Consider the following 57,671-nt stretch of genomic DNA (forward strand, 5'->3'; position numbering starts at 1 on the left):
TCGGAAACACCAACCTGATCCACACGCTGACGGATGATTTCAAGGCTCTGTGTCAGAGCGCTGTCGAGACGATAGGTAAAACCTGCGTCAGTCAGAGCCAAGCGGATCTGCTCACCCGGTGTGGTCACATCAATATCATTGATCGGTGTGCCAAAACCACTGGTCGAAATCGGGTTGACCAGCGTTTTAAGGGCTGTAACCGCACGGTCGCGCTGCGCAGTGTCCGCAATGTTCACCAGAACCGCATCGCCTGCAAGACGAATGGACTGTGGCTGGATGCGCTCTGAGCGCAGCTTGCTGCGGGCATCATCAAGCAGCGAACGCAGACGGTCTTTTTTCAGACCCGCCGCATCAACTTCAAGAACGAGGTAGGAGCCGCCACGAAGATCAAGTCCGAGTGTGACCTGATTTTTCGGGAACCAGCCAGGCATATTGGCAAGTTGCTCTTTGGTGAAAAGATTTGGCAGGGCAATAAGCATCCCCGCCAAAATGATGAAGCTGTAAAGATATACAGCCCATTTGGGTGTACGCATGAGAGGTAATCCGGTCTGAGTGTTGGCAATATCCGCACTTACGAAAAAGGACGTGATATTGTGCGACAGATGGAGTTTAAGGAAGCCTGTGCTGAGACAAGGTTGCCTGAAGAATAGCTGCTGAAAGCAGTATTAAAGGGAGCTAGGTGCGGGCGGTGCGCGCGCACGGAGAATATGACGGCAGGTTTGGGTTGCCGGATTGTTGCGCGAACGGGCAACAAATAATGCGGTAAAGGCCGCAAGAAGCGTAAATAGCGCAGGGATAATAAATGTCCCGTTGCCGCTAAAAGGCAAAGCCTTGTTACCGAAATAGAGGACAGGCGTCAGAATAGCTCTGACCGGCGCGCTCAGCGTGCCGTTCTGTGTTCTGCCCGCAGGGTCAGACGTCTGAACATTCTGACGATCCTGCAGTACGGCGGCTGTCTGATAGCTGAGTGAGCCCGGATCAGTGGCGCCGATCAGCGCTGATTGCAGTGCCAGTAGCCCGGTCAGAAACCACAGCAACCCGAAAGAATAAAGCACAGTGCGAAGAGACAGCGTGTGCTGTTCCTGTCGTGCTTTCCCTTTTATTTCGCTGCAAAGTCTGGATCTGAAAATTGTTCCGGCCCGCTCTCTGTGCTGATTTGCAAAACTATCTTTACGACTTCATTAACCATTCATCATCGTAATCACAAGAAAAATAGCGGATCAGAGACGGCTTTGTACATTATAGTTTTGTAGGGCGATGGTTCTTTGGTGCCCTTCATTCCGCTGGTAAAGATTTTACCGATAATCATGAAGTCAGACGCTATGCGGCAGGAAGTTTGTAAGTTCTTCTTATTTGCGCCTATATTCTCCGTGAGAAAGCGCTGTTTCAAGCCTGTTGTCCGGTGCAGATTTTTGTAGACTGGGCGGTCTGAAAAAGCCAATGAGATGAATCACAAACAGCAGTTTATTGAGAGACAGATTTTGAAAAAGCTATCGGCGTTTTCCTTACGGTTCGTGTTAAGTTTGTTTCTGCTGTTTGCAGGGCTGACTGCCGGAGGGATTGCGGATACCGGTTGGATGAGTGCGCAGGCACAAACCATGCCGGACAGCGCAGAGGCTCCCAAAGCTCAGGAGGCGACGCAAAGCTCGGTTGTGCAGCCAAATCTGGCTACGCAGCAAAAGACTGTGGTTGAAGATTTGCGCAAGCAAATAGAGGAAATTAACAAGGCGCTTGATAAGTCTAAACATAATGATGAAGCGCTGGCCAATATTAAGGTCAAACTTGAAGCTATCTTTAAAAAGCTGCTTGATGCGGGTGTCGCATTTCGCCCGCGCTTAGGTGAAATTAATTCGCGTCTGGAGCAGATCGGGCCACCGCCTGCTGAAGGGAAACCGGCGGAATCGGAAATTGTTGCCACAGAACGTGCGCGCCTGACCGGAGAAAAAGCCGAGATCAATACGGTTCTTGGTTTTACTGAAGATGCATCGGTACAGACCAGTCAGCTGATTGAAAAAATCGGTGCTATGCGCCGTGATCTGTTCACGCAGACTCTGTCGCAGCGCGTTGACATTAATACGGCGCTGGTCACCGAGGTGATCAATGCTGCCGGTTATGAGACCAAGACATTTTACTATCTTTTGAAGTCCTGGTGGGATTTCACGCTTTATCCAAATCTCTCGACATTGCTGGGCGTGCTTGCCATTGCGGTTTTTCCGGCATTGCTGATTCATTTAAGCGCACGGCGCTGGTTGGCTGACCTTTACGAGCGCGATCCGCTGGAGGAAAAGCCAAGCTATCTCAGCCGTTTGTCGGTCGCTTTCTGGTCAACGGTTATTCCGTCGCTAGCAATTGTTGTGTTTCTGGGGCTTGTCTACGGGTTGCTTCAACGGTTCAACCTGTTGCGGCCAGATGTGGGGCAATTGCTTGCCGCGCTGTTCTCCTTATTCTGTGTGGTGCTGTTTATCTACCGGCTGGCCCGCGGTGTTCTCAGCCCGGATATGCCGAACTGGCGTTTGTTGCCGATAGCACCGAAACCGGCTCATATTTTGATCTGGTTGCTGACGGCAGCCGCCATTACGCAAAGTATTGAATATTTTCTGGAAATTCTGAATGGTGTGATGTCGTCGCCGCTGTCGCTGACCGTGGCGAAGAGTGTGATCGGTACGGCAATGGTCGGTGCATTGCTGTTGGCAATTGCTTTCCTGAAGCCGATCCAAAACCCCAAAACCGGCGAATTGCGAGAATGGCCGAAACTGACCAAAATCATCCTGATTTTGCTCGGATTGATACCGATCTGTGCTGCGGTTCTGGGTTATATCGGTCTGGCGCGTTTTGTGGCGCAGCAGATTGTAGTGACCGGTGCTTTTATCGTGACCATGTATCTGGGCTTCCTGACCGCGCGTGCGATCACTCATGAAAAAGCATTTGCAAACACCAGTCTGGGACGGAAACTGCGCGATAAGTTCAATGCCAATGATGCGACATTGGATCAGCTTGGTCTGGCTGCTGGTATTTTTATCAATCTGATTGTGTTGCTGATTGGTGTGCCGCTGGTTCTGATGCAGTTCGGTTTCCAGTGGTCGGAGATGATCTCCGGATTCATTCGGCTCATGACCAGTTTTCAGATCGGCAGTTTTTCGATTTCACTGCTGAGTATTCTGACCGGTATTCTGCTGTTTATACTGGGGTATTTTGTAACCGGATTGTTCCAGAACTGGCTGGACGGCAGCGTGATGGCGCGTGGCCGCGTTGATCCGGGCGTGCGCAACTCCATTAAAACGGTCGTCGGCTATGTTGGTCTGGCGCTATCAGGGCTGCTCGGTATTTCTGCCGCAGGGATCAATCTTTCCAGTCTGGCACTGGTGGCCGGTGGTCTTTCCCTTGGTATCGGTTTTGGCTTGCAGAATATTGTCTCGAACTTTGTTTCGGGTCTGATCCTGCTGGCCGAACGCCCGCTGAAAGTCGGTGACTGGGTTCAGACCGGAACCGTTAGCGGTTTCGTAAAAAAGATCAGTGTTCGTGCAACCGAGGTTGAAACCTTCCAGCGTGAAACGATCATTGTGCCGAACTCGACACTGATTAATGATAATGTTGGTAACTGGACGCACCGTAACAAACTTGGCCGCTCTGACCTGCAAATTCTGATCGGCTATCGTACAGATGTACGCAAAATTCAGGCGATGCTGTTTGAGATTGCCAAAGAAACGCCGCTGGTTCTGAAAAATCCGGAGCCGATGGTGTTTCTGATCAATATGACGGAACTCGTCAGCAGCAATATGATGATGCGTTTTGAAATTCGTATTTTTCTGGCAGATATTACCAGTGCGCTTGGTGTGCGTAATGAATTGCAATTCACGATTGTTGAGCGTTTCGCAGAAAAAGGCATTAGCGTCATGCCTTTGCCATCGCCGATTGTTTATCCGGAACCGCATGTGAATTCGGAAGAGGAAACTTAAAGCTGCGAGAGTGCTTACAGCATAATTCCTTAAACTTGAATCCGTTTAAGTAAAGCTATGCTGTAAATATAAAGTGTTAGAGCGACCTTTGTGCGCCCAAGAGGGCGCACGGCGCTCTATCCCGAAAAGTTGTTCGATTCTTTTCGGGATTAAGCTTTAATTAACCGGCCATTCAGTTGCGGTTCATCGGTAATGATTATAAATAAGGCCATGAAATGATGCACAGCAGACAAAAATGTGACTGATGACAGAGCATTTAAAGTGTATCAAATTTCAGAGATTGGGGAGTGCTATGGTGAATATGAAAAAAACCGGATTTGGCAGCCTTGTTGTGGTTGCAGGCATTCTGGCCGGATCAGTGTCCGCCTTAGCTGCATCCGTTCTGAATAGCGACAGCACAGCGCAGACGCTTGTGGTGACTGAAGGTTCGTCCAAGCAGCAGGTCACTGTGCAGCCGGGCGAAAAAGTAACGATCTGCCCGAGCGGTTGTTTTGTAACATTCCCGAATGGTGACCGTGAGGCGCTGACCGGTAATGAAGCCATTACAATCCTGAATGGCGGCGGCACTTATAAATAAGCGCTGACAGCTCAAAAAATTTAACAAAAAGTCGCAATGGTCATCGCCGTTGCGGCTTTTTTGTTGCGCTATTTCTCACGGATCAGAACCTGCGTCGCGGCGCTTTTCGGCTGTGTCGCAAACAGACCTTACAACGCATTGAACTGACAGCATAGTAAGCGAAACCGGCTTTGGGTGTCTCAAGGGAGATGCACTCATGACGGGAGATTTGCGCCCTGCCACGTTGTTGCCGTGCCGGTTGAAGGCACTGAAATAACAGGCTGTTTCAGAGTGTTGCAGTGCCGGACCGTCTCCTGAAGAAAGACGCGGCAATGTCGGTTCAGAGGAATAGATTTCATGAAGACCCATGCCCGTGCGGTGGTTATTGGTGGCGGTGTGGTAGGCGTGTCAACGCTCTATCATCTGGCGAAAAAAGGCTGGACAGATTCTGTACTGATTGAGCGCAAAGAGCTCACTTCAGGCTCGACATGGCATGCGGCAGGGCTTTTGCCATTGTTCAACCTTAGTTATTCGGTTGGCCAGATTCATAAATATTCCGTCAAATTCTATCAGGAACTGCAGGAAGAAACCGGCCTGAATGTCGGCTTCAGCAATTGCAGCAATATTCGCTTAGCGCGTACCAAAGATCGCTGGGATGAATATATGTATTATGCCAGTGTTGCCGAAACCATTGGTGTGCCGGTTAAACTGCTGACGCCGGAAGAGGTCAAGGAAGTCTGGCCGCTGGCAGAAACAGACGGCATTATCGGTGCAATTCAGCATCCCGATGACGGATATATTCAGCCGGCAGATCTTACTCAGGCGCTGGCAAAGGGCGCCCGCGACATGGGCGCTACGATTTATCGCTATACTGCGGTGATTGATATTGAGCAATTGCCGGGCGGTAAGTGGCTGGTCAAAACCGACAAGGGCGACATTACCGCTGACCATGTTGTTTCCGCCTCGGGTAGTTTCGCTGCCAAAACCGGCAAGATGGTTGGTCTGACTGTACCGGTCGTGCCGGTAGAGCATCAGTATATTGTGACCGAACCACATCCTGCTGTGATGGAGCGCAAGGCAAAAGGTTTGCCGGAAATGGGCGTGCTGCGCGAGAGCGACAGCTCATGGTATATGCGTGAGGAAAATGGCGGCTTGCTGCTCGGGCCTTATGAGATCGGCGCGCCGGTTTGCTATCAGGATGGCCCATCGGATGAGAGTGAATATGAGCTGTTTCAGGAAGATCTCGAACGCCTGATGCCTTATATCGAGACTGCGATTGCGCGTGTTCCGGCTTTTGGTGAAGTGGGGATTAAGAAGGTTTATAACGGCGCGATTGCCTATACGCCGGATGGTAACCCGATTATTGGCCCTGCACCGGGACTGAAGAACTTTTGGCTCAATGAAGGCCATTCCTTTGGTGTGACCGCAGCCGGTGGTGCCGGTTGGCAGCTGGCCGAATGGATTGTGGAAGGTGAGCCGTCCATTGATATGATGGGTGTCGATCCGCGCCGTTTTGGCCCTTATGTCACGGAAGGCTATCTCAAGGAAAAAGCCGAAGAAGCCTATGCTGATGTGTTCTCCGTCCATTATCCGGATGAAGAACGCGGCGGTGCGCGTCCGCTGAAGCGTTCCCCGTCCTATGATCGCCAGAAGGCGCTGGGTGCTGTATTCGGTTCAGTCTATGGTTGGGAGCGTGCCAACTGGTTTGCGCCGCAAGGCTATGGGCTTGATGTTGCTTCGCTCGACAAGCCGGATGTGCTGCTTAATCAGAACCATCCTGATCCGGATGCTAATGGTAAAGTGCAGGAACTCTGGTCATTCCGCCGCTCGAATTATTTTGAGCATGTGGGCAATGAAGTGAAAAATGTCACCAATAATGTCGGCTTGCTGGATATGTCTGCTTTCGCCAAGATGGAAGTGAGTGGCTCCGGTGCCCGTACGTGGCTGGAAAGCATTCTGGCGAACCGTGTACCGAAGAAACAGGGGCGTGTGGCGCTGAGCCATATGCTGACGCCGCAGGGTGGTGTGCAGAGCGAGTTCACGGTTTATGAGTGGAAACCTGGCACATTCTATCTGGTATCTGCCGGTGCCTATGAGAATATCGACCATGATTATCTCTATAAGCTGGCTCCGAAAGATGGCTCGGTTATTTTGCGCCCGATCACGCAGAAATATGGCGTGCTGGTTCTTGCAGGGCCAAACAGCCGCAAAGTTTTGGAAAAACTGACCCGCACCAGCCTGTCTAATGCGGATTTCCCTTGGCTTACAGGTAAGGAAATCAGTGTTGGTACTGCAACGGCGCATGCTCTGCGCGTCAACTTTGTCGGTGAACTGGGTTGGGAACTGCATCATCCGATTGAGCAGCAGAACACGATCTATGATCTGGTGATGGAAGCAGGGGCAGAGTTCGGCATCAAACCGTTTGGTATCCGCGCCATGTCTTCGATGGGGCTTGAAAAATCCTATCGCCTGATCCCGCGTGAAATGTCTGTTGAATATAATGCTCTTGAATCCGGTCTCGATCGTTTCGTGCATCCGAATAAGGGTGAGTTTATCGGTCGTGATGCGGTTATTGCTGCTCAGGAAAAGGGTTTGCGCTGGAATTTCGTGACACTTGAGGTTCATGGGGTCGATGATGCCGATGCCCGTGGTTCTGAGGCAATCCATAAAGACGGCAAACTGGTTGGGCGCGCAACCAATGGCGGTTTTGCATGGCGTCTCAATAAGAGCATTGCACTGGCTATGGTGAAGCCGGAATATTCTGCGATCGGCACAGAATTGGAAATCAGCATTCTGGGCAAGGACTATAAAGTAACGATTATTCCTGAATCGCCATTCGATCCTGAGAATGAACGTCTTCGCGGATAAGTTTCAGACACTAGTGCGCCCTCTTGGGCGCACAAAACTCGCTCTAACAATATATATTTACAGCATAATTTTACCTTGAACTGATTCAAGCTTAAAGAATTATGCTGTAAAACAAAAACCACCGGCATTTCTCACGAAGTGCCGGTGGTTTTTTTATGTGCGGATTGATGGTAGCGGTATCAATTGCAGGCAAAGAAAAAGGCCGGTTTAACCGGCCTTTTATATGGGATTACGCAGCAATGAGCTGTTTTCTGTCGGCACGTTCCTGCTGTGGTGAGCGGCCATAAAGCTCGCGATAGCACTTGGAAAAATGCGAGGCAGAGACAAAGCCGCAGGCAACGGCCACTTCAACCACTGGCATTGAAGACTGAATTAGCAAGTGACGGGCACGGTCGAGGCGGATTTCCAGATAATAGCGGGCAGGGGAACGTCCCATTTCCTGACGGAACAGGCGCTCAATCTGGCGGCGAGACAGGCCAACATTGCCAGCCACATCCAGCAGCGACAGCGGCTCGGTGAGGCAACCTTCCATCATTTCAATGATCGACAGTACTTTGGAGTTCTGAACACCCAGACGTGCGCGTAACGGCAGACGCTGACGGTCATGCGGTTTGCGTACGCGATCAGTCAGTGCCTGCTCACAGATGCTGTTGACCAGATTTTCATCAAAGTCATCGCCGATCAGCTTGAGCATCATGTCCAGAGCTGCGGTGCCGCCTGCACAAGTATAGAGATTGCTGTCGATTTCAAACAAATCCGCATAGACCTCAGCCTTCGGAAAGGTCTCGGAAAAGCCCGGCAGGTTCTCCCAGTGAATGGCGCAGCGCTTGCCGGAAAGCAGTCCTGCAGTGGCCAGAATATGCGCGCCGGTGCAAAGACCGCCGACCGAAATACCGCGATTATAAGATTCGCGCAGCCATGCCAGCGTGGATTTATTCTGATAGCTTTCCACATTCACGCCGGCGCAGACAAAGACCATGCTGGGGCGGTTTTCACCAATCAGATTGCGGCGTTCATCATCGAGTGAAGTATTCGCGGAAAATTCAATGTCACTGGAGGCCGTAACCGGCTTGCCGTCAGCAGAGGCTAAGCGCCAGCGATAGGCTTCATAGCCCAGCATACGATTGGCAATGCGCAGCGGCTCAATCGCCGTGGCAAAGGCAATCATCGAAAAATTTGGTACCAGAAAAAAGACAATAGACCGCTTAAGCCGCGCTTTATCATTCATGGCCGTGTTCCCGCATATTCAGAGCTGTTTTGCCTGAGGGCAAAATGCTCAATTATCTATTTTAAGCAGCACCGGACTGAGCAGAGAAAAAACGGATCTCATCCTGAAGGATAATCTCCCCGCAAAAGCGGCCTCTGTTGTTGTCGTCACTACTTTTATCGTTTGATATCTTGTTACGCCTTATCTCTGTCCCATACAGACGACGCAATCAGGATATCGGTATTGAGACATATTCTTCGCAGTTAGGGAAGTGCGGCCAAATGCCTGTCGCTAAATGGTATTTTGATAGCGAAAAATGGCGCGCAAAAGCAGATTTTTTGTAATCTTAGAATGGCTATAAACTCAAAACATGTCGCGAACGGTATATGGTTGATAGTTGTAACGATTTTTCCCTCTCCAAAGAGGAGTAAAAGCCCTTATCTCCCTCAAAATATGATTTTGGCGTGCAACCATAGCGGGCTGTTGTGCGTTCATAAGAATGAGACTGTTTTGTCTGTTGATGCGCAATTGTGCTGTCTTTTGCTTGAAATAATTCAGCAAAGCAGCTCAGGGTTGAAAACAGGGCAGCCTTTCCGGTTAAGATTTGGGAGATAAATGAATGAAGACTTCTGTATTTACCCCGCTTGTAATTGTTGTGTGTGCTTTTGCTCTCGCTGCCTGCGCGAATACTGTGCGTGGTGTCGGCAAAGATGTGAAAGATACCGGCCGCGCTGTGCAGCAGACAATTGAATAAAGAACTGCTTTTATTAAGCACAAAACCCGCATTGCCTGCGCAATGCGGGTTTATTTTATGGAAATATTTTAATTATTTAACGCCGCACCATTGCGGCCATGACGGAACTCACTGAAGTCTGGCCTATAATAATACCTTTTTCGCAGCAGATATTTATCTGCTCGGCCTGTTCATCAACCAGTTTACGCATAGCTTCTTCCAGCAGACAATCACAGCGGATCACAGGCAGATTGGTGTTTTCACCTTGTGGCGGCGACATAATCGTATCGACACGGATAACCCGGCCGCGATTAACTTCCTGCACAAAGCTTTCAATATAAGCATCAGCGGGGTTCAGCACGATATCCTGTCCGCTGCCTTGCTGGATAATTTCACCGTCACGCAAAATCGCAATCCGGTCGCCGAGACGCAGTGCCTCATCAAGATCATGTGTAATGAAAACGATGGTCTTTTTGATTTCCTTCTGTAAGTCCAACAGCACGCTTTGCATATCCACGCGGATCAGCGGGTCGAGTGCGGAGAAAGCCTCATCCATCAGCAGGATAGGTGCATCATTGGTCAGCGCACGGGCGAGCCCGACACGCTGCTGCATACCACCCGATAACTGGTTCGGATATTTTTCTTCAAAACCTTTGAGGCCGACACGATCAATCCAACGATGGGCTTCCTCCAACTGCTTAGCGCGTGGCACGCCCTGAATTTCCAGTCCGTAAACTGTATTTTCCAAGACTGTACGGTGCGGCAGCAGTGCAAATTTCTGAAATACCATCGCAGTTTTATGCCGACGGAATTCCCGCAACTGCGCTGGTGACATGGTAACAACATCTTCATCGCCAACCAGCAATTCACCGCTGGTCGGATCAATCAGCCGGTTAATATGGCGGATAAGTGTGGATTTTCCGGAGCCGGAGAGCCCCATTACCACCTGAATTTCGCCAGCCGGCATATCAATATTAATATCGCGCAACCCCAGAATATGGCCGTGCTGGTCATTGAGTTCGGCTTTGGTCATGCCGTCTTTAACCAGTTGCACAAAGGCTTTTGGATCATGGCCGAATATTTTGTAGAGGTGGCGAATGGAGATGCCCGCAGCCGGTTGTTCCAAGGCTGATGCTGTTGAATGATTAGCCATGCGTGATCTCCAGATGTTTCTGCAGTCGCGCACCATAGGCCTGACTGATACGATCGAAAATAATGGCGATACCGACAATGGCCATGCCGTTGAAAATGCCCAGCGTGAAATATTGGTTGGAAATTGCTTTGAGTACCGGCTGTCCAAGACCCTGCACGCCAATCATCGAGGCAATGACAACCATCGCCAGTGCCATCATGATTGTCTGGTTGATACCGGCCATAATGGTCGGCAGAGCTAGTGGGAGCTGAACATTTTTCAGTTTTTGCCATGAGGATGAGCCAAAGGCATCAGCTGCTTCCAGCACATCGCGGTCAACCTGACGGATACCAAGATTGGTCAGACGGATGATCGGCGGAATGGCATAAATTACGACGGCAATCAGCCCCGGCACACGACCGATACCAAGCAGCATCACCACCGGTATAAGATAAACAAAGCTCGGCATAGTCTGCATAATATCCAGTACAGGGCTGATAAATTTCTGCAGCCGGTTCGATTTAGCCATCAGAATACCGGTCGGAATGCCGACAATAATTGCAATCACGGTACAGACAAAAATCATCGAAATGGTTTTCATCGTGTCTTCCCACATGCCGAGATAACCGATGATAAACAGGGTAACGACAGAGCCGATCGTGATTTTGATGCTGCGGCTCGATACCCATGCAATTGTAGCAACCAGCAACAGGATCACCGGCCAGGGTGTGCCGGTCATAAAGCGCTCGGCCTGAATTAGAAAATATTGCAGCGGACTGAAGAAGCCTTCAATCGCATCACCATAGGCACGGGTGAAGTTACGGAATGTCTCGTCAATCGCTTTTTTGAGATTGGTGAGTGTAGCATTGTCGAGATTGGGGAAGCGGTACAGCCAGTCCATAAAGCGTCTGTTCTCCTGTTATTTTCAGGCCGGAGGCAGACAAAATTCTGCGTCGCTCAACCATGAAAATATCTGCGTTTCTGCACTTCAATCGCCCCTGACAGCGGCAAATACCGGTGATCGGGCAGGCATGCGGTTCTGTGTAAATTTAAAACAGAATGTCCGGAGGGTATGCCTGTCCAGTATTGAACACCGGACAGGTCGCGCTAGAGCGTGTCGCGTTTAATCTGTAGCACTGTGCTCGCTCTAGACTTTTAATGTGTCGCATTATCCCGAGGTCAAGTTGATCCAACTTGACTGTGAAATGCTCTAGCTGGTCAGATTGCGGCTTTTACTTTCTCCGCAACATCAGCGGGCACCCATTTTGTCCACAAGTCTTCCTGCGTTTTGAGGAAGTGGACGGCTGCCTGTTCGCCTGTTGCCTGATTGTCAGTCATCCATGCGAGCAGCTTGTTCAGCGTGTCGTTCGACCATGAACGGTTTTTCAGATAATCAAGGGCAGGGCCAGCACGATCAGAGAACTTCTTGGTAACAAGGGTTTCCACGCGGTCTTTCGGCCAGCCGTTTTTCTTCGGATCTGGGCAATCGAGCACTGTATTGCAGCGTTTCCACTCGGCTTCATCAATATCATAGCCGGTTTTCAGCATAACCATTTCATATTTGCCGAGAAGCGCAGTCGGAGCCCAATAGAAGGCGGCAATCGGTTGATTACGCTCATTGGCTTTGGCAATAGCGCCGTCCAGGCCAGCTGCTGAGCCGGTATCAATCAGATTGAAGCCAGCTTTTTCAAATTCAAAAGCCTTATAGAATTGGCTGGTAACGACTGTTCCACCCCAACCCGGCGCGCCATTATAAATAGCACCTTTGGATGGATTTTCCGGATCAGGAAACAGGTCAGGATGTTTCAAAAGATCATCAAAGGTCTTCAAATCAGGGTTTTTATCGGCAATATATTTTGGTATCCACCAACCCTGTTCACCGCCATCCGGCAGGGATTCAGACAGAGCGATAATTTTACCATCATCAAAACCTTGTTTGACAATATCCGGCAGCAGATCGACCCAGCCTTCCGGCGCAATATCCGGCTGACCTTTTTCAACCATAGATGTGATGGTCGGTACAGTATCGCCGACAACAATTTCGGCATTACAGCCATAACCCGCCGTCAGAATAATTTTATCAAGATTGGAAAGCAGTTCGGCAGACTGCCAGTTCATATTGGAGATGGTGACATCACCGCATTCGGCAGCTTGTGCAGAGGCGGCTATCAGACCGGAAGCGCTGAAAATTCCGGCGGCAAGAATAGTTGAAGCAAGAAGCCTCTTCATGTTTATTCTCCTGTTCCCCGTGGTGCCGGTTATTTTCTGTGTCCGGTGGCACCGATGCCGGAAACAGTTATTTTTCACTGCCTATATGCAATATTTTAAGGAGGAAACTGTGCGGTTCCCCAACGACGAACTGTAACGAATTAACGACATTTGTTTATTTCTTGTCGGAAATACCGGTTATTTCACAGTTGAAGAATTTAATAATCACGCTGTATTTTGGAAATTAAAGAATACTGTTTTTGTCGGGTTAATAATCTTGTCGCGTATTTTGAGTTTTGTCAGATTGATTCAAGATTTAATTATAACTAACTGAATTTTAACATTATTTACGGATATAAATTTGAAATTGGAGATATTGAATTCTCAGGCGCAGCTATGCAGCTGCATAGCCACTGAGCGGTATGAAGAGTAGCTTGAAACGGGATTATGAAGCTTAGGAGAGAGGCAGGCAAGAGCATCATTTGCATGCCTGAACGGGAGCCATCTCCGCGACGGCAAAAACCGCGCTGTCGCTGTATAGCTTGCGCGGTAATTGCCAAAATACGCTTGGCTCATCTGCCTCACTCAACGCGGCAGATTAAAATACAACTCCGGTACGCAGTACTTGATCCGGAGTAGGAGGCATCGCTGTCTCTTATCCACTCTTTTAAACACACATCGTTACCGTTCGGTTATCAAGAGTTTAACGGGTGGTAAATATTGAAGTTTTTTGACTGTTTTTCTCCTGCGACACAGATTATTTCTCACACACAGTGGAATTAAATATGAGAGAACAGGCTATTCTAATTAAAACATTCTGTATTTTCAGAAGGTTATTAATATTGAGCAGCAGATGATGAAGTTAAGGAAAAGATGATGACGGATAGCTGGCAGTTCTGGGCACTGGTATCAGCGGCATTTGCAGCTCTGACGGCAATTTTTGCCAAGCTGGGCATTGCCGGTATTAATTCGGATTTTGCGACTTTTATCCGTACATTGGTGATTATTGCAGCACTCTGCCTGTTTCTGACAATCAGCGGTCAGTGGCAGAAAACTTCAGATATTTCCGCTAAAAGCTGGGTGTTTCTGGTATTGTCAGGTCTGGCCACCGGCGCATCATGGATTGCTTATTTTCGCGCGCTTAAAATCGGTGACGCTGCGCGCGTTGCACCGGTGGATAAATTGTCGATTATTTTGGTGGCGATTTTCGGCGTGCTTTTCCTTGGCGAAAAACTGTCCGCAATCAACTGGGCTGGCGTTGTGCTGATCGCCGGTGGCGTTATTCTGTTAACTCTGAAGGTTTAAAGCGCATTCCGAAAAGTGTGAAGCGGTTTTCGGAACAAAATGCGCGTATCATAAAAAAGATAGAGCGGTTTCAACGGTTTAATATTAACTGAAACCGCTCTAGAACCCGAACCACAGACGCAGCGGGTTGGTTGGTTCCATCAGCAGGCGAATAGTCAGCAATACGCAGGTGATAATCAGCAAGGGTTTAATCAAACCTGCGCCAACCCGCATTGCGAGATGCGCACCGGCAGTAGCACCGAACATTTGTGCCACGCCCATCACCAGACCGATCTTCCAGTTAATAGCGCCGAAGGCCAGAAAAGTCAGGAAGCTGCCGAAATTGGAAGCAAAATTCAGCAGTTTGGTGTGTGCGGTTGCTTTCAACAGGCCGAAACCGGCGAGTGACACAAAGCACAGCATAAAGAAAGAACCAGTGCCTGGTCCAAATAGGCCATCATAGAAGCCGATCAGCGGCACAATAGTTATCCCAAACAGAAACGGCTTGATCCGCTGGGTGCGACTGACATCACCGACATTTGGCTTCAATGCAAAATAAAGCGCAATCGCAATCAGCAGCAGTGGCAACAGACCATAGAGTATATCGCCCGGAATATAGGTGGCGAGCAAAGCGCCGAGCACCGCTCCAAGGCCGGACATAACAGCCATCGGCCATTGTTCTTTAATATTCACATGCCCTTTGCGCGCATAGGAAATGGTGGCTGAGGATGATCCGAACAGGGATTGCAGCTTGTTGGTTCCCAGTGCTTCGACTGGCGGAATACCGGCCAGCATCAGCGCCGGAACGGTAATCATGCCGCCTCCGCCTGCAATAGCATCAATAAAGCCGGCAATAAAACCGGCAAAGGCCAGCAGCAGAAGCATGGAATCAATGGAAGCGGACATGGAAAACCGTTGAACTGTCAGAATTTTCAAGACTGTGCTGGAGGCTTGCGGATCGAGGCAAAGCGGGCAGCAAAGATAAATGCAAAACAATCCATAAAGATTGCCGGTTTGCCGTGCAAGATGCAGCGGTGTGATAACAGATTTGTTTCTTTAAATTTGACTTACATTTAAAGAATTGCAGGGCAGGGCTTGTCATTTGGTCACAGTCTTGCCAACACTGCATTTCTTAAAAGAATGCATTTTTCGGGGACGAGTGATGAGTGAAACGATTTTTGAGCGTATCAGCGCTTATTTAAGCAAAAAGACTGCTGTACAGCGCTTGTCGGAAGATCCGGCTCTGGTCTCTGAATTATTGTTGCTGGTGCGTCTGGTCTTTGCCGACGGCCAGAAAGATCAGGCTGAAATGAACGCCTTGTTGCATATCATGCAGCATGAGTTCGATATCAAACCGGAAGAACTGCCGGAAGTGGCCGATTATCTGAAAACTTTCGCCTATGAGACGACCAGCACGCAGGCTGCTGCTTTATTCAATGAAATGGTGCCGGAACGCCGCCATTCACTGGTCGGGCATCTTCTGACGATTGCAAAAGCGGATAATGAAATTCATCCGGCTGAAAGCGCTTTGATTGCTCGTGTGATTGAGCAGTTGAATGTGACGCCGGAAGAGCTGTTTGAACGTCGCCAGAACATTGGCCAGAATAATAATTAATCACCTGTTCTATGACAGATACGAAAAGAGCGCATTGTCGAATGCGCTCTTTTTTGTTTTAGTCTGCATTCCAGCATGGAAAGAGATCATTCTCTTGCGCTGTTGCCAGATAGACCCCACGCGCTACAGCACGCGCCATTGTTGAAGCTGCTGAAGCGCAAAGATCAATAAATTCTTCAACTGTTGGTTCTATGCCGCTGGCACCGGTGGCAAGTGCAAAGATCAGATCGCCGTCAAATGGTGTGTGCGCTGGCCAGATAGCGCGTGAATAACCGTCATGGGCGGCTATTGCGAGGCGTTTCGCCTGCGCTTTGGTCAGAACCGCATCGGTTGCAATTGTGCCAATAGTGGTATTGGCTTGCGGCGGCATGTTTGGGGCCGTGTCGCGGAATTTAATCCGTAAATCAGCGGCATCCGCAGGCATCGGATGCGGATAACCTAATCCGCCAAACTCATTATCCTGCTCAAATGGCGCTGCCCAGAAATACTTACTACTGCCGACTGTCACCGAGCCAACCGCATTGACGGCAACCAATGCGCCCATAGTGATACCATTCGATAGAATATGGGAAGCGGAACCGAGCCCTCCTTTAAAACCAGCCACCAATGCACCGGCTCCGGCGCCACAACTGCCGAGCGCGAAGTCTTCCGCAGCATTGTCTGCCGCCTGATAGCCAAGTTCACGATAGGGTGGGTAGCGCCCCCAGTCTTTATTGCCGCCATTATGCATATCAAAAAGAATAGCAGAGGGCACAATCGGAATATGATGACCGGCGGCCTCAAAGCCGATTTTACGCTCGCGCAGATAGGCCTGCACGCCGGAGGCAGAATCCAACCCGAAAGCCGAGCCACCGGAAAGTACGATCGCATTGATCGTCTGTACTGTATTATGCGGTTCCAGCAAATCGGTTTCTCGTGCGCCGGGTGCGCCGCCTAAAACCTGCACGGCGGCGGTCGTGGCACGATCACAGAGAATGGCGGTGACACCGGTTTTGATATGGTCATCCTGCGCATTGCCGACCCGAAGTCCTGCAACATCGGTAATGAGGTTGCGTTTGCCAGATTGCCGCGAACCGGATGTTCCCGCTGCCGGTTGTGTCATTGCCATTCCTCCCCTGTATTTTATTCTACCGGCTCAAAGTCCTTGCCGTTGTAACGCATCAGCCGGTAGGGATTTTGTTTCCGTATTCCCGCCGGTGTAAAACTCACAGCGCCAATAGCCGTTTCAAATTGTGTACTGCGCAGAATTTCAGTGGCCGATTTGGGCGGATTGGATTGATCTGCCAATGCCTGCGCTACAATTTGTACGGCGCTATAGGCTGGCAGAGCATAGCCATCTGCCAGCATGTCGCCGGTGTCATTTTGCTTTTGTGCCAGCGCTGAAATAGCTTTGACTGCACTCTCAGCTGAGGCTTGCGTTGTCATTTCCGGTAGTCCGCTCATCAGCAAACCGACAGGCAACGGGTTTTGCGGGTCATTGCGCAACAGGCTTTCAGAGCCGGCAATAGTCAATGGCCAGTTAGCCGCAACTGCACTGCGGGCAATCACGGCAGCATCATCCCCTTCACCACCAAGCATGATATGGTTGATACCTGCGCGTTTTAGCTGTGCGATCAAAGCATTTTGCGACGTTTGGGCAGGGCGATAAGTGTCGCTCATTGCGGGCTCAACGCCGCGGGTTTTGAAGACCTGCAAAATTGTACGGGCAAAGTCACGCCCCTGAACCGTACCGTCTTCCAGCAGAGCAAAAGGTGTTTTCTGCCATTGAGGTGCGAGTTTATCGGCAAGAACATTGGCGGCTAGTTTGCGGTCGGGATAGAGGCGAAAAATGCCGAGATTTTCTCTGGTTTCCTGTTCCAGTATTGTTGGCTGACGACTGCCGAGGCTGAGAATGGCAATACCGTCTTTTGCCAGAACGGGCGCTGCACCTTCCAGCGATTCACTGCATAAATAGCCGATGACATATTTGATTTTGGCCAGTCGGATTTTTTCAGCCGTGGCTGCATCCTGATCGGCTTTGCAAGCTTCCTGCATATAAATAAGGCTGACCGGATATTGATTTTGTAACTTTGCCGCCTCAGTTCCAAGCCGGATTTGCTGTGCCAAAACTGCATAAGGCCCTTCAAACGGTGCCACAATTGGATCTGCAATGCCTTGTCATCAGGGCTCGTCTGCCCGTAGGCATAAGTCGATGTCAGAACACTCAGCCCTGTAAAAAGACAGCAAAATTTGGCGGTTAGTCTCATGCGTCTATCTGCAACCTTGGTGAATAAAAGATCCTGCAACAGAGGTAGAATGTTCTGTATCCGCTTGCAATGGCATAAGTTTGCAGGTGAGAGCAGATAATCTGCCGTTAGAACATTTCCTGTTTTGTTTGAAGCATTGGAAATGCTCTAACTATTTATTGTTGCGCGCATCTTGTTCCGAAAACCGCTTCGCACTTTTCGGGATGCGCTCTAAAATGAGTATTAAAGTCAGGATTTAGTTTTTATGAGTTGCAAAATCTGACATCACTGTCATTTGATTGCCAAAACAGGACAGTTGATGCTGTAAATCGCGCACCGGACGTGTAAGGGTGTGTTAAATCTATACGCATTTATACAGACAGAGCGACACAGATGAATATGGTGAAGTCTATCGTGACGACAAATCAGGCAGTTGATCCGTTGAATTATCGCAATGCGATGAGCCAATTTGCCGGAGCGGTCAATATTGTAACGACAGACGGCCCAGCAGGTCGCCGCGCTCTGACCCTTTCTGCCGGTTGCTCGGTCTCTGATAATCCGGCAACGATCCTGATCTGCTTGCAGCGTATCCATACCGATAATCTGATGTTTATTGAAAACGGCGTCTTTGCCTTCAATGTACTTCATGCAGGGCAGAAAGATCTCGCGGAAGCTTTTGCCGGTCGTAATCAGCTGACCATGGAAGAGCGATTTGCTCTTGGCGAATGGGACACGATGGCAACTGGTTCACCGGTGCTGAATAACGCTTTGGCAAGCCTCGATTGTAAAATTATCTCCTGTCAGGATCACGCAACGCATCATGTGCTTTTCGGCGAAGTGCTGGCGCTGCGTCAGATTTCGGCAGAGCAGTCACAGGCGAATGGTAATGAAGCGCTGGTCTATCTCAATCGCGCTTATCATCATCTCAAAATTTGAAGCCTGTTGATTACACGAGACGTGGTTTGACAATGAAGCCCGTGCGCAGCACTCTGCGTGCGGGTATTTTTATGAGGAGATGCCCGTGAACTGCAAAGGGAGATTGCAGTGGGAGTTCTACGTGTTGCATTGCGGCCTGCGGGCGCATTGTTTTTGGCTGCCGGAGTGTTCGCTTCCGGCTTGGCCTATAGTCAGCCGTCTGTATCACCGTTTAAAGATGAATTGTTTTCCGCACAAAGCGTGCTGAAAAGCGCGGATAGCGGCAATTATATCATTCTTGATTATGATGAAATGCGCGACATCAATGGTCGCGATACGATTGTTGAAAAGCGTGTGCAGGATAAATATGTCTCGCTGAAAGTGCGTGCGCAGCAGAAAGACATAACTGTGCCGACTGCGGCAGGCATGGTGAAAACCTATCAAATCGGCAAGCTGACGCCGCAGACCTCAATGATTGTGCTCTATCTGCATGGCAAGGGTGGCAGTCGTCATCAGGGCGTGAATGATTTTACCTTTGGCGGGAATTTCAACCGGCTGAAAAACCTCGTTACACAAGCAGGCGGTGTCTATCTTGTGCCTGATTTTTCAGATTTTGCAGCCAAAGGCACCGCCGAGATTGCCGGTTTAATTGCAGTTGCAAAACAAAGCGCACCAAAGGCTAAAGTGTTTGTTACCTGTGGCTCAGCCGGTGGCGTTTTATGCTGGCAGCTGGCAGCGGATGCAAATGCCTCTTTGCAGATAGACGGGCTGGCACTGCTCGGCTCACTCTGGGACGATCAATTCCGCAACAGCACTTCATTTAAGCGTAAAATACCAGTGTTCTTAAGTCATGGCAGTCGCGATCCGGTTTTCGCTATCGATAGTCAGGAAGCCTTTTACCGCTCACTGCGGAAAGCCAAGGGCGGATATCCGGTGGTTATGCATCGCTATGAAACAGGCAATCATGGTACGCCGATCCGCATGACGGACTGGCGGCTGGCACTGAACTGGCTGGTGAGTAAAGCGCCGTAATGGTGCAGATCAAAAGCGCGGCGCGTTTTGTTTGTGGAGCATGAATGATTGTTCGCGAGTGTGACCGTGCTGCCACTCGACATTTCAGAAAAACCGAATAGGTTCGGCTCAGAAAAATGTGAAGATTTCACTGTAATATCATCTGGTTTATAAATGAGGCATGTAATGCGCACCAGCACCGGTAACGCAAAACGTTTGGTACTATTGGCAATGTTTGCTCCGCTGGTTGCCGCCTGTACAACGACTTCCACCACAACACCTGCACCGACAACGGTTGCCGCACAGGCCCCGGCACCGGTTGCCACTCAGATGCCAAGCTTCCCGCAATTCGTGCGTAGCAATGTGGCGCCTGAACTGGCAAATCCGTGCATCACAGCGGCTGCAAACCGTTACTATATTCCTGAGAGCGTGATTACTGCTGTCGACAGCCGTTCCGGTGGTGGTGGCAATACAGATGTGATCCTCAAAGTTGATTCCCGTGATGCACGTTGCAGCATCAGCGCCAATGGCACTGTTCGCTCGGTTGTTGATACCAGCCCGATGAGTGCAGATCAGCGCGCTGCCAATGAGGCTGCGTCTAAAGCTCCGGCAGCACCGGCTGCTGCACCTGCGAAGAAAACCGCTGCAAAGCAGAAAAAAGCCAGCTGATTTTCTAGAGCGCCGTGCGCCCTCTCGGGCGCACAAAGGTCGCTCTAACACTTTATATTTACATCATAATTTCACCTTAAACTGATTCAAGTTTAAGGTGAAATTATGATGTAGGCTGAGAATTATAAAAGCCGCTCTTACAAAGGGCGGCTTTTTTGTTTGAGAAAATGATTCCGATATTTCATGCAATGCATTGAAATTATATCGTAAATACAAAAAAAAGGCCGCAGTCGTAAGACATGCGGCCTGATGTGTTTTATAAGCTTGAACTCAGCGTTTGAAGCCTTCACTCGCATTCATGAGATTGCGGGTATAATCCTCTTTCAGGATACCTTTGGCCAGATCATCGGCTTTCAGCTTTTCAACGATCGTACCGTTCTGCATCACGGCCAGCTCATCACACATATGGGTGATAACAGCCAGATCGTGACTGACCATAACAAAGGTCAGATTGCGGTCACGGCGAATTTGTTCCAGCAGGTTGAGTACTTCCGCCTGAACGGAAGCATCAAGTGCGGAGGTCGGTTCATCCAGCAGCAGAATGCTCGGCTCTACGATAAGAGCGCGGGCAATCGCAATACGCTGACGCTGACCACCGGAAAGCTGGTGCGGATAGCGGAAGCGGAAGCCGGAACCTAAGCCCACTTCATCCAATGCACGCACGATACGCTTTTCTGTATCCTTGATGCCGTGGATCGCCAATGGCTCCAGCAACAGGCGGTCTACAGTCTGGCGCGGGTGCAGTGAACCGTAAGGATCTTGAAACACCATCTGCACTGTATTGTAGAAAGCCTTGTCACGTGGTGTCGGTACCGGCTTGCCGTTGATCTCTACCTTGCCGGAGAAAGTCGGTGCCAGTCCTGCCACTGCGCGCAGTAGCGTGGACTTGCCGGAACCGGATTCGCCAACCAGACCAAAGGAGGAGCCGCTTTCAACTGTGATCGAAGCATCTTTCAGGGCATGGAATTCATTGAACATCACATTGAGATTTTCAATGAAGAGGGCAGGTGTTTTTGTGCTGTTGCCGGTTGTCATGTGCGCCACTCCGCCTGACGTTGCAGGGTTGGCAGCGGATGACGGTCAGAACCGATCTTTGGCATGCAGTTCAATAGTCCTTGAGTATATGGATGTTTTGCATTGGCCAGATCGCTTGCTGCGATTTCCTCAACAATACGTCCCGCATACATCACGATAACGCGGTCGCAGAAAGAAGAAACCAGACGCAGATCGTGACTGATGAAAATCAGCCCCATACCGCGATCAGCCACCAGCTTGTCGAGAATGCCAAGCACTTCGAGCTGCACAGTCACGTCAAGAGCCGAGGTCGGCTCGTCAGCGATTAGCAGTTCCGGCTGGGCAATCAGCATCATAGCGATCATCACGCGCTGACCCATGCCGCCCGATACTTCGTGTGGGTAGAGATCAAAAACGCGCTCAGGATCACGAATCTGCACCGCTTCCAGCATTTCCAGAGCCTTTTGACGGGCTTCGGATTTTTTGATTCTGCCATGTGCCGACAGGGTTTCAATGATCTGACGGCCAATGGTCATCACCGGATTGAGCGAATATTTCGGATCCTGCAAAACCATTGCCACGCGGCTACCGCGCAAAGACCGGCGTTCTTTTGCGGAAATGCCGAGCAGATCAATACCGTCAAATTCCAGACGCTTGGCAGTGATTTGAGCATGAGGCGGTGTCAGCCCCATGATGGCACGGCCGGTCTGGGATTTGCCCGAACCGGATTCACCCACAATGCCGAGACGCTCGCGGCCAAGTGTGAAAGAGACGCCGCGAACGGCTTCAATCGCACCGGTGCGGGTAGGGAAGGATACCCGCAGATCGTCAACGTAAAGTAACCGATGATCGGTACGATCATCAAATTGTTTAGATGTGTCACTCATTGGTTGTTGCCTCGCGGATCAAGAGCGTCACGCAGGCCATCCCCAAGCAGGTTGAAGCCAAGGCTGACAATGAGAATGGCCATACCCGGTACAGCGGCAACCCACCATTGGTCGAGAATGAAACGACGGCCGGAAGCAATCATTGCACCCCATTCAGGCAGCGGTGGCTGAGCGCCAAGGCCGAGGAAGCCGAGACCGGCTGCTGTCAGAATAATACCGGCCATATCCAGCGTCACACGAACAATCAGTGAAGACAGGCAGAGCGGCATAATATGACGGATAACGATACGGGCAGGGGACGCGCCCATCAGTTTGACAGCCGAGATATAATCCGAATTGCGCAGGGTCAGTGTTTCTGCGCGCGCAATACGGGCATAAGGCGGCCATGAGGTAATGGCGATAGCGATAACCGCGTTTTCAATGCCGGGTCCGAGAGCCGCAACAAAGGCGAGCGCCAGAATGAGCTTCGGAAAAGCAAGGAAAATATCGGTAATACGCATCAGCAGCGCATCAACCCAGCCACCGGCATAACCAGCAACCGTGCCAACCAACAGGCCGACCGGCGCTGACAGGATAGCAACCAGCAGCACAACATAGAGTGTCCAGCGGGAGCCATAGATCAGACGTGAGAGAATATCGCGTCCCTGATCGTCAGTCCCCAGCAGATAACCCGGTGAGCCCATTGGCAACAGGCGCGAGCCTGCCAGATCACCGGAAACCGGTGAATGTGGTGCCAGCCATGGGGCAAAAGCCGCCACGAAAACCAGCAGACCGATAATTGCCAGCCCAAGTACCGCGAGTTTATTCGCGCTAAAACGGCGCCAGATCATATAGGAGCGGCCGAGTTTGGCCTGTGCGCGGGATTGCGGACGCTCAGTGAGCAGCCATTCCCGCCATGTTTCTTTAGGAAGTGTTGTCTCACTCATCGTGCGCGCGTCCGTGGGTCGAGTGTCCGATAGAGCAGATCGGAAAGCAGATTAAGGGCAATAAACACAGAGCCGATGACAATGGTGCCGCCAAGAACAGCATTCATATCAGCGCTTTGCAGAGAATTGGTGATATAGAGGCCAAGACCCGGCCATGAGAATACGGTCTCAGTCAGAACCGAGCCTTCAAGCATACCGGCATAGGACAGAGCAATCACTGTAACCAGCGGCACTGCGGCATTGCGCAGGGCATGACCCCAGATGATTTTTGTCTCACTCAGGCCTTTTGCACGCGCAGCAACGATATATTCCTGATCCAGCTCATTCAGCATGAAAGAACGGGTCATACGGCTGATATAGGCCATTGAGAAATAACCGAGCAGCGATGCAGGCAGAATAATATGCGAGATAATATTGCCGAGTGCATCCCATTGGCGCTGAATAATCGCATCCAATATGTAAAGACCGGTGATTGAAGTGAAGGTATATTCATAGGCCACGTCAATACGACCCGGACCTGCAACCCAGCCAAGCTTTGCATAGAAAATCAGCAGGCAGATCATACCGAGCCAGAAAATCGGCACGGAATAACCGAACAGGCCGACAACGCGTACCAGCTGATCGATAAAGCTGCCGCGCTTTACAGCTGCGAGCACGCCAAGCGGAATACCAATAACTGCACCGATCAGCGTACCGATGGTAGCCAGTTCCATTGTTGCCGGAAAGACGCGCTTAATATCTGTCATGACCGGATTAGAGGTCAGAACCGACATGCCGAAATCGCCGGACAGAGCCTTCTGGACATAAATAATAAACTGCTGCCAGACAGGTAAGTTAAATCCTAACTCTTCGCGGGTGCGCTCAATAACATGAGCCGGTGCGCGGTCACCGAGAATTGCAAGAACCGGATCAACCGGAATGACGCGACCGATAAAGAAGGTCACTGCGAGCAATCCGAGATAGGTTGTGATGACGACCAGCAAAAAGCTCCCGATAGCGAGCGCCCATTTGCTGATCCGGGCGTTTCTACGCCCGGATGTTGTTACAGTAGTTACACTCATACTGTATTATTTCTTCGATACGTTGTAGACAGAGTTGGTTGTGAAGGTCACGCCCAGCTTGTAGTTTTCAACATTGTTGCGATAAGCGGCAACTTCGGTCTGCTGGAACAGCACGACAAACGGACCATCATCCAGCAGTTTCTTCTGCAGGTCGAGATACATCTGTGCACGCTTTTCAGTGTCGCGTTCCAGAACTGCAGCCTTGGTTTCTTTTGTCAGCTCAGGAATATCCCATGCGTTACGCCATGCGAGCGTTTTAGCCGATGCATCATCTGCATTGTCAGGATTGCTGGCAAAAGTGTCCGCGTTGGTGTTCGGGTCCCAATAGTCTGTACCCCACTGACCGATATAGAGATCGTGCTTACGGGCGCGATATTTGGTCAGGGTCTGCTTGCCGTCACCCGGAATGATATCCATTTTAACGCCGGCCTGAGCAAAGGTCTGCTGGATGGATTCAGCAATACCGGTTACCGGCTGGGAAGAGCGTACATCCATGGAAATGCTGAAACCGTCTTTCAGACCGGCTTTTTCCAGCAGTTCTTTAGCCTTGGCTACATCGAGCTTGTACGGCTTTTCATCGGATGCACCGAGCAGGCCTTTAGGCAGGAATGTCTGGTGCTGAACGCCGATATGTTTCACCAGAGTTGATGCAATCGCATCGTAATCAACGAGATATTTCAGCGCTTCACGCACTTCAGGCTTGGCCAGAGTTTCGTTTTTCTGGTTAAGGCTGAAATAATAAACAGTGCCTTTTGGCGAAGCAGACAGGGAAATGCCGTCTGTTTTTGTTACAGCATCAATGTCGCCCGGCTCAAGGTTACGTGCAACGTCGATATCGCCTTTTTCAAGCATCAGGCGCTGGGTGGCACTTTCCTTGACATAGCGGTAGATCGCGCGTTTCAGCGGGGATTTGTCGCCACGGTAATTATCATTGCGCTCAAGCACGATGATTTCATTGGCACGCCAGTCGCGAACGATCATCGGGCCGGAACCGGCATAGTTGGTTTTCAGCCAGCCATAGCCGTAATCATTGTCTTTGGCGTTTTCTTCAACCAGCTTCTTGTCAACGATGGATGCTACGTCAGCTGTGAGGCAGTTCAGCACAAAGCTTGGTGCATAGGACTGGTCAACTGTGATGACGAGGGTATTCGCATCGGTTGCTTTGACTTTTTCTTCAACATTATCCGGCTTGAAGCCGAACTGTGTGAGGATGAAAGACGGGCTCTTGTCGATCTTAACAGCGCGGATCAGCGAGTAAGCAACATCTTCAGCGGTCAGCGGATTGCCGGAAGCAAATTTCTGGCCTTCACGGATTTTGAAAGTATAGGTCAGGCCGTCTTCGGAAACTTCCCAGCTTTCCGCAGCATCGCCGATAACCTTGGAGGCATCATTCGGGTCAAGACGCAGCAGACGGTCATAGGTGTTGCCGAGAATTTCGCCGGTGGACAGCTCGAAAGATTCCGCCGGATCGAGCGTGATCATATCATCGAATGTCCAGCCCAGAACCAGCGTGTCAGCCGGCGTCGCGGCCTGTACTGCTGCGGCGCTGACAAAAACGCCGAGAGCGGCAGTGGCAGCCAGATATCCAAAACGATTTAAAGATTTAATCCCAGCGGAATTTTTAATCATTATATACCCCATATTTCATCCCAAATGATTAGCCGTTCGACCGGCTTGCGATAGTTGATACACGTCTATCGCACCGTGTTACTCCGGGTGTTATTCAATTTCTGCCGATGTTATCCGGCAGAAAATTTATTATGTATCATATGACCGAATGGCGGGACTCCGCAAGCAGGCCAACATTCGTCGTCAACTGTTTGTTTTAGTGCTTTTCATGCCATGCGGAACGCAGCACACGCAGCCAGTTGTCACGGCAGATTTTGGCCAGATCATCTTCGCCATAGCCTGCTTCACGCAGTGCCTGCACGAGGTTCTGTGTTCCGGCTGCATCCTTAATACCATCCGGTATCGGACCGCCGTCATAATCGGAACCGAGAGCCACACCGTCGATGCCGACTTTGCCAACCAGATAATCAATATGGCGTACCATATCGCTGAACGGCGTTGCGGTATTCACCTGACCATCTGCACGCAGCATGGTGGTGACATAGTTGAGGCCGACCAGACCATTGCTCTCAGCAATTGCATCAAGCTGTTTGTCGGTAAGATTGCGTGCAACCGGTGTCAGAGCATGGGCGTTGGAATGGCTGCAAATCAGCGGCTGATTGCTCAGTTTTGCGGCATCCCAGAAGCCTTTTTCGGTGATGTGCGACAGGTCAATAAGAATGCTGAGGCTGTTACAGGCTTTAATCAGTTCACGACCGGCATCTGTCAGACCCGGAGCCGTATCAGGGCTCATCGGATAGGAGAACGGTACGCCGTGACCGAAAATATTATGGCGGCTCCAGACAGGACCTAGTGAACGCAAACCGGCCTGATAAAACAGTTCCAGTGCTTTCAGATCTTTATCAAGCGCTTCACAGCCTTCCATATGCAGGACAGCTGCAAAGTCACCGTCAATCAGTGCATTGTCGATATCCTGACCGGTACGGCAGATTTTCCAGCCGCCAGCGCGCTCAAGCTTATAGGCAATGTCAATAAATTCGCTGGCGATATCGAAAGAATAGGTGCGGTCAATCGGTGCGGCCAGAGGTGTGTCATAATGGCCGTTGCTGTCCGGCTCATCGAAAATGGTTTCGCCGGTTGCAGGATTGGGAATGTAAATGGCACAGAGACCACCGGCCAGACCGCCTTTGCGCGCACGTGGCAGATCAATATGCCCCTGATCTGTTCCTTCGATAAATTCCTTTATCGGATCTTCGCCTTTATTACGGGTCTCCCAAAGACGAAGCAGCACATCATTGTGGCCGTCAAAAACTGCTTGCATGATATAATTCCCAATTTCCTCAGACTAACTTTAAAATCACGGAGCGTCTTCAAGTCAAGCAGGGGCAGGGAGGCAGATTGTTGATGTCGTTTTTCAGCATATGCGACAGATTGTGAAATTGGCCAAAATGACGAAGACGAAGCTTAAAATGCCGGAAAAAGAGACGAATGTTCCATTTTTGAAATAGCTCTATGCAATATGCGCATAAGGCTATGCTGAAAAAACAATCCATATTCAGAGTGAATGTTCTCATTCAACCTTTTGTATTATATAATAAAATCAATGTATTTTAGTGAAATTTCTGAAAAATAAAAAAAGCGCCGCATTTTTTAAAAATACGGCGCTTTGGGTTTTTTGACTAAATTATCAAGAATCAGAAGCGATAGTTCACACCGGCTTTCAGAGCGTGTGTCTTCAGATTGTTTTCATAACGGGTGTCGTTAACGCTGGTTTTAACGCCATTGTGACGCATGTAGTTATATTCTGCTTTCACCGAGAATGGACCTGAAAGCTGCTGTTCAACACCGGCACCGAGCTGTACACCGCCAGCCCATTTGGAACCGGAAGTTACATTGTCTTTTGGCTTGAACTTGGTGGTACCATAACCAACGGTACCGTAAACAAGTGTCTTATCCATAGCGTAACCGGCTTTCACCTTGGCAACACCGCTCCAGGACTGCTGCAGACGACCATTGTCCTGAATTTTGTGCTCAGCTTCACCGAAATTACCTTCGAGTTCACCACCGTAAACGAAATTACCGGACTGGAAGTTCTTACCGGCAACGATACCGCCTAACGCCGAAGTACGGCTTGAGAACGGGCTAGGGGTCTTGGACGATGTGGTACCAAGCTGCGCACCGACATAGTTGCCTTCCCATGTCGCAGGGGCATCATAGCTCGATGAGCTGTCATTATAGCTATAGTCGTTATTGTTGAAGGCATCCGCTGCCAGAGCAGGTGCCTGTGTGAGTGCCAGCGCGAGTGCTGCTGTGCTGAAAAGTGTAATGTGACGCATAGTACGGCTCCGTCTTTACCTGAGAGGCAATATTTAAACTTGCTGGCGCCAATCTTCTCAGATGAGTCTTTCGGGACGTGCGCCTTTGAGCCGGTTATGACGGTTAATTGTGACCAATTTGGTTTATGTTTGCCATAATCGCGCGTCACAAACCTTATTGTTTTGTTTATCATTAACAGCGGGTTAACAGAAGGGAATGCTGCACTATAATCAGATTAGCCCCAGCCCGCGCATGCTGATTTGTCCGGCTCTGCCGATAATAACATGGTCATGCACCGTGATATTAAGTTGTGACGCTATAGAAATAATGAGCTTTGTCATATCGATATCAGCACGAGATGGGGTCGCATCACCGGAAGGGTGGTTATGGAATAAGATAAGAGCTGTAGAGGATAATTCGAGCGCGCGTTTGATGACCTCGCGAGGGTATACAGGCGTATGGTCGACGGTGCCTATTTGTTGCACCTCATCGGCGATCAGCCGGTTTTTCTTATCAAGAAACAGAATGCGGAACTGCTCGCGATTTTCATAAGCCATAGCTGTCATACAATAGGTTATGACCTTACTCCATGAATCGAGGACATCCTTTTTCATGATTTCGCTTTTGCCAGACCGGCGTGTGCAGGCATTGAGCAGTTTAATATCCTGTGCAACCGCTTCTCCGCAACCGGCAACCTCTTGTAATAACTGTGGCTCTGCCCCGAGAACGCCGGCAAAACTGCCAAAACGATTGAGCAAAGCTTTGGCTAGTGGCTTGGTATCTGCCCGTGCAATTGTGCGAAACAGCAGCAATTCCAGCAATTCGTAATCGGCAAGCACTGTGTCACCATGATCGATAAAGCGTTGTCGCAAACGCTGCCGATGGCCATCATAATGTGTCTTTTCAGCTTTGTCTTTTTGATTGCCTGATAGCGATTTAGTGGTTTGTTTCGAACTTAGTTTTGTTCCTATTGTTTGCCGAGATTGTTTGGATGATTGTTTAGCTTGGTCTAAAAATCTTCCGTCTATTTGCTGTACTGGGTTCAATTTATCAAAATTTTGCAGATGCTGTCTTTCATCGCCGTAAAGAGATACGTCTGTTAAACCCACTGACAGAGATTTGTTTGCCATTCTGCAACGTGCTCCCGAATTCACAGATGGCTACCGCAAAGATTGCGGTTTCCATTTGTAGATTAAACGGCAACATACAAAATGGTCTATAAAAAAATTACGTATTAAACAATTTAAGTATTTGATTGTATTTGTAATTTCTCTATTTATTGTGATGTTTATAGCTTTTATTCTGATTACACAGATACTGTTAAACCCGGCCAGTAATAAGCATCAGCCGTCGGGCGTGCGCCAAAGATTGCTTGGCCAACGCGGACAATATCCGCGCCTTCTTCAATTGCCGCCTCAAAATCACCCGACATCCCCATAGAGAGTTTGGTGATACCGGAATGGTGCTGTGCCGCCTGATCGCGCAAACTGCGCAGCAGCCGGAAGCAAGGGCGCACCTTATCAAGATCGGAGCTGAATAAAGCAAGGGTCATCAGACCACTCGGTCTCAAACGCGGATAATCCGGCAGACGCTCAATGAAAGGCAGCAGATCATCAGGATGAAGGCCATATTTGCTCTCTTCACCGGATGTATTGACCTGCACAAACACATCCAGATCCTTGTTTTCATTTTCCAGCCGGCGGTTCAATTCTTCCGCAAGGCGGATACTGTCGAGCGCATGAAATTCTGTAGCGAAGCGCGTGAGATATTTGACCTTATTGGTCTGGAGATGACCGATAATGCTCCAGTTGATTGCGAGGTCTTCGAGTGCTGCCCGTTTATCGCGGGCTTCCTGAAGTTTGTTCTCGCCAAAATCAGCGATCCCCGCAGCAAAGGCATAGCGCAGAATATGCGCCGGTACTGTTTTTGTAACAGGCAGCAGACGCACATCTTCTGGCTTGCGGCCACTGCGTAAAGCCGCAGCTGCAATACGCTCCTGAACCAGCTTTAAATTCTCCGCAAAGCGAATTGCAGGTGTTTCACCAAAACGGGCTACATCTTCAGGTGAAAGATTGTTGAGCAGCTGATCCATGGCACATATCTTTCATGCTTGTTGCCCTACATGCAGGCAAAATACGGCACTAAGCGTACTACGGAGATGGTTGATTTTAACCGGCCGCTTTTCATTTCACCGGCAGGCCATTTAAACCACTGGCACTTTGATGTTCTGAAAAGCTGTTTTGAGCTTTTTAACCGCAGCTTCAAGCTCTGCCGGTGTATAGGCGGCAAAGCCCATCAGAAACCCGGCTCTGCCGGTGCCGGATGCATGCAGCGGAGAGAGCCCCAGCAGTTCAACGCCAACGCGTCTTGCAGCATCAATGGCTGCACGCTCAGATATTTCGCAGGTGAGCAGGCACGGCATTTGCAGGCCGCCGATCGGCACACGCGGCTCGATAAACTCGCTCAGATGTGTTGTGACAAGTTTTGTGAGAACGTCGAGGCGTTCAGCATAGATATTACGCATGGTACGGATATGGGCGCCGAAATGCCCGCCTTCCATAAAACGGGCAAGGGTAAGCTGTGCAAGCGAAGCCGTGTGGCCATCCAGCAGAGTGCGGGCTGTGGTCATGGGTTTGACCAATTGCGGCGGCAGCACGATGTAACCGATACGCAGACCCGGAAACAGAGATTTGGTGAATGTGCCGATATAGATGGTGCGGTCATGGGGATCGAGCCCTTGCACAGAGGCTGTAGGCTTACCGGTATAGCGAAACTCGCTGTCATAATCGTCTTCGATAATCCATGCCTGATGGCGGGATGCCCATTCGATCAGGGCCAGACGCCTGTCCAGAGCCAATGTTACACCGGTCGGAAACTGATGGGACGGGGTGAGAAAGACGGCCTTGGCTTTGAGCGGGTCTTCGAGAATATGCTCGGCAACAATGCCCTGCCGGTCAACCGCAATTGGTACAGGGATTAGTCCGGCAGCGTCAAAAGCCCTGCGTGCGCCATAATAGGCCGGATCTTCAATAAAAATACTGTCACCTGCATCCAGCAACATATTGGCGCAAAGTGTGAGCGCCTGTTGTGAACTGGTTAGCACCAGCACACGGTCGGCCGTTGCACGGGCACCACGCTCAAGATTGACATAATCGGCTATCGCACGGCGCAATGGCTCTGCACCCTGCGGATTGCCATGCAGCAGTGCCTGTGTGCCGGTTTCTTTGAGAACCTGCCGTTCCAGCCGTTCCCAGAGTTGTATCGGAAAGCTGCGGGTTTCCGGCAACCCCGGTGCAAAGGGGCGGGGAACCAGCTGTTCACGCACGCCGCCGCTTCGAAACATGGCATTGCCGCGCTTGCTTAAGTTGGGTGCCTGATTGCGTGCCAGTGCATCCCGTTGAGAAAGCCTGCGCCCTGCAGAGAAATCAGTCATCTCAGCTACAAAACTACCGCTGCCGACGCGACGCTCAATAAAGCCTTCCGCATGTAGCTGGCTGTAGGCGGCCTCAATCGTATCGCGTGATACATCCAGCGATGTAGCCAAAGCACGGGAGGCGGGGAGCGGTTTGCCCGGCATCAAAGCCCCGTTGACGATCAGCTGACGGATAGCGCGCTGTATGCGTGCATGCAGCGGCATTGCGGCATTCGCCGGATGGGCGATCCATGCTTTGACAGATTCAAGTTGGGAGTGCCTGAACAATTGGTCTGGCTCCGATGCAATAAGTGGATGGAGATAACAGACCATTCGCAGGTTAAAAGTCAAGCGCATCATGACTATCAAAAAGACTGGAGAGCCTGTTTCATGTCTCAGAATATTCCGCCACCGTCTCCGTTGCGCTTCAGCGATCTGCCCCATCCGATTGTTGCAGGGCTGATTTCTGTGATCGTCAATTACGGGGGGACGTTTATTCTCGTTTTTCAGGCGGCAAAGATTGCTGGCCTCAGCCCTGAATTGACGGCGTCATGGGTCTGGTCTGTGTCTATCGGTGTCGGTGTGACGGGGTTACTGCTGAGTTGGTATTTTCGTGAGCCGATCATCACCGCATGGTCAACACCGGCGGCGGCCTTTCTTGTCACAGCGCTCGCCACAACGCCTTATGCAGAAGCTGTCGGCGCTTATATCATCTCGGCGCTTGCCTTTGTGTTGCTGGGGCTTTCCGGCACTTTTGAAAAGGTCATCCGGCTTATTCCGGCGAGCATCGCTTCCGGCCTGCTGGCTGGTATTTTACTGCAATTCGGTATTGGTGCCTTTGGCGGTGCAACGGTTGATCCGTTGCTCGTGGGCGGACTGATTGTGGCTTATGTTTTGCTCAAGCGCTTTACTGCCCGCTATGCGGTGGTTGGGATTTTGGTACTTGGCATTGGTTTTCTGCTGGTGCAGGGGCGGGTGGATTTCTCCAATTTGAGCCTCACGCTTGCGGCTCCGGTGTTTACAATGCCGGTCTTCTCGCTGAATGCCTTGCTGAGTGTTGCCCTGCCGCTGTTCCTCATCACTTTGACTGGGCAATATATGCCGGGCATGCTGGTGTTGCGAAATGACGGCTTTAAAACCAGTGCCAATCCGATTGTAACAGTCACCGGTCTCGGCTCGCTGATTATGGCACCGTTCGGCTCACATGCTTTTAATATTGCAGCGATTACGGCTGCGATTGCCACTGGCCGTGAAGCACATGAAGACCCGCGCAAGCGCTGGATTGCCGGTATCGCGGCAGGTTGCTTCTACGTGCTTGTCGGTGTGTTCGGTGTCACACTTGCTGCGGTCTTCATGGCTTTTCCGGCAACATTTATCACCACGCTGGCTGGTCTTGCTCTGCTCGGTACTATTGGCGGCAGTCTGGCAGGTGCACTGGCTGATCCGAAAACCCGTGAAGCGGCATTGATTACCTTTCTGGCCTCCGCTGCCAATATTAATCTGCTGGGTATTGGCGGGGCATTTTGGGGACTGGTGATTGGTCTGGTTGCCTATATTCTGCTCAACGGACAGTTACCGAAGCGGGATCGTGAAGCGCTGGTCGCTGCCAAAGAAGGAGTAAAGTGATGTCGTCCCCGTTATCAATGCAGACCTCGGTCATTTCTATCCAGAGTCAGGTTGTCTATGGTCACGTCGGCAACAGTGCTGCGGTGCTGCCGATGCAGGCACGCGCGCTGAATGTTGCGGCAGTGCCAACCACATTACTCTCCAACCATCCGGGTTATGAAACCATGCGCGGGCGCGTTCTAGAGCCGGAACTGGTGAGTGATCTGTTGCGCGGGGTAGAAGAGCGCGGGCTGATCAGCACCAGCCGTTATATTGTTTCCGGTTATCTGGGATCGCGTGCTAATGGCGAGGTTGTGGCGGATTTTGTCAAACGGGCGCGCAAGATCAATCCCGACATCATCTATATTTGTGATCCGGTGATGGGCGATACGGGCTTAGGCGTGTTTGTGGCCGATCAGGTGATGGAATGTATCATCAATGAGCTGGTGCCGCTGGCTGATCTGTTGACGCCCAATCAGTTCGAAGTCGGGCTGATTACCGGCAGCGAGATTTCATCTTTCGATATTTTGCAGGAAAAGGTGCATCAGATACAGGCATTTAACAATGCGCGACTGGTGGCAACGGGCTGTGTCTTTCCCGATACGCCCTATGGTTCATTGGAGAATGTGGTGTTTGAAGGCGGGGAAGAGACAAGGCTGACTTCGCCGCGTGTGCCGATTGTACCGGTGGGAACCGGCGATCTGTTCACCGGCCTGCTGACCGCTAATCTGGCGCATGGCAGTACTTTGACCGAAGCCGCCCGCAATGCCGCATCAACAGTGCTCAATGTTGTCGGGCGTACTGCTGAACAAGGCGAACATGAGATGCAGTTGGGCGGTGTGATTGAATGTCTGATCTAAAAGTCGCCCGACTTGGCTGCAAATGGCAATTTTCTGTGCTCCGGTACTCACGTACTATCAGTACGCTCCGTTCCGGTGCTCGCAAATCACCATTTTCGCTGGCGTCTGCCGCTTTTTGATTCAGACATTTAATGCAGGATCATGGCCGCGATATCGGGAGATATTGCGGCCATTTTTTATTTTGAAGTCGTTGTGTAGAAAATATCTTTTGGCGACAGCGTGAAGATTTCACACCCGTCTTTGGTGACGCCGATTGTATGCTCATATTGCGCTGTCAACGAGCGGTCACGGGTGACGGCTGTCCAGCCGTCTTTCAGCACCTTTACATCCGGCTTGCCGAGATTGATCATCGGTTCAATGGTGAAAATCATACCTTCACGCATTTCAACACCGTCTGTTGCTTTACCATAGTGCAGAATATTCGGAGCATCGTGGAAAAGCTGTCCGACGCCGTGGCCGCAGAAATCGCGCACGGCAGAGCAGCGCTCTGATTCCACATAAGACTGAATGGCTGCACCGATTGCGCCGGTTTTTGCACCGGGCTTCACGGCTGCAATACCACGCAGCAGGCTTTCATAAGTGACTTCCATCAGGCGCTCGGCAGCGCGCTTGATCTGGCCAACTGCATACATGCGGCTTGAATCGCCGTACCAGCCATCCTGCAGGAAGGTGATGTCGATATTGACGATATCGCCTTCACGCAGCGGTTTGTCGTCCGGAATACCGTGACAAACAACATGGTTGATCGAAGTGCAGGAGCTTTTTGTATAGCCGCGATAGTTCAGTGTGGCAGGTACAACACCGCGATCAGCACCGAATTCAAAAACAAAACGGTCGATTTCGTTGGTGGTTACGCCCGGCTTAACAATATCATTCAGTGCATCAAGACATTCAGACGTAATTGCGCAGACCTTACGCATGGCTGCAAAACCTTCAGGCCCGTAAAGCTTGATCTGGCCTGTATATTTAATCGGGGCGCTGTCGGCGTTGACATAGGTTACCATCGGGTGATCCGTATATATGTTAGGACAGCAGCAATGCTGTACCGGAAGTTGTTGCCTTGCGAATCCCGCAGGGCAAAATTTACAGGGTCAGGACGGGTACCGTCTGATCCGCGATAATTGATTCAGGACTTATTTGGCACCGAATTGCGTAAGCCTCAACCCCATGCTGCCGCGCATTCGCAAATGCGGCGGCATAAACAGGATCGAGATCGCCGCAGATCGATAAAGAATCGCAATCCTGACGCTGGATAACGAAAACCATAACGCCGCGATGACCGGCTTTGACCATCTCGCTGAGTTCAACGAGATGTTTGGCGCCACGGGCGGTTACACTATCGGGAAACTCAGCCAGTTGTCCTGTGCGCTTAAAATGCACATTCTTGACCTCTACATAGGTCTGCTGACCGCTTTCTCCAAGCAGCAATAAATCAATGCGGGAATTCTGGCCGTATTTTTGCTCGCGTTTCAGTGTGCTGAAGCCGGAGAGTTGGGGAATCATACCGGAGAGAATCGCTTCTTCGGCGATTTTATTCGGCAGACCGGTATTGATTCCGACAAGCGTGTCGTCGGCACGCACAATTTGCAATGTATGGGCATATTTACGCGTCGGACTGTCGGAGATGCTGAGCCATGCTTGCGAGCCTGGTGTGGTCAGTCCGCGCATAGAACCGGTATTGGGAACCGATGCAGTAATAGATTCGCCGCTATCAAGCCGGATATCAGCCAGAAAGCGTTTATAACGCTGCAACAGAGTGCCGCGAACAAGGGGAGAGGGAAAAAGCATGTTTCTGCATAGATCAGACTTCATCTGAATGCAAAACTGAAATTTTATTCTGGGAGGTTTGTTCCGGTATTCATGTTTCTTTTGAAGAGAAGTGGTACGCCCAAGGGGAATCGAACCCCTGTCTGCGCCGTGAAAGGGCGCTGTCCTAACCGCTAGACGATGGGCGCCTGCCGGTGAACGCTGTATAGCTAAGCCGTATTGAATACGCAATAGGGAAAATGCAAAAAAATACAAAATATGTGAAAAAAATCTGATGCTTATGAAAATACGTATAAGTGCGCGTGAACTGAAATATGCGTGATTTTTATAGCGCAATTCAGATCTTATTTAAGCCGTGTTGTGGTATCGAGAGGGAGGTTTTGATCTCAGTATTTTGAGATTTTTAATCTTCTGCACAGTGGAGAAGATGGTACGCCCAAGGGGAATCGAACCCCTGTCTGCGCCGTGAAAGGGCGCTGTCCTAACCGCTAGACGATGGGCGCCTGCTGGTGATCCGGCTTATAGCGACAGGATATTTATCGCGCAAGTGGGTAAAATGAGAAATTTGAAAAAAATGCAGATTTTTTTGTTCCGGAGGCTGTTGCCTGTGCAAAAACCAGACTTGAAGCCGTGTTTTACGTTTGAAATGAGGTGCTTAGAGCAAAGAAAATTTTGTAAAGCAGTTTGGTGAGGTTGGCGCGGACGGTAGAAAGATCAAAAATCGTGATTTTTGGGCGGAAATAATTCAGGCCGGAATCAGAGATTCTGATTTCGGCCTGTAAAAATGATTGTTGCAGTGTTGAAGCGACTTAAAAGGCAGATTATTTGCCGCGACAGCGCCAGTTCCAGTCGCGCTCAGGGCCAACGTCAATATGGATCGATTCTGTATGGCAATAGGTGCCAACACCACCACGAGCCGGCCATGAGCGAACATGACGCGCGATTTCCCACTTGGATACGCCTGGAATCTGCAAATCAGCTGCGGAGCAAGACATATGTAAGGAACGCTTGGCACCACTGACAGAGCGATTGTGTGACGGACTGCGGTAACCGGAGGTGATGACAACCGGTTTACGGTAATGGCTCTCTAGTCGCTTGATCATCGAAACCAGCTGCGGCTTCAAACAGGAGACCTGTACGCTAGAATGCTGGGTACGCAGGCCATTCGGTGCAAGGCGCGCCATACCACCGGCTGAAGCCAGTGTGACCGGTGCACTGAAATCATCTTCGTCGAGATCAATGTCACTTTCATCAAAGACTTTATTACTGTGGCGAATCTCAATGCCGCCATTCGCACGCACACCAGGCAGAGTGTAATTATAGTCGCCGGAGCGTTTTGGCGCGGTCGCGGAAGCCGTAACGGAGGCTTCCTGCTTGCTATTGCCTCGTGGACTATTTTTACCCGGTGAGAACAAGCGGGCTGCAGCGCCTGCGCTCTGGCTTGTTCTGTCTATGGCTGGTGCCGGTACGGCTCTCGCGTTATTTTCCGGTTTGGCTGTTTCAGCCTGCGCAGTGGTTTCCGGTGTCTTTGGCTGGCTGGCCGGTGCTGCTTCAGCCTGTTCAGCGGCGGCGAGTGCTGCCGTTGGTTTATTTCGTGTGCCAAACAATGCAGCTAAGGTTGAGGGCTGTTCGGCTGGTGCAGCGGTCTCTGTTGGTTGAATGACCTGCGCAGTTGCAGCAAGTGCGGTATCTGCGGAAGCGACCTGTACCGGTTTTTCAGGCTGTGCTGTCGCCAGTTGCTTTGCAGTCTCGGGAGAATTAGGAACAGGCGTGTTTGTTGCAATTGTCGCTTTGGTCGTATCCGCGCCATTTGCAGTCTTAGTATTTGCTGCTGTTGTATCGCTTGAAGATTCGCCTGTTTCCGCTGCTGCGATGTCAGCCGCCGCACTCTCCAGCAGATTCGTGCCTGAGCTTGTTGTACATCCGCTGATGCTTAAAGCGAGAATGATAGCCGAGCCGCAAAAAAGCTGAGCGTTTTTTTCTCGTATACGTTTTATCGTATCGAACAAAGCAAACCCTTTATTATGCTGCGACTTGACGAAGTGCACTTGCGGAAACTGAGACCAACAAAGATGTTTCCTATGCAGCGTGTGGCACAAAGGGCTGTAGAAGAGGTCCCGTTTGTGCAAAATTTTGATCTATTTATATGCGAAATGACCGATTTAGTCAGCGAAAAAGTGTTAATTCTTTATTAAATGCTGTGCAAGTTACGATTCGTAACAATTAGTTTCAGTATAATAATAATTGTTACATTTCGTGTTTGCGATCTGACTGGAGAGTAAATAGCGAATAACTGCGTTTTTCGGGTCGTAAATGTCAGCTTCCTGTTGCCAATTGTGCCTAGACGTTTATTGTCCGCTTATTCGGCTAAGTTACGAAATGCAGGGAATGTCCTTTATGAGCGCACAACAGATTAATCACTCCGCAACGCTGCGTTTTGCACTGTTCGCTGTGGCTGCTCTGGCGCTCGCGGGTTGCACAAGCGGGCCTTCTGCCGGTGTGCCGCAGGAAGGTGCGCTGCGTACCGGTGCTTATCCGAATTTTGGTATTATGCCGCGTGGTGAAACCAAGCAGCTGAGTTTTGAAGAAAAAGAGCAGATTACCGGTAATCTCAGCAGTGCTAAGGCTCGTCAGGGTGCTGTAAGCGCCAGCGGATCAAGCCGAGCGGAGATCGAGGCGCAGAAGCGCCGTATGCAGGCCGAAGCGGATGCCACATTAAAGGCAATTGAAGCCGGACAATAATGGTTTCGCCAATAAAGCTTCTGCATAACTGACCGGCGTCGCTATGCGCCATAAATTTATTCACATTTCAGTATTTACAGATCGGGGTGCCGCTTAGGGCATTCTGGATTCGGATCAGTCGATCCGGACTTTTAACAGCCGTGCAGTTTTTAAAGAAAGCATGCTGCACTGGCATTATAGTAATCGGAAGAGAGATATGTCGGAAGAATTCCATAAAATCCGCCGCCTGCCACCTTATGTCTTCGAACAGGTTAATCGCCTGAAGGCGAGTGCGCGAGCGGGTGGAGCCGACATTATCGACCTTGGTATGGGCAATCCTGATTTGCCGACGCCGCAGGGCATTATCGATAAGCTTTGCGAGGCTGTGCAAGACCCGCGTTCACATCGCTATTCCTCATCCAAAGGTATTCCGGGCTTGCGCAAAGCGCAGGCCAATTATTATGCCCGCCGTTTTGGAGTGAAGCTCAATCCGGATACGCAGGTTGTTGCAACGCTCGGTTCCAAGGAAGGCTTTGCCAATATGGCGCAGGCGATTACTGCGCCTGGTGATGTTATTTTGTGTCCGGATCCGACCTATCCGATCCATACCTTCGGCTTTATTATGTCCGGCGGCGTGATCCGCTCGATCAGTGCTGAACCGGATGAGAGTTTTCTCGTGTCGTTGGAACGTGGGGTAAAACACTCCATTCCAAAGCCGATTGCATTGATTCTGAGCTTCCCGTCGAATCCGACAGCGCGTGTGGCAACGCTGGACTTCTATAAGGAAGTCGTGGCTTTTGCGCGTAAGCACAATATTATCATCCTGTCGGATCTGGCCTATTCGGAAATCTATTTTGACGAAAACAATCCGCCGCCATCGGTGCTGGAGGTTGAAGGTGCTATGGATGTGGCTGTTGAATTCACATCCATGTCCAAGACGTTTTCGATGGCCGGTTGGCGTATGGGTTTTGCTGTCGGCAATGAAAAGCTGATTGCAGCGCTCACCCGCGTTAAATCCTATCTCGATTACGGTGCTTTCACGCCGGTACAGGTGGCCGCAACGGCTGCATTGAACGGCGATGGCAGCGATATTGAATATGTGCGTAATGTTTATAAGACGCGCCGTGATGTTCTGGTTGAGAGTTTTGGCCGTGCAGGATGGGAAATTCCGGCACCTGAAGCGACAATGTTTGCATGGGTTCCGATCCCAGAGCGCTATCGTGCCATGGGTTCGCTCGATTTTTCCAAACTATTGATCGAAAAAGCGGATGTAGCTGTTGCGCCCGGCCTCGGTTTCGGTGAACATGGGGATGAATTTGTGCGCATCGCTTTGGTGGAGAACGAACATCGCATTCGTCAGGCCGCGCGTAATATCAAACGTTTTTTAGGGAATGCTGACGGAGCCGCCTGAACAGGTGGTTTCAGGGGAATGACCTGAGCGCGTATAAATTGAGGTGGGGGCATACAGCTCCCGCCCGTTGAATTAAGTATATATTGCTGAGGCACGATAATGAGTAATGCATTGCGGATCGGTGTCGCCGGACTTGGCACCGTAGGAGCATCGGTTTTGCGCATCTTGCGCGATAAAGCCGAAATGATGACAAGGCAATGCGGACGCGAAATTGTAGTGACTGCGGTCAGCGCACGTGATCGTACGCGCGACCGTGGTGTTGATCTTGGCAAAATCGAATGGTTCGATGATCCTGTCGCTCTGGCTAAATCTGAGAATATTGACGTTTTCGTTGAGCTGATCGGCGGATCAGAGGGCACAGCCCGTGCCGCTGTTGAGGCTGCGCTCAATGCCGGTCGCCATGTGGTGACAGCGAATAAAGCGCTGCTGGCCTATCATGGCGTGGAACTGGCGAAAATCGCTGAAGCCAAAGGCGTGTTGCTGAATTTTGAAGCTGCCGTTGCCGGTGGTATTCCGGTGATTAAGGCAATGCGTGAATCGCTGACCGGTAATACGGTATCGCGCGTTTATGGTATTATGAACGGCACCTGTAACTATATCCTGACCCGCATGGGTGAGGAGGGGATTTCCTTCACCGAATGTCTGAAAGACGCGCAGCGTTTGGGCTATGCCGAAGCTGATCCGACATTTGATATTGAAGGCAATGATACCGCGCATAAGCTGGCATTGCTGACGAGCATTGCTTTTGGTACGCAGATTGCGGCCGATGATATTTATCTCGAAGGCATCAGCAATATTTCGCTGGCGGATATCCGCGCAGCTGAAGAACTTGGTTATAAGATCAAGTTGCTCGGCGTTGCAGTGAAAACTGAAACCGGTATTGAGCAGCGTGTGCATCCGACACTGGTGCCGACATCATCTGTGATTGCACAGGTGCATGGAGTGACCAATGCTGTGGCTATTGAAACCGATCTGCTTGGCGAGTTGCTGCTGTCCGGACCTGGTGCCGGTGGCAATGCCACTGCTTCTGCAGTGATTGGCGATATTGCCGATATTGGCAAAAGCCGTCCGGGTTTCCAGCACGGGCCGGTATTTGGCACCCCTGCAAAAGATTTGAAGCCGACATCAAAGGCAAAAATGCGTTCTCATGCAGGTGGATATTTCATTCGTCTGAATGTGCATGATCGTGCCGGAGTGTTTGCAACCATTGCCAAACGCATGGCTGAAAATGATATTTCGCTGGAATCAATCGTGCAGCGTGGCAGCGGTGCCCATGTTGAAGCTGCTGTGATCAAAACTGTGGTTCTGGTGACCCATGCGACAACAGAATCTGCCGTGAAGCAGGCTTTGAAGGCGATTACCGAAGATGGTGATCTTTTTGACAAGCCGCAGATGATCCGCATTGAACGTGCAGGTTAAAATCACCTTCGTGTGTCAGGTCTGGCATATGACGCTCTGATCAGCGTGTAGAGAATAAGAAAAGCCGCCGAAATTTTCGGCGGCTTTTTTGTTGCTGATATGTCTTGTCAGTAAAATATGTTTTTGATAAAAAGCACAGAGCGTGTTGTGACATCTGATAGATGTTGCACTCGCTCTGATTTTTTACTTGGTCGCATTCTCGCGGACGTTAAATAAAAATATTTAACTGCGAAATGCTTTGAGCTCAAACGCAGCAAAGATAAGGAGGGCCGTAAGATGTTTTCTCTGCGACATCAGCATCATCACACTTTCGGTCCTGATTACGCCCTGCATCATTAATTCGTGCAGGGCCGATTAAGACCGTATAATCTGTCTTTTTCAGCCTTTCTTTAAAGGTGCAGTTTCGCGATGAGAAAACTGTATCTGATTGAGCCATTCCGTAACCAGTTCTGTCTTGTGCAGGTTTTCTGATGTGAGCGGCTATGGCAAATTCTGAGCTGAATCTATGTCTTTACTTAATCTCCAAAATCTTTCTCTCTCGTTGTCCATTGAACTGTTTCGCAATTTAAGCCTCGTTGTAGGTGAGGGCGAACGTCTTGGTGTTGTGGCTGCCAATGGTCGGGGCAAATCCAGTCTGATGCGTGTTATCAGCGGTGAACTTGAACCGACAGACGGTATGGTGACCCGCGCCCGTGGTTTGAAAACCGGTGTGGTGCCGCAATATGTGCCGCAGGACTGGCTGGATATCACATTATATAATGTCGTTTTGGGCGGTCTGGATGAAGATGCGCAGCTGCATGAAAGCTGGCGCGTTGATATTATTCTCGATGATCTGAGTGTGCCGCAAGATATGCGCGACCGTGCGATGCGGCATTTGAGTGGCGGTTGGCAGCGGCTTGCATTGCTGGCCAGAACACAGATTGCCGAGCCTGACTTGTTGCTGCTGGACGAGCCGACCAACCATCTGGATTTAGAGAAAATCGCCTTGCTTGAAGGCTGGCTGAATGATCTGCCACGGTCAACTGCGGTGATTATGTGCAGTCACGACCGTGCTTTTCTCGATGCCGTGACCAAGCGCACATTGTTTTTGCGGCCGGAAAATTCACAACTCTATGCTCTGCCTTATAGCCGTGCGCGACTTGCTCTGGATGAGGCCGATGCCGCCGATGCCCGCCAATATCAGAAAGATATGAAAACGGCACAGCAATTGCGTAAACAAGCGGCGAAGCTCAATAATATTGGCATCAATTCGGGCAGTGATCTGCTGGTGGTGAAAACCAAGCAGCTGAAAGACCGTGCGGAGAGGTTGGAAGATGCTGCCAAGCCTGCGCATCTGGAACGCTCTGCCGGTGTTATCAAGCTGGCAGGGCAGAGCAGTCATGCCCGTGCTCTGGTCGTGATTGATAATCTCGATGTGGTCACACCGGATAAGCGCGTTTTATATAAAACCGGCCGTTTATGGATCAATCCGGGTGATCGTATTGTTTTGCTTGGTGCCAATGGTACGGGCAAAACACGATTGCTGACTATGGTGCGTAATGTGATCACCGGTATTGAGCCGGAAAGCGCTGCGCTTAAAGCCACGCCGTCATTGGTGCTGGGATATAGCGATCAGGCATTGTCTGAATTGAACGACAAATTTACGCCGCTGGAAACCATCATTCGCCGTTTTGATATTGGTGACCAGAAAGCCCGTTCGCTATTGGCGGGTGCCGGTATGAATATTGATATGCAGGGTAAAGCGGTTGCGCATTTGTCCGGCGGGCAGAAAGCTCGGCTTGCCATGTTGGTACTGCGCCTGACGCATCCGAATTTCTATATTCTCGATGAGCCGACCAACCATCTGGATATTGATGGACAGGAGGCACTGGAGGCCGAATTGCTCAACAGTGATGCGGCTTGTTTATTGGTCTCTCATGATCGCAGTTTTGTGCGTAATACCGGCAACCGTTTCTGGCAGATTGTGAAGAACAAGCTGGTGGAAGTGGAAAGCCCTGAGCCGTTTTTTGAAGAGGCTGCACAGACTGCAGGCTGACAGAAACGCGTTTCGTTCAACAGAATACCGGCAGTGAATTTTCACGAAAATACACTGCCGGTATCATTCGTTTTCAAATGTGATGGTTTTTCAACCGAGTATAATCGATTTACTTTCACATGCCCTACTTTGTCTCTTGCAGGGAGTGCGCGACTTTGACAAAAGATGGCGACCATGTCTGACAATCCCCTGTCATCATAATCGGCTACAGCAGTTTTGTATCCGTTGCGCAGAGATACTATACCGGATTGCAGGCATATCTTTCGATAACGAATTTAGGACTGTTTAAATGGCCAATTCTGCAGAGCAGACCCCGCAGGGTCTCGACCGTATTCTGACACTTGAGCTGGTTCGCGTGACCGAGCGCGCCGCTGTGGCTGCTGCCCGTCTGCGTGGTCGCGGTGATGAAAAAGCTGCGGATCAGGTTGCTGTTGACGCGATGCGCAAAGAGCTGAACCGTCTGCCAATCTCCGGTACTGTTGTGATCGGCGAAGGTGAACGCGACGAAGCGCCGATGCTCTATATCGGTGAAGAAGTTGGTACCCGCAACGGTCCTGAAGTTGATATCGCTCTTGATCCGCTGGAAGGCACAACCATCTGTGCCAAGAACCTGCCAAACTCGCTGGCTGTTGTGGCAATTGCTGAAAAAGGCAACCTGCTTTACGCACCAGACGTTTACATGCAGAAAATCGCTGTTGGTCCGGGCTATCCGCGCGGCGTTGTAGATATTGATGCTTCCGCCACTGAAAACCTCCACGCTCTGGCAAAAGCCAAAGGCGTTAAGGTCAACGAAATCACTGCCTGCATCATGGATCGTCCGCGCCATGCACGCCTGATCGAAGAAGTACGCGCAACCGGCGCTGCTATTCGTCTGATCGGTGACGGTGACGTTGCCGGTGTTATGCACACCACCAATCCTGATGAAACCGGCATCGATATTTATATTGGTATCGGCGGCGCACCTGAAGGTGTTCTTGCAGCTGCTGCTCTGCGCTGCATCGGCGGCCAGATGCAGGGTCGTCTGCAATTCAACTCGGACGAACAGATCGCCCGCGCTCTGAAAATGGGCATTACAGACCCGAACAAGGTCTATCTGATGGAAGAAATGGCGAAAGGCGACGTACTGTTTGCCGCCACCGGAGTAACCGATGGCAACATGCTCTCCGGCGTTAAATTTGCACGTGACTACATCCAGACCCACACTATCGTGATGCGTGCCCAGTCCCAGACTGTGCGGGAGATCAAAGCGCGTCACCAGGATATGAGTAAATTCCAATAAAACCGCCAGCTTGGTCTGCAAATGGCAATTTCTGTGCTTCCGGTGCTCACGTACCAAAACGTACGCTCCGCTCCGGTTCTCGAAATCACCATTTTCGCCGCAACCTGACGGTTTTTAGCTCCGGCGCTAGTTTGCCTGCTACGGCAGAGTCCAGACAGTGGCACGACACTTAAATTCTGCTATAAGGCGACATTGAAAAATGTCGCCTTTATTGTTTTGATTAAATTCTGAAATGAACGAGAGCGACATTTTCTTCTTTATGCGCATAATCTTGTCCGAAAAGTCGTGCAACTTCTCGGGATTATGCTGATATCGCCTTTATTGTTTTGTAAAAGCAGGAGTTGCCCGCGTGGATATGAATGAGCGTTTGTTTCTCGGAATACGTTCTTCTGCAACGGGCATGAAATGGGTTGATCGTTTAGGTCTGCGTGAAGCCAATACCGCGCTCGCCATCGCCCAGAATTACGGTATCCCCGATCTGGTTTCCCGCGTCATGGCTGGTCGTGGTGTTGCTCTTGAAGCCGCAGAAGAGTTTCTCAATCCGAGTATCCGCTCCTTGATGCCCGATCCGCTGACGTTGACGGATATGAAACAAGCAGCCGTACGTATCGCCGATGCTATTCAACGTCGTGAGAATGTAGCCATTTTCGGCGATTATGACGTCGATGGTGCCTGTTCATCGGCATTGCTGTCTCGTTTTCTCAATGCCTATGACATCAGGAATGTCATCTATATTCCTGATCGTATTTTTGAAGGTTATGGCCCTAATCCCGATGCCATGCGGGAACTGGTCACTAAGGGTGCTTCTCTGATTGTGACAGTCGATTGTGGCACCAACAGCGCTGTATCTATCACGGCGGCAAAAGAAGCCGGTGCCGATGTTGTGGTGCTGGATCACCACCAGCTTGGCGGTGCCTTGCCGGAAGATGCCGCAGCTATTGTCAATCCAAACCGCGAAGATGATATTTCAGGGCAGGGGCATCTCTGTGCTGCCGGTGTTGTCTTTATGACCTTGGTACAGCTGGCACGCGAATTGCGTGAGCGTGATATTAAAGCGCCAAATGGTACACCGGATTTGCTGGGCTATCTTGATCTGGTAGGTTTGGCTACCGTTTGTGACGTGGTGCCGCTGATTGGTGTGAACCGCGCCTTTGTTGTCAAAGGGTTGCTTGCCGCCCGTAATCAGAGCAATGCAGGGCTGGCAGCTTTGGCGCGAGTTTCGCGCATTGGTGAGCCGCTCAATAGTTTCCATTTCGGTTTTCTCATCGGCCCCCGCATTAATGCGGGCGGGCGCATCGGTAATGCTGCTTTGGGCAGCCGCTTGCTGACGCTGGATGATCCGGTTGAAGCCAACACGATTGCGGAAGAGCTGGACAGGCTGAATGCCGAGCGTCAGGCGATGGAAGCGATTATGTTGCAGCAGGCGGAAGCTGAAGCTTTTGCTGAGCTTTCTGGCAAATCGGGACCTGCCATATTGGTCACTGCCAATGAAGAGTGGCATCCGGGTATTGTCGGTCTGCTGGCCTCCCGACTGAAGGATAAAGCCAAGCGGCCGGTTTTCGCAATTGCTTTTAATGCCAATGGTGTCGGCACCGGATCGGGGCGCTCAATCAGCGGTATTGATCTCGGTAAGCTGGTGCGAAAGGCTGTTGAGCAGGGTCTGCTGGTTAAAGGCGGCGGCCATGCTATGGCTGCCGGTATCACCGTGGAGAAGTCCAAACTCGGTGCCTTGCGCGCATTTTTCGAAGAGCAGGCTGCCGAGCAGGTTGATGAACTGCGCTCAGAGCAGAGTCTGGCAATTGATGGCGCTGTCTCCGCGACCGGCGCAACTGTTGCATTATATAATGCGCTGGAAAAAGCAGGCCCTTATGGTGCGGGGCATGTGCAGCCGTTGTTGGCATTGCCGAACCACACGATTGCTGATGTGCGGGTAGTCGGTCGCGACCATGTTAAAGTTGCGCTGAAAGGTTTGGATGGTAAACGCGTAGACGGTATTGCTTTCCGTGCGGCAGATAGTGATCTGGGGCGTTTCTTGTTCGATCAGGCCGGACACTTGGTGCACGTCGCCGGCCATTTATCACTCAATCACTGGAACGGTTCAGTCTCAACACAAATTCGTATCGTGGATGCGGCTAAGGTTGATCTCTCACGCCAATAAGATAGCGCTGTTGCGCTATCTTATTGGGTGATTGCGAACAAATTGCTGAGTTCAGCTTACCAGCTTCCGGTATTTTCCATGGATGCCCATGGTTCCTGTGGTGCGAGTTTTTCGCCTTTTTGCAGAATTTCAATGGAAATACCGTCCGGTGATTTAACAAAAGCCATACGACCATCGCGTGGCGGACGGTTAATGGTTACGCCTTTGTCTTTCAGTTGCTGGCAAAATTCATAAATATTATCGACCTCATAGGCGAGGTGGCCGAAATTACGACCGCCGCTATAGGTTTCTGAATCCCAATTATAGGTGAGTTCCAGTTCCGGCGCACGATTGGTTTCCGCATTTGCGTGATCCTGTGACGCGCTGAGGAAAATCAGGGTAAAGCGTCCCTGTTCGCTTTCTGAGCGGCGGGTCTCTGTCAGTCCGAATTTATTGACGTAAAAGTCGAGGGATTCATCTATGTCGCGGATGCGAACCATTGTGTGCAGATAGCGCATGCTTAGCTCCTGTATGATCTGATCTTTCCTGTTTATTGTAACAGGTCTTGGTACAGAAACAGGTCTGATCTGAAATGGTTCATCATTATTTTCGCATCAACACTCATAAAGTCTGTGATCGAAGCATGAATAATGCAACTTTGCTCTTGCCGGATACGGTTAAGGAAGTGTTATCTTGGAGATAAGAATCAACCTGATTTGCCCAGCAGATGAAAGGAGGAGAGTGCCATGACAGACAAATCTTTGTCCCATGTATTTATGGACGGTGCCAACTCCGCTGATGCCGCAACGGATATTGTAGAAATTTCCGGGGTCATTAAATGGTTTGATGTCGCCAAGGGCTACGGCTTTGTCGTTCCGGATCAGGAAGGCTATGGCGATATTCTGGTTCACGTAACAATTCTGCGCCGTGACGGTTTTCAAACCGCTCAGGAAGGTGCGCGCGTTGTTTGTGAAATTCGTCGCGGTGAGCGCGGCTGGCAGTGTTTCCGGGTTGTTGCACTTGATCTGTCTGATGTTGCACATCCTTCAACTTTGCCGCCTGCACGCACCCATGTGGTGGTTACCCCGTCGAGCGGTTTGGAGCGTGCCATTGTGAAGTGGTTTAACCGCACCAAAGGCTTTGGTTTTCTGAGCCGTGGTGAAGGAACTGAAGATATTTTTGTCCATATGGAAACGCTGCGTCGTTTCGGTATGATGGAGCTGCGTCCGGGACAAGTGGTTCTGGTGCGGTTTGGCGATGGTGATAAAGGGCTGATGGCGGCGGAAATCCATCCGGATATTGGTTCGCCTTTCACAACCCCGCATTAAAAAGACCGGTCACTGACCGGTTTTTTCATATGTGCTATTATGATCTGCACTTTAATTTTTTCTGAAACACGTTTTGAAATATGGTTTGCCCGATGAAACAGTGGTTTGCTTTTGTTGTTTTTGTTGCTGCTCTCATAACGGGCAGTGTGTCTGTCTCCGCACAGGAAGCACCGATGCAGCTTGCCGTGGATGCGCAAGCTCTTAAAATACAGACGGCTGCGGGTGAAAAGAGCTTTGCGCTGGAAATTGCCGATACAGATCAAAGTCGTAGCGCAGGACTTATGCATCGCACGGATTTTCCTGCTGACCGCGCAATGATCTTTGTTTTTGGCGAAGAGCGTCCGGTGATGATGTGGATGGCGAATACGCCGCTGCCTCTGGATATGCTGTTTGTGCGCAAAGACGGTACCATCGCGCATATTGCTGAAAACACAAAACCGTTTTCAAAAGATATTGTTTCCTCCGGTTCGTCGGTGGCTTTTGTCATAGAAGTGAATGCGGGCATTGCGGCTAAAGAGGGCATCAAGGCTGGTGATAAGGTGCAGCACCGGATAATATGCGGGCAATGCAAGTGATATGAGTCCTGTCTGATATCGGGGCGAACTGAAAAATTTCGGAAGTGAATTATGGTCGTGAATGTGAATGAAGTCCGTTATTTCGAACATGACGGAATAAAACTGGCTTATCGTGATGAAGGACAAGGCGAGCCGGTTTTGCTAATCCACGGTTTTGCATCTTCCGGTATGGTCAATTGGCTTAATCCGGGCTGGATCAAAACACTGACCGATGCAGGCTATCGCGCGATTGCGATTGATAATCGCGGACATGGCCGCTCCGATAAGCCACATGACCGTGAGCTTTATTACCCGTCATTAATGGCTGCTGATGCTATTGCACTGCTGGATCATCTGAATATCGAAAAAGCCCATGTGATGGGCTATTCGATGGGGGCGCGCATCAGTGCTTTTGCGGCACTGGAACACTCGACACGGGTGCATAGTCTGGTGTTTGGTGGTCTTGGTATTGGCATGGTCACTGGTGCCGGTGACTGGGATCCGATTTATGAAGCACTGCTGGCGGAAGATGCCGATAGTGTTACCCATCCGCGCGGCCTGATGTTCCGTAAATTTGCCGATCAGACAAAGAGCGATCGCTTTGCATTGGCTGCCTGTGTGATTACCTCGAAAGAGCTTATTCCGGCACAGGCGATGGGCATGATCAGTCAGCCGGCACTGGTAGCTGTTGGCACAAAAGACGATATTGCCGGTGATGCGCAGGAACTGGCTGATTTGATGCCAAATGGATCGGCTGTGGATATTCCTGATCGCGATCATATGCTGGCCGTTGGCGATAAAGTTTACAAGCAGGCGGTTCTGGAGTTTTTGAAAGAACATCCTATCGTTTGAGCCTTCTCTGGTGAGGAAATTCCTTACAACGGGGACAGAGGTATTTTCATCTCTTGCAATGAGGGGTAAACTTCCCAGATAAAGGCTCAAGTAAAGGTAATGACAGTTTTGCCTGTCTGCCGTAATTTGTGTTTGAAATATCTGCGTTGAAAGAGATGCAAAGCAGGAGGCATGCTATGGCCGCACATAATTCTGTACCGGTGAGCAAGATCGTCGATCATATGGATCCGATCTGGTATTCGGTGCGCGCTGAAGCGGAAGCCGCAGCACTCAAAGAGCCTTTGCTGGCTGCATTTCTTTATTCAACAGTGCTTAATCAAGGCTGTCTGGAAGATGTAGTGATGCATCGCATTTCCGAGCGCCTTGGTCATGCGGATGTGGCTGCTGATCTGCTGCGTCAGACCTTTGTTACAATGAGCAATGCGTCACCGGAATGGTCACAGACACTACGTATTGATTTGCAGGCGGTTTATGACCGTGATCCGGCCGCAAACCGTTTTCTTGACCCGCTGCTCTATATGAAGGGCTTCCACGCTATTCAGACCCATCGTCTGGCGCATTGGCTGTGGAAGGAAGGGCGCAAGGATTTTGCCTATTATCTGCAAAGCCGGTCCTCGTCGATTTTCCAGACGGATATTCATCCCGCGGCGAAATTTGGCAGCGGCATCTTTCTCGATCATGCAACCGGCCTTGTTGTTGGTGAAACAGCTCAGATCGGCGATGATGTGTCTATCCTGCATGAGGTGACACTTGGTGGCACCGGTAAGGCTGGCGGTGATCGTCATCCGAAAATCGGTCGCGGTGTACTGATCGGAGCTGGTGCAAAAATTCTCGGCAATATCACCGTTGGCGAATGTTCAAAAATTGCCGCCGGTTCTGTGGTGGTAAAAGCCGTGCCGGATAATGTAACCGTTGCCGGTGTGCCGGCGAAAGTCATTGGTGATTGCAATTGTGCAGAGCCTTCGCGTGCAATGGATCAGCTAATCAACGCTGCTGAGTAATGCACAGGCGACATGATGTCCCTTTACATATCGGGCACAGAGGCGCATGAGACAGCCCGTAAAAATGAAACAGGAGAATCCGTTTGAAACCCGAAGAAATTAAGAAACTGGACGCCTATTTCAAGCGGACTTTTGACAATCAGGGTCTCGCTGTTAAGGCGCGTCCACGCAAGGATGACTCCTGCGAGGTTTTCCTTGATGATGAATTCCTTGGCCTGATCTATAAGGATGAAGACGAAGGCGAACTGTCTTACAACTTCTCCATGGCCATTCTGGATATCGATCTGGAAGGCTAAAAGCCTTTATTTATATCTTTTTAGGATATAGATTTGCTAATTAAAATAATTACTTATGGCGGTTTGTGCGTGAAGAGATTCACATTGGCAAGCCGCCATTTTTTATTTCTTCCTGAAATTAACTTGTAAAACGTAACTGTATAACATATCATTTCTGAAATTCTAAAAATGCAGGCGGCACAACAGCTGTCTGCCGTTTTGCTATTCAGGAGATGTTATGGATCAACGATTACCCGTTACGGTGCTGTCCGGATTTTTAGGTGCCGGAAAAACCACCTTGCTCAATCATATTCTGAATAACCGTGAACAATTACGTGTTGCACTGATCGTCAATGATATGAGTGAAGTGAATATTGATGCGGCATTGCTGCGGGATGGAGGTGCCAACTTGTCCCGCACGCAGGAACAGCTGGTTGAACTGACCAATGGCTGTATCTGCTGCACATTGCGCGACGATCTTTTGCAAGAGGTGACACAACTCGCCAAACAGGGGCGCTTTGATTATCTGCTGATTGAATCAACCGGCATTTCCGAGCCATTGCCTGTGGCTTCGACCTTCGAGTTTCGTGATGAGGATGGCTTCAGCCTGTCCGACATTGCGCGGCTCGATACGATGGTGACGGTTGTCGATAGTGTCAATCTGCTGCGTGATTATGCATCGCAGGATTTTCTGAAAGATCGTGGCGAAAGTGGCGGTGAGGGCGATGAACGCGGTCTGGTCGATTTGCTGGTCGAGCAGATTGAATTTGCTGATGTGGTGGTGCTGAATAAAATCAGCGAAGTGTCCCCTGACCAAAAGCAGGATATTTATAAAATTATCCGTGCGCTCAATCCGGATTGCGATGTGGTAGAGGCCGATTTCGGGCAACTGCCGATAACGCGGATTATGAATACGGGACGGTTCAGTTTTGAAAAGGCCGAGCAACATCCGCTATGGTTTAAAGAACTCTATGGCTTTAAGGATCATGTGCCGGAAACAGAGGAATATGGCATCCGCTCTTTTGTCTATCGGGCACGCCGTCCGCTTGATCCGGCAAAATTCCACGATTTTATTCAGGAGAGCTGGGCGGGGCTGATCCGCTCAAAAGGTTTTTTCTGGTTGGCGACGCGTCCGCGCTATGTGGGGGAGCTTAGTCAGGCCGGTGCCTTACTGCGTACAGGTAAACGTGGTTTGTGGTGGGCATCAATCCCGAAGCAATATTGGCCGGAAGATGAGGGTTGGCGCCAATCCATGCAGCCTTATCTTGATCCGTTCTGGGGCGACCGTCGGCAGGAACTGGTTTTTATCGGCACGGCAGTGATGGACGAGGGGGCAATCTGTGCGGCCTTGGATGGTTGTCTGGTTGAAGCCGATAATTTCGTGCCTGATGAATGGGCATCGCTTTATGATCCGTTTGAAATATGGGATCAGCGCGCAGCATAGATTCTTGTTTTAAAACAATATTATATGCCTTTGCGTGAAGAAATAGATTCACGCAAAGGCATTGTATTTTTAAATCCCGATTGCAGAGGTTTCTTTAACTTCTTCCATCACCATCGAATTGTTTTTTGTGGCTTCCGCAAAGGTCTCAAAAATCTCCGGCGTGGTGCGATCCGGCTTGACTTCTACAAAGACCAGCATCGAGCGGTTAAGCATCTTCAGTGACAGTTTTGCCGCTCGCTCCGCCGGTCAATGTTGTTCGGCGCTGCGCGTTCTCTATCTTCAGGAAGATGTTGCTGACGGCATGCTGAAGATGATTGACGGCGCAGCCCGTGAAATGCATCTGGGTAATACGGCACTGGAAACCACCGATATCGGCCCGATCATTGATCGTGAGCTGTAGACTATGCTGAGCGATTATGTTGAGCAGATGAAGGCTAAAGCCAAAGTGACCAAGGTTGGCGTGACACTGGAAGGTGAATTGCAGGTCGGTCATTTCTTCTCGCCGCATATCATCGGACTCAATGATGGTGCTGATCTGACCCGTGTAGTGTTTGGTCCTGTGCTGCATGTTGTGCGCTGGAAAGCTGTTGATCTGGACAGCGTTCTCGATGAGGTTGCCAATTTCGGCTTTGGCCTGACCTTCGGAATGCACAGCCGTATCGAAACAGGTGTTGCGCGTGCGGTTGTCGGTACGCAGCCGTTTGGCGGTTCCGGCCTGTCCGGTACTGGTCCTAAGGCTGGTACCCCGAACCATCTGCTGCGCTTTGCGCTGGAACAAGTTGTTTCGGTGAACACTGCGGCAGCCGGTGGTAATGCTTTGCTGATCGCGATGGGTGAGTAATCATCATAGCCGATGAGGAGACTCACCGGAGATGCCGGTGCTATATGGCACGCAAGCTTCCAAGGCGTAATACATTTGCGGTATGCGCCTTGGAGTGAGGCCGAATTTCACGTTTCGCTGTCACATAGCAGAAAATTTCGGTTTTTGTAAAAGATTCGCCTGCCATACATTAAGTGTTGTGGGCAATTTTTATTTCACACTTATGCACAGATTTTTGTTGACGATACATGCAACCTAAGGTAGCTTTTGTCTTGTACTGAAAAGCATATTTTACCTATTTATTTTAGATCAGAGCATAATATTTTTTTGAAATTAATTGCTTATGGAATAAGGGACGGGCAAGCCTCCCCTTCTACTATGGCCCGCCTGACGGTTCGCATATCGGACAATTTAACCCGGATCATCAACCGATCCGGGTTTTTCTTGCGATCGTAAGTGCATTGATTATTAATTATATCATACTGTTATTTAATAATATTTATAATTCATGCAGATGCTTTTACTTGCGGGTATTCTGAGAGTGGGATTAAAATGGCAAACTTCCTTATTCTTAAAAAAGCTCTTTAATTTTCTATGCTCCGTATGTCATGAAGCTGGAAATGCAGTTTTAAAATTTCTGCTAAGTGAAAATAAAATACAACTATAAGATGTATTTATTGATTGCGATAATTTTTTTTGATGATGAAATGCTGTAAATCGGTCTTGCATGCTTTGAACTGCGGAGATAATCATTGGTCATGACTCAAATTACTTTTGCATCTTTTTCTTGGTGGTGGGCTCGCTTCTAGCGGCCAACGCAGACATTTGCATAAGTGTCATTCAGGTCGCTCAAGGTTTTACCGGGCGGCCAATTTATTTTCAGCCCATAAAATCTTGTAGCTCCTGATCGTCATTCACGAAAACAGAGCAGAAATGCTCTTTTTGAAAAACAGGTGCGAAACCGGCCATTTGGCATTATAGGGATCGCAACAACAGGAGCGGGCGATTATGGCAAAGACTGCCGAGCAGGATCAGCAAGATTATATTACGCAGGGCGGCGTTCGGGTCGCGCGTCGTCGCGATGCGGTGGAATATAAAACGGCTATTGATAAGCGCATTGATGCGCTGGATACACGGCGTGGTGCGGTTTTTTCTTCTAATTATGAATATCCGGGGCGCTATACACGCTGGGATACAGCCATTATCGATCCGCCGCTGGTGATTACCTCCAAAGGTCGCTCCATGCGTATTGAAGCGCTGAATGCCCGTGGTGAGGTGCTGCTTGGTGGTATTCGTCCTGTTGTTGCTGCCTTGCAAGACGTGACAATTAAGACTGAGAGCGAACAGAAAATCGAGCTGACGATTACTGAGCCGACACGGCAATATATGGAAGAAGAACGCTCGCGTATGCCTTCGGTCTTCACCGTACTGCGTGAGATCGTAGCACTGTTCTTCTCCGAGGAAGACAGCAATCTTGGTCTTTATGGCGCGTTTGGCTATGATCTGGCTTTCCAGTTTGAGCCGATCAGTTTCAAGCTGAAGCGTCCTGAAGATCAGCGCGATCTGGTTCTGTTTATTCCGGATGAAATTCTTGTCGTTGACCATTATTCCGCTAAAGCGTGGGTCGATTCCTATGATTTTACTGTTGGTAATAAAAAGACTGATGGTTTGCCGCGCGAAACACCGGCAGATGAGTTCAAAGCTGCGAAAACACTGGCTGCAAAAGGCGATCATCAAAAGGGCGAATATGCTGCTTTGGTTGAGCGCGCCAAAGACAGCTTTAAGTGCGGTGATTTGTTTGAAGTGGTACCGGGGCAGATTTTCTATGAAAAATGCGAAAATCAGCCATCTGCTATTTCCCGCAAGCTGAAAAGCATTAATCCATCGCCTTATTCTTTCTTCATCAATCTGGGTGATCAGGAATATCTGATCGGCGCTTCACCGGAAATGTTTGTCCGTGTGAACGGTCGACGTATTGAAACCTGCCCGATCTCCGGTACCATCAAACGCGGTGAAGATGCGATTTCGGATTCAGAGCAAATTCTGAAATTGCTCAATTCGAAAAAAGATGAATCAGAACTGACGATGTGTTCCGATGTGGATCGCAACGATAAAAGCCGTGTTTGCGAGCCGGAATCTGTGCGTGTGATTGGTCGTCGTCAGATTGAGATGTATTCCCGCCTAATCCATACGGTTGACCATATTGAAGGCCGCCTGCGCGATGGTATGGATGCATTTGACGGTTTCCTCAGCCATGCATGGGCTGTAACCGTGACCGGTGCGCCGAAACTATGGGCAATGCGATTTATTGAAGAAAATGAGCGCAGCCGGCGTGCATGGTATGGTGGTGCAATCGGCATGATGCATTTCAATGGTGATATGAATACCGGCCTGACCTTGCGTACCATTCGTATTAAAGACGGTGTGGCGCAGGTGCGAGCAGGGGCAACTTTGCTGTATGATTCAAATCCACAGGAAGAAGAAGCCGAAACCGAGTTGAAAGCATCGGCGATGCTAACAGCGATTCGTGAGGCGCATATCAAACCGGAAATGCAGGAGAAGGCACAATCTATGAAGGCAGGAACCGGAATTTCTGTTCTGCTGGTCGATCACGAAGATTCCTTCGTGCATACGCTTGCCAATTATTTCCGTCAGACCGGCGCGAATGTCGCTACAGTACGCTCGCCGGTGAGTGATGAAATCTTTGACCGCTTTAAACCTGATTTGGTGGTACTCTCACCGGGGCCTGGTACGCCGAAAGATTTCGACTGCACCAATACAATCCGCAAAGCACGTGAGCGTGATCTTCCGGTTTTTGGGGTGTGTCTGGGCTTGCAAGCCTTGACCGAAGCCTATGGCGGCTCGTTGAAGCAATTGGACGTTCCGATGCATGGCAAGCCGTCACGCATCAAAATTCTGAACAACGGTGTGGTGTTTGATGGTCTTGGACAAGAAGTCACCGTTGGTCGTTATCATTCGCTTTATGCGGATAAGGCGACACTGCCTGCAGATTTCATTATCACAGCTGAAACCGATGACGGTGTGATTATGGGCTTTGAGCATAAGAGCGAGCCGGTGGCCGGAGTGCAGTTCCATCCTGAATCAATCATGACGCTGGGCGGCAATGCCGGTATGCAGATGATTGAGAATGTGGTGTCAAAACTCGTTAAAAAATAAGCGCCGCTGATACTTTAAAGAAAAAACCGCAGATGAAAATCTGCGGCTTTTTGTTTTACGCATTATCCTACTCAAAATCGGTTCCCTCTTTTGGCTCGTAAATGCTTTAGAGCGTGTTGCGTTTAATCGTACCCACTGCGCTCGCTCTAGATTCTTTTAATTGTCGCATGTTCGCGAACGCTAAATGAATACATTTAGCTGCGACATGCTTTAGATCCAAACTTCATCGCCGGTAAAGCTTACGGTAATCCAGCGTTGCGGGCCTGCGCCACCGATTTCTTCAGCGATTTCTTCGCGGATGGCATCGAGCGTCGCAATAGATGCAATCGGGAAATTGGCCGGCAAGACGATATGAATTTCAATGAAGCGCGCACGGCCGATCTTAGCGACATAGCTGGCATATTTCTTGAAACCGTGTTTGGCTTTCATCTCATCCAGAATTTTACGCACGCGTAAATCCATGCGCTCCGGTGTGACCAGCAGAATTTCCTTAAATGCTGCAATAATCGTTTTCATTGGTACGAAAATCAGACCCGCTGACAAAACCAGCAAGATCGCCGGATCAACATAGACCGTCCACGGCTGATAGCTGGTACCTTGAAATGCCCATGCAATACTGAAAGCAATCAGCAAGGCCAGTGTAATCAGGGCTGTCATCAGCCAGCTTTGTGTGTCGAGGGTGATGAAATTGGATTTCAGCCGCTTATTGATCTTGTGCTGATAGGCCATCATCGTGAAACAGATAATACAGACGATCACTGCATAAATAATTGCCCAGTCAAAATTCAACTCCGTGCCGCCTTGCAGCAATGTGCTAATGGCGTTGACGAAGGCATAGAGACAGAACAGGATCAGCACAACACCGTTAAAGGCCAGAACCAGTGGCTCAATATGCCAGAAACCATGCTGAAAACGACGTGTACCTTCACTGGTGAGCAGGCGGGCAACAAAAAGTGCCAGAATAGACATTGCCGCATCGGTAGATGAGAACATGCCGTCAAAAATAACGGCGCTGGAGCCTGAGATCAGGCCGAAAACAATTCCGAATAGTCCGATGAAAATAGTTGTATATATTGATCGTCGTAAAATCAGTTGTTCAAAACGTGCGAGACGTTGCATTTTAAAAAATCTGCCTTTGTTTAAATAACAGTCAGCTTGAAAGCCTTCCGGCGCAAGTATTTTGCCGTCAAAACGGCTCAGCTGGCTGTTTTCATTTTAGCATTTTGAAAGCGCTGATCCGCGGAAGCGTTCCGTTCTTACTTTCATAAGTAATGAGCGGATATGAATGACAACTGCGCTTAGATGCATGGCAGTCTATAGCTTGTTTTTATGAAAATTAAAAGTGACGGCGTTTTGCGTGTGGTTTTTGCGCTGTTTTGAATGTTGAAAAGTGATTCGTTTTTCACACATATTGCGAGCCGT

General features: G+C 50.1%; 50 protein-coding genes, 2 tRNA genes and 1 pseudogene (1 of these 53 cut by a window edge). 26 read left to right on the plus strand and 27 right to left on the minus strand.

From position 1 onward, the window contains the following. Positions 1 to 533: the beginning of a protein translocase subunit SecD gene (secD, locus tag QUF18_RS09080; RefSeq protein ID WP_289386725.1), read on the minus strand. Its footprint begins 2,002 nt before the window's first position; the window shows 533 of its 2,535 coding nt (coding positions 1-533); its start codon is at positions 531 to 533; the stop codon falls past the left edge of the window. Between the two features lie 132 nt (positions 534 to 665). Next, the gene (locus QUF18_RS09085) at positions 666 to 1,055 is read right to left on the minus strand and encodes a hypothetical protein (RefSeq protein ID WP_289386726.1); all 390 of its coding nucleotides are present in this window, start codon (positions 1,053 to 1,055) and stop codon (positions 666 to 668) included. Positions 1,056 to 1,481: 426 nt separating this feature from the next. On the opposite strand from QUF18_RS09085, the gene QUF18_RS09090 reads away from it, so the two are divergent. From QUF18_RS09090 to QUF18_RS09100, 3 genes are all read left to right on the plus strand, one after another. Continuing rightward, positions 1,482 to 3,956 (plus strand): mechanosensitive ion channel family protein, encoded by a 2,475-nt coding sequence (locus tag QUF18_RS09090; RefSeq protein ID WP_289386727.1) that lies wholly within the window; start codon positions 1,482 to 1,484, stop codon positions 3,954 to 3,956. 292 nt (positions 3,957 to 4,248) lie between these two features. Next, positions 4,249 to 4,533 (plus strand): hypothetical protein, encoded by a 285-nt coding sequence (locus QUF18_RS09095; protein ID WP_374806565.1) that lies wholly within the window; start codon positions 4,249 to 4,251, stop codon positions 4,531 to 4,533. A gap of 336 nt (positions 4,534 to 4,869) precedes the next feature. Further along, a complete protein-coding gene (locus QUF18_RS09100; RefSeq protein WP_289386728.1) occupies positions 4,870 to 7,380 on the plus strand; it encodes a GcvT family protein in 2,511 nt (836 codons plus the stop codon). A gap of 229 nt (positions 7,381 to 7,609) precedes the next feature. Here the strand turns inward: QUF18_RS09100 and QUF18_RS09105 are convergent, their stop codons facing one another. Beyond that, positions 7,610 to 8,608 (minus strand): GlxA family transcriptional regulator, encoded by a 999-nt coding sequence (locus QUF18_RS09105; RefSeq protein ID WP_289386729.1) that lies wholly within the window; start codon positions 8,606 to 8,608, stop codon positions 7,610 to 7,612. A 598-nt stretch (positions 8,609 to 9,206) separates the two neighbouring features. Between QUF18_RS09105 and QUF18_RS09110 the strand changes: the two genes are divergently transcribed. After that, complete coding sequence (locus QUF18_RS09110; protein WP_289386730.1) at positions 9,207 to 9,341, plus strand: entericidin A/B family lipoprotein; 135 nt, start codon at positions 9,207 to 9,209, stop codon at positions 9,339 to 9,341. Positions 9,342 to 9,417: 76 nt separating this feature from the next. Here the strand turns inward: QUF18_RS09110 and QUF18_RS09115 are convergent, their stop codons facing one another. The 3 genes from QUF18_RS09115 to QUF18_RS09125 form a co-directional block, all read right to left on the minus strand. Beyond that, positions 9,418 to 10,473 carry a quaternary amine ABC transporter ATP-binding protein gene (locus QUF18_RS09115; protein WP_289386731.1) on the minus strand — a complete coding sequence of 352 codons (1,056 nt, stop codon included), beginning with the start codon at positions 10,471 to 10,473 and terminating at the stop codon, positions 9,418 to 9,420. After that, complete coding sequence (locus QUF18_RS09120; protein ID WP_289386732.1) at positions 10,466 to 11,353, minus strand: ABC transporter permease; 888 nt, start codon at positions 11,351 to 11,353, stop codon at positions 10,466 to 10,468. The genes QUF18_RS09115 and QUF18_RS09120 overlap by 8 nt, the downstream gene beginning before the upstream one ends. Positions 11,354 to 11,670: 317 nt before the next feature. Next, positions 11,671 to 12,681 carry an ABC transporter substrate-binding protein gene (locus tag QUF18_RS09125; RefSeq protein ID WP_289386733.1) on the minus strand — a complete coding sequence of 337 codons (1,011 nt, stop codon included), beginning with the start codon at positions 12,679 to 12,681 and terminating at the stop codon, positions 11,671 to 11,673. Positions 12,682 to 13,536: 855 nt separating this feature from the next. Here QUF18_RS09125 and QUF18_RS09130 point away from each other — a divergent pair. Next, a complete protein-coding gene (locus QUF18_RS09130; RefSeq protein WP_289386817.1) occupies positions 13,537 to 13,965 on the plus strand; it encodes an EamA family transporter in 429 nt (142 codons plus the stop codon). A gap of 99 nt (positions 13,966 to 14,064) precedes the next feature. Here QUF18_RS09130 and QUF18_RS09135 read toward each other — a convergent pair whose 3' ends face one another. Next, positions 14,065 to 14,850 carry a TSUP family transporter gene (locus QUF18_RS09135; RefSeq protein ID WP_289386734.1) on the minus strand — a complete coding sequence of 262 codons (786 nt, stop codon included), beginning with the start codon at positions 14,848 to 14,850 and terminating at the stop codon, positions 14,065 to 14,067. 256 nt (positions 14,851 to 15,106) lie between these two features. Between QUF18_RS09135 and QUF18_RS09140 the strand changes: the two genes are divergently transcribed. Next, positions 15,107 to 15,559: a tellurite resistance TerB family protein gene (locus tag QUF18_RS09140; protein WP_289386735.1), complete on the plus strand. Its 453-nt coding sequence runs from the start codon at positions 15,107 to 15,109 to the stop codon at positions 15,557 to 15,559. 58 nt (positions 15,560 to 15,617) lie between these two features. Here QUF18_RS09140 and QUF18_RS09145 read toward each other — a convergent pair whose 3' ends face one another. Together QUF18_RS09145 and QUF18_RS09150 are read right to left on the minus strand one after the other, a co-directional pair. Continuing rightward, positions 15,618 to 16,661: a P1 family peptidase gene (locus QUF18_RS09145; RefSeq protein ID WP_289386736.1), complete on the minus strand. Its 1,044-nt coding sequence runs from the start codon at positions 16,659 to 16,661 to the stop codon at positions 15,618 to 15,620. Between the two features lie 20 nt (positions 16,662 to 16,681). Then, entirely contained in the window at positions 16,682 to 17,695 is a 1,014-nt protein-coding gene (locus tag QUF18_RS09150) for an ABC transporter substrate-binding protein (RefSeq protein ID WP_289386737.1), read from the minus strand. A 482-nt stretch (positions 17,696 to 18,177) separates the two neighbouring features. Between QUF18_RS09150 and QUF18_RS09155 the strand changes: the two genes are divergently transcribed. The 3 genes from QUF18_RS09155 to QUF18_RS09165 all read left to right on the plus strand — a co-directional run bounded on the left by QUF18_RS09155 (position 18,178) and on the right by QUF18_RS09165 (position 20,379). Beyond that, positions 18,178 to 18,720: a flavin reductase family protein gene (locus tag QUF18_RS09155; protein WP_289386738.1), complete on the plus strand. Its 543-nt coding sequence runs from the start codon at positions 18,178 to 18,180 to the stop codon at positions 18,718 to 18,720. A gap of 108 nt (positions 18,721 to 18,828) precedes the next feature. After that, positions 18,829 to 19,731 carry an alpha/beta hydrolase gene (locus QUF18_RS09160; RefSeq protein WP_289386739.1) on the plus strand — a complete coding sequence of 301 codons (903 nt, stop codon included), beginning with the start codon at positions 18,829 to 18,831 and terminating at the stop codon, positions 19,729 to 19,731. A 165-nt stretch (positions 19,732 to 19,896) separates the two neighbouring features. Next, a complete protein-coding gene (locus QUF18_RS09165; protein ID WP_289386741.1) occupies positions 19,897 to 20,379 on the plus strand; it encodes a hypothetical protein in 483 nt (160 codons plus the stop codon). A 270-nt stretch (positions 20,380 to 20,649) separates the two neighbouring features. Here the strand turns inward: QUF18_RS09165 and QUF18_RS09170 are convergent, their stop codons facing one another. The 10 genes and pseudogenes from QUF18_RS09170 to pdxR all read right to left on the minus strand — a co-directional run bounded on the left by QUF18_RS09170 (position 20,650) and on the right by pdxR (position 31,852). Beyond that, a complete protein-coding gene (locus QUF18_RS09170) occupies positions 20,650 to 21,414 on the minus strand; it encodes an ABC transporter ATP-binding protein (RefSeq protein WP_289386742.1) in 765 nt (254 codons plus the stop codon). Next, a complete protein-coding gene (locus QUF18_RS09175) occupies positions 21,411 to 22,280 on the minus strand; it encodes an ABC transporter ATP-binding protein (protein WP_289386743.1) in 870 nt (289 codons plus the stop codon). Before QUF18_RS09175 ends, QUF18_RS09170 begins: the two co-directional genes overlap by 4 nt. After that, a complete protein-coding gene (locus QUF18_RS09180) occupies positions 22,277 to 23,206 on the minus strand; it encodes an ABC transporter permease (protein ID WP_289386744.1) in 930 nt (309 codons plus the stop codon). The genes QUF18_RS09175 and QUF18_RS09180 overlap by 4 nt, the downstream gene beginning before the upstream one ends. Then, positions 23,203 to 24,267 (minus strand): ABC transporter permease, encoded by a 1,065-nt coding sequence (locus QUF18_RS09185; RefSeq protein ID WP_289386745.1) that lies wholly within the window; start codon positions 24,265 to 24,267, stop codon positions 23,203 to 23,205. Before QUF18_RS09185 ends, QUF18_RS09180 begins: the two co-directional genes overlap by 4 nt. A gap of 6 nt (positions 24,268 to 24,273) precedes the next feature. Next, on the minus strand, positions 24,274 to 25,896 hold the full coding sequence (locus QUF18_RS09190; RefSeq protein WP_289386746.1) for an ABC transporter substrate-binding protein: 1,623 nt from the start codon (positions 25,894 to 25,896) through the stop codon (positions 24,274 to 24,276). A gap of 196 nt (positions 25,897 to 26,092) precedes the next feature. Continuing rightward, positions 26,093 to 27,157 carry a dipeptidase gene (locus tag QUF18_RS09195; RefSeq protein ID WP_289386747.1) on the minus strand — a complete coding sequence of 355 codons (1,065 nt, stop codon included), beginning with the start codon at positions 27,155 to 27,157 and terminating at the stop codon, positions 26,093 to 26,095. A 373-nt stretch (positions 27,158 to 27,530) separates the two neighbouring features. Further along, positions 27,531 to 28,172, minus strand: coding sequence for an outer membrane protein (locus tag QUF18_RS09200; protein ID WP_113944856.1), 642 nt, complete (start codon positions 28,170 to 28,172; stop codon positions 27,531 to 27,533). 210 nt (positions 28,173 to 28,382) lie between these two features. Then, positions 28,383 to 29,063, minus strand: a pseudogene (radC, locus tag QUF18_RS09205) (RadC family protein); the annotation flags it as partial. Positions 29,064 to 29,458: 395 nt separating this feature from the next. Further along, complete coding sequence (locus QUF18_RS09210) at positions 29,459 to 30,244, minus strand: YggS family pyridoxal phosphate-dependent enzyme (protein ID WP_289386748.1); 786 nt, start codon at positions 30,242 to 30,244, stop codon at positions 29,459 to 29,461. 111 nt (positions 30,245 to 30,355) lie between these two features. Then, positions 30,356 to 31,852, minus strand: a complete 1,497-nt coding sequence (gene pdxR, locus QUF18_RS09215) for a MocR-like pyridoxine biosynthesis transcription factor PdxR (RefSeq protein WP_289386749.1) — start codon at positions 31,850 to 31,852, stop codon at positions 30,356 to 30,358. A gap of 102 nt (positions 31,853 to 31,954) precedes the next feature. Between pdxR and QUF18_RS09220 the strand changes: the two genes are divergently transcribed. Both QUF18_RS09220 and pdxY read left to right on the plus strand, forming a co-directional pair. Beyond that, positions 31,955 to 33,190, plus strand: a complete 1,236-nt coding sequence (locus QUF18_RS09220; RefSeq protein ID WP_289386750.1) for a benzoate/H(+) symporter BenE family transporter — start codon at positions 31,955 to 31,957, stop codon at positions 33,188 to 33,190. Next, positions 33,190 to 34,029, plus strand: coding sequence for a pyridoxal kinase (gene pdxY / locus QUF18_RS09225; protein ID WP_289386752.1), 840 nt, complete (start codon positions 33,190 to 33,192; stop codon positions 34,027 to 34,029). The genes QUF18_RS09220 and pdxY overlap by 1 nt, the downstream gene beginning before the upstream one ends. A 176-nt stretch (positions 34,030 to 34,205) precedes the next feature. Here the strand turns inward: pdxY and map are convergent, their stop codons facing one another. From map to QUF18_RS09250, 5 genes are all read right to left on the minus strand, one after another. Continuing rightward, positions 34,206 to 35,033, minus strand: a complete 828-nt coding sequence (gene map, locus QUF18_RS09230) for a type I methionyl aminopeptidase (RefSeq protein WP_289386753.1) — start codon at positions 35,031 to 35,033, stop codon at positions 34,206 to 34,208. A 79-nt stretch (positions 35,034 to 35,112) separates the two neighbouring features. Next, positions 35,113 to 35,817: a DNA/RNA nuclease SfsA gene (sfsA, locus tag QUF18_RS09235; RefSeq protein WP_289386754.1), complete on the minus strand. Its 705-nt coding sequence runs from the start codon at positions 35,815 to 35,817 to the stop codon at positions 35,113 to 35,115. A 92-nt stretch (positions 35,818 to 35,909) separates the two neighbouring features. Then, a tRNA-Glu gene (locus tag QUF18_RS09240) sits at positions 35,910 to 35,984 on the minus strand. Positions 35,985 to 36,224: 240 nt separating this feature from the next. Next, positions 36,225 to 36,299 (minus strand) — tRNA-Glu (locus tag QUF18_RS09245). A gap of 318 nt (positions 36,300 to 36,617) precedes the next feature. After that, on the minus strand, positions 36,618 to 37,805 hold the full coding sequence (locus tag QUF18_RS09250; protein ID WP_289386755.1) for a D-Ala-D-Ala carboxypeptidase family metallohydrolase: 1,188 nt from the start codon (positions 37,803 to 37,805) through the stop codon (positions 36,618 to 36,620). Between the two features lie 388 nt (positions 37,806 to 38,193). Here QUF18_RS09250 and QUF18_RS09255 point away from each other — a divergent pair, with 388 nt between their 5' ends. The 6 genes from QUF18_RS09255 to recJ all read left to right on the plus strand — a co-directional run bounded on the left by QUF18_RS09255 (position 38,194) and on the right by recJ (position 46,819). Then, positions 38,194 to 38,538: a hypothetical protein gene (locus tag QUF18_RS09255; protein WP_289386756.1), complete on the plus strand. Its 345-nt coding sequence runs from the start codon at positions 38,194 to 38,196 to the stop codon at positions 38,536 to 38,538. 196 nt (positions 38,539 to 38,734) lie between these two features. Further along, the gene (locus QUF18_RS09260) at positions 38,735 to 39,928 is read left to right on the plus strand and encodes an LL-diaminopimelate aminotransferase (protein ID WP_289386757.1); all 1,194 of its coding nucleotides are present in this window, start codon (positions 38,735 to 38,737) and stop codon (positions 39,926 to 39,928) included. A gap of 99 nt (positions 39,929 to 40,027) precedes the next feature. After that, positions 40,028 to 41,347: a homoserine dehydrogenase gene (locus tag QUF18_RS09265; RefSeq protein ID WP_289386758.1), complete on the plus strand. Its 1,320-nt coding sequence runs from the start codon at positions 40,028 to 40,030 to the stop codon at positions 41,345 to 41,347. Positions 41,348 to 41,852: 505 nt separating this feature from the next. Beyond that, a complete protein-coding gene (locus tag QUF18_RS09270; RefSeq protein ID WP_289386759.1) occupies positions 41,853 to 43,382 on the plus strand; it encodes an ABC-F family ATP-binding cassette domain-containing protein in 1,530 nt (509 codons plus the stop codon). 289 nt (positions 43,383 to 43,671) lie between these two features. After that, positions 43,672 to 44,661, plus strand: a complete 990-nt coding sequence (gene glpX, locus QUF18_RS09275; RefSeq protein WP_289386760.1) for a class II fructose-bisphosphatase — start codon at positions 43,672 to 43,674, stop codon at positions 44,659 to 44,661. Positions 44,662 to 45,016: 355 nt separating this feature from the next. Next, positions 45,017 to 46,819, plus strand: a complete 1,803-nt coding sequence (gene recJ, locus QUF18_RS09280; RefSeq protein WP_289386819.1) for a single-stranded-DNA-specific exonuclease RecJ — start codon at positions 45,017 to 45,019, stop codon at positions 46,817 to 46,819. A 56-nt stretch (positions 46,820 to 46,875) separates the two neighbouring features. Here recJ and QUF18_RS09285 read toward each other — a convergent pair whose 3' ends face one another. Continuing rightward, positions 46,876 to 47,316, minus strand: a complete 441-nt coding sequence (locus tag QUF18_RS09285; protein ID WP_289386761.1) for a VOC family protein — start codon at positions 47,314 to 47,316, stop codon at positions 46,876 to 46,878. A gap of 228 nt (positions 47,317 to 47,544) precedes the next feature. Between QUF18_RS09285 and QUF18_RS09290 the strand changes: the two genes are divergently transcribed. The 6 genes from QUF18_RS09290 to zigA all read left to right on the plus strand — a co-directional run bounded on the left by QUF18_RS09290 (position 47,545) and on the right by zigA (position 52,252). Then, positions 47,545 to 48,126, plus strand: a complete 582-nt coding sequence (locus tag QUF18_RS09290; protein ID WP_289386762.1) for a cold-shock protein — start codon at positions 47,545 to 47,547, stop codon at positions 48,124 to 48,126. 92 nt (positions 48,127 to 48,218) lie between these two features. After that, entirely contained in the window at positions 48,219 to 48,701 is a 483-nt protein-coding gene (locus tag QUF18_RS09295) for a DUF192 domain-containing protein (RefSeq protein WP_289386763.1), read from the plus strand. Positions 48,702 to 48,752: 51 nt separating this feature from the next. Continuing rightward, on the plus strand, positions 48,753 to 49,532 hold the full coding sequence (locus QUF18_RS09300; RefSeq protein ID WP_374806581.1) for an alpha/beta fold hydrolase: 780 nt from the start codon (positions 48,753 to 48,755) through the stop codon (positions 49,530 to 49,532). Between the two features lie 176 nt (positions 49,533 to 49,708). Continuing rightward, positions 49,709 to 50,533, plus strand: coding sequence for a serine O-acetyltransferase (cysE, locus tag QUF18_RS09305; protein ID WP_289386764.1), 825 nt, complete (start codon positions 49,709 to 49,711; stop codon positions 50,531 to 50,533). 83 nt (positions 50,534 to 50,616) lie between these two features. Beyond that, positions 50,617 to 50,829 carry a DUF3126 family protein gene (locus QUF18_RS09310; RefSeq protein WP_113944874.1) on the plus strand — a complete coding sequence of 71 codons (213 nt, stop codon included), beginning with the start codon at positions 50,617 to 50,619 and terminating at the stop codon, positions 50,827 to 50,829. A 217-nt stretch (positions 50,830 to 51,046) separates the two neighbouring features. Beyond that, entirely contained in the window at positions 51,047 to 52,252 is a 1,206-nt protein-coding gene (zigA, locus tag QUF18_RS09315) for a zinc metallochaperone GTPase ZigA (protein WP_289386765.1), read from the plus strand. Positions 52,253 to 52,321: 69 nt separating this feature from the next. Here the strand turns inward: zigA and QUF18_RS20505 are convergent, their stop codons facing one another. Continuing rightward, positions 52,322 to 52,450 carry a hypothetical protein gene (locus QUF18_RS20505; RefSeq protein WP_374806584.1) on the minus strand — a complete coding sequence of 43 codons (129 nt, stop codon included), beginning with the start codon at positions 52,448 to 52,450 and terminating at the stop codon, positions 52,322 to 52,324. Between QUF18_RS20505 and QUF18_RS20510 the strand changes: the two genes are divergently transcribed. The 3 genes from QUF18_RS20510 (at position 52,428) to QUF18_RS09335 (ending at position 56,249) form a co-directional block, all read left to right on the plus strand. Then, complete coding sequence (locus tag QUF18_RS20510; RefSeq protein WP_374806586.1) at positions 52,428 to 52,652, plus strand: aldehyde dehydrogenase family protein; 225 nt, start codon at positions 52,428 to 52,430, stop codon at positions 52,650 to 52,652. The genes QUF18_RS20505 and QUF18_RS20510 overlap by 23 nt on opposite strands. Positions 52,653 to 52,655: 3 nt before the next feature. Continuing rightward, complete coding sequence (locus QUF18_RS09330) at positions 52,656 to 53,093, plus strand: hypothetical protein (RefSeq protein WP_289386766.1); 438 nt, start codon at positions 52,656 to 52,658, stop codon at positions 53,091 to 53,093. A gap of 984 nt (positions 53,094 to 54,077) precedes the next feature. After that, entirely contained in the window at positions 54,078 to 56,249 is a 2,172-nt protein-coding gene (locus tag QUF18_RS09335) for an anthranilate synthase (RefSeq protein WP_289386822.1), read from the plus strand. A gap of 210 nt (positions 56,250 to 56,459) precedes the next feature. On the opposite strand, the gene QUF18_RS09340 is transcribed toward QUF18_RS09335, so the two are convergent. Beyond that, positions 56,460 to 57,368, minus strand: a complete 909-nt coding sequence (locus QUF18_RS09340; RefSeq protein ID WP_289386767.1) for a cation diffusion facilitator family transporter — start codon at positions 57,366 to 57,368, stop codon at positions 56,460 to 56,462. Positions 57,369 to 57,671: the final 303 nt, after the last annotated feature.

The organism is Pseudochrobactrum kiredjianiae, assembly GCF_030362795.1.
Classification (GTDB): Bacteria; Pseudomonadota; Alphaproteobacteria; order Rhizobiales; family Rhizobiaceae; genus Pseudochrobactrum; species Pseudochrobactrum kiredjianiae.

Coding starts and splice junctions, on each gene's coding strand:
- QUF18_RS09110 (WP_289386730.1), top strand. CDS start 9,207: ATGAAGACTTCTGTATTTACCCCGCTTGTAATTGTTGTGTGTGCTTTT.
- QUF18_RS09185 (WP_289386745.1), bottom strand. CDS start 24,267: ATGAGTGTAACTACTGTAACAACATCCGGGCGTAGAAACGCCCGGATC.
- QUF18_RS09145 (WP_289386736.1), bottom strand. CDS start 16,661: ATGACACAACCGGCAGCGGGAACATCCGGTTCGCGGCAATCTGGCAAA.
- QUF18_RS09200 (WP_113944856.1), bottom strand. CDS start 28,172: ATGCGTCACATTACACTTTTCAGCACAGCAGCACTCGCGCTGGCACTC.
- QUF18_RS09190 (WP_289386746.1), bottom strand. CDS start 25,896: ATGATTAAAAATTCCGCTGGGATTAAATCTTTAAATCGTTTTGGATAT.
- QUF18_RS09175 (WP_289386743.1), bottom strand. CDS start 22,280: ATGAGTGACACATCTAAACAATTTGATGATCGTACCGATCATCGGTTA.
- QUF18_RS09265 (WP_289386758.1), top strand. CDS start 40,028: ATGAGTAATGCATTGCGGATCGGTGTCGCCGGACTTGGCACCGTAGGA.
- QUF18_RS09105 (WP_289386729.1), bottom strand. CDS start 8,608: ATGAATGATAAAGCGCGGCTTAAGCGGTCTATTGTCTTTTTTCTGGTA.
- QUF18_RS09210 (WP_289386748.1), bottom strand. CDS start 30,244: ATGGATCAGCTGCTCAACAATCTTTCACCTGAAGATGTAGCCCGTTTT.
- QUF18_RS09255 (WP_289386756.1), top strand. CDS start 38,194: ATGAGCGCACAACAGATTAATCACTCCGCAACGCTGCGTTTTGCACTG.
- QUF18_RS09125 (WP_289386733.1), bottom strand. CDS start 12,681: ATGAAGAGGCTTCTTGCTTCAACTATTCTTGCCGCCGGAATTTTCAGC.
- QUF18_RS09295 (WP_289386763.1), top strand. CDS start 48,219: ATGAAACAGTGGTTTGCTTTTGTTGTTTTTGTTGCTGCTCTCATAACG.
- QUF18_RS09120 (WP_289386732.1), bottom strand. CDS start 11,353: ATGGACTGGCTGTACCGCTTCCCCAATCTCGACAATGCTACACTCACC.
- QUF18_RS09170 (WP_289386742.1), bottom strand. CDS start 21,414: ATGACAACCGGCAACAGCACAAAAACACCTGCCCTCTTCATTGAAAAT.
- QUF18_RS09220 (WP_289386750.1), top strand. CDS start 31,955: ATGTCTCAGAATATTCCGCCACCGTCTCCGTTGCGCTTCAGCGATCTG.
- glpX (WP_289386760.1), top strand. CDS start 43,672: ATGGCCAATTCTGCAGAGCAGACCCCGCAGGGTCTCGACCGTATTCTG.
- sfsA (WP_289386754.1), bottom strand. CDS start 35,817: ATGCTTTTTCCCTCTCCCCTTGTTCGCGGCACTCTGTTGCAGCGTTAT.
- pdxY (WP_289386752.1), top strand. CDS start 33,190: ATGTCGTCCCCGTTATCAATGCAGACCTCGGTCATTTCTATCCAGAGT.
- QUF18_RS20505 (WP_374806584.1), bottom strand. CDS start 52,450: ATGCTGGTCTTTGTAGAAGTCAAGCCGGATCGCACCACGCCGGAGATT.
- QUF18_RS09180 (WP_289386744.1), bottom strand. CDS start 23,206: ATGAGTGAGACAACACTTCCTAAAGAAACATGGCGGGAATGGCTGCTC.
- QUF18_RS09115 (WP_289386731.1), bottom strand. CDS start 10,473: ATGGCTAATCATTCAACAGCATCAGCCTTGGAACAACCGGCTGCGGGC.
- QUF18_RS09135 (WP_289386734.1), bottom strand. CDS start 14,850: ATGTCCGCTTCCATTGATTCCATGCTTCTGCTGCTGGCCTTTGCCGGT.
- QUF18_RS09130 (WP_289386817.1), top strand. CDS start 13,537: ATGACGGATAGCTGGCAGTTCTGGGCACTGGTATCAGCGGCATTTGCA.
- QUF18_RS09330 (WP_289386766.1), top strand. CDS start 52,656: ATGCTGAGCGATTATGTTGAGCAGATGAAGGCTAAAGCCAAAGTGACC.
- QUF18_RS09290 (WP_289386762.1), top strand. CDS start 47,545: ATGACAGACAAATCTTTGTCCCATGTATTTATGGACGGTGCCAACTCC.
- cysE (WP_289386764.1), top strand. CDS start 49,709: ATGGCCGCACATAATTCTGTACCGGTGAGCAAGATCGTCGATCATATG.
- QUF18_RS09260 (WP_289386757.1), top strand. CDS start 38,735: ATGTCGGAAGAATTCCATAAAATCCGCCGCCTGCCACCTTATGTCTTC.
- QUF18_RS09155 (WP_289386738.1), top strand. CDS start 18,178: ATGAATATGGTGAAGTCTATCGTGACGACAAATCAGGCAGTTGATCCG.
- QUF18_RS09140 (WP_289386735.1), top strand. CDS start 15,107: ATGAGTGAAACGATTTTTGAGCGTATCAGCGCTTATTTAAGCAAAAAG.
- QUF18_RS09195 (WP_289386747.1), bottom strand. CDS start 27,157: ATGCAAGCAGTTTTTGACGGCCACAATGATGTGCTGCTTCGTCTTTGG.
- QUF18_RS09270 (WP_289386759.1), top strand. CDS start 41,853: ATGTCTTTACTTAATCTCCAAAATCTTTCTCTCTCGTTGTCCATTGAA.
- recJ (WP_289386819.1), top strand. CDS start 45,017: ATGAATGAGCGTTTGTTTCTCGGAATACGTTCTTCTGCAACGGGCATG.
- map (WP_289386753.1), bottom strand. CDS start 35,033: ATGGTAACCTATGTCAACGCCGACAGCGCCCCGATTAAATATACAGGC.
- QUF18_RS09165 (WP_289386741.1), top strand. CDS start 19,897: ATGCGCACCAGCACCGGTAACGCAAAACGTTTGGTACTATTGGCAATG.
- zigA (WP_289386765.1), top strand. CDS start 51,047: ATGGATCAACGATTACCCGTTACGGTGCTGTCCGGATTTTTAGGTGCC.
- QUF18_RS09100 (WP_289386728.1), top strand. CDS start 4,870: ATGAAGACCCATGCCCGTGCGGTGGTTATTGGTGGCGGTGTGGTAGGC.
- QUF18_RS09340 (WP_289386767.1), bottom strand. CDS start 57,368: ATGCAACGTCTCGCACGTTTTGAACAACTGATTTTACGACGATCAATA.
- QUF18_RS09300 (WP_374806581.1), top strand. CDS start 48,753: ATGGTCGTGAATGTGAATGAAGTCCGTTATTTCGAACATGACGGAATA.
- QUF18_RS09285 (WP_289386761.1), bottom strand. CDS start 47,316: ATGCGCTATCTGCACACAATGGTTCGCATCCGCGACATAGATGAATCC.
- QUF18_RS09095 (WP_374806565.1), top strand. CDS start 4,249: ATGGTGAATATGAAAAAAACCGGATTTGGCAGCCTTGTTGTGGTTGCA.